The sequence below is a fragment of the Streptomyces sp. NPDC087310 genome, assembly GCF_044744405.1.
Classification (GTDB): domain Bacteria; phylum Actinomycetota; class Actinomycetes; order Streptomycetales; family Streptomycetaceae; genus Streptomyces.
This window is the reverse complement of record NZ_JBIUYF010000003.1, coordinates 395596-453266: the sequence shown is the minus strand read 5'-3', so window position 1 is coordinate 453266 and position 57671 is coordinate 395596. Positions and strand designations below refer to the sequence as shown.

Sequence of the window (57671 nt, the reverse complement as noted above, 5' to 3'; positions counted from 1 at the left end):
TCCCGATCTTGACCCTGATGAGGATGCTGCCGACTTGAGTGCAATCGACGAAGCACTCACTGCGGCTTGGCACGCGCGCCCTCGCTAATCCGCGTATGTCCGACGAGCCGGCAGCTATGTCCGACGCGCCGGCACTGGCTGACCAGTGCGTTTGCAGCGGGATTCCGTCTATGTCCGACGAGCCGGCAGCTATGTCCGGTGTGCCGGCGCGACCCGAGGGTGCGCATACCTCCGAAATGCGACATCAGGCACGATGTGTCTCCAGAGCGGCACCGTCTGCTGCACTTGACGGCTGCAGTCCGTGGCTCGCCGAACAGCGGAGGATACGAGATTCGAACTCGCGAGGGGTGCCCCCACACGCTTTCCAACACTGCGGGAGCACGTCCGGGACCGTTCAGCAGCGTTCAGTAGCGGGTGATAGGTAGCGTCCGGCCTGCCGTTGAACGCCCGCGAACACACATGGTTGAGACTGTGCTGCCCCCGCTGCCTGTGTGCGCTCGGCAGAATCGAACCCGCAACCTTCTGATCCGTAGGCGAGTAGGGCATCACGGTGGACTCCTCAGGCGCCATGAGGGCTCTGCCAGGACAGACAAAGGCGGTAGGCCCCTGGACTGCTGCCGGGCGTCGTTGTGTACTCCCGTTGATGTCAGAGACCGATGTCAGCGAGCCCTCGTATACAGACCGCCCGTAGGAGTGAGGAGACGGGCCTTACGACGCGAATGGCCAGCAAGCGGGTAACACTGGAGTCCTCCGCTACCGACGCGGCCGGAGCCTGCTATGACGAAATCAGCCCAACTGTCATGTCAGCCCCATTGCGCTGATCTTCAAGCTTCCCTGACTATGGACATGCCAGGGGAGGCGATGAAGTGTGCGGCAGGGGGGCAACGGGTGGGGCTGAACAGCGAGGTTTGGCAAGGGCACTTCGCCGAGGGGCTCGTGTGGGCACTCTCGTGCGCCGCTGGCCTAAACCCAGGAAAGCGCAGTCTTGACGTCGATGGGGTCGACATTCAGATTGGGTTTCCAGGCAGAGTCCAGACGATGCGCTATCCGCTAATCGAAGCCCAAGTCAAGTCATGCTGCAACCCAACATACGTGGGCGAATCCTTCTCGTATTCGATCCCGGTGAAGAACTACAACGACTTGATCGGAACAGTCGGCATAGAGCTGCCGACCCGACGGTATTTGTTTTTGGCGCATACGCCAGTTGCCAAATCCGATTATGTCATCTCCAGCGAGATTTCGAGTATCTTCCAGTACGCGGTCTACTGGGTCGACCTGATGGATCATGACCAGATCGACCCCGAGCTACAGGCCAATAAGTCGGTTCACGTACCTAAAAGAAATCTACTAACCATTGATTCTTTGACTGGCTTAGTCAGAGGCGACATGACGCAGGGGAGGCTTGCAGGATGATGACCGACTTTGACGGATTTCACTTCAGTCAAGCGAGCGACCCGCAACGCATCTCCCTCTATTTGGCATCTCGGGGATGGTCGCCTCAGGATGAGCAAGGCGGGACGCTGTGGATGTCACATGATGATTCATACGAAGCGTTCATTCCTCGGTACCGCAAAATGCGGGGATACGTTTCGTACATCCAGCAACTCCTGAAGACTCTTTCGCAGGCCGAAGGCCGAAGCGAATCCAAGATCTCGCTTGAAATTGCCACCTCAGATGCGGACGTTCAGTACGTCCACACCGAGCCCGACGCCGACCCCGGGACGACACCTATCGATGAGGGCATCAAAGCCTTCGAGAGCCTTCGGCAGTGGGTTCTTTCTGGGGCAGTTTCGGAGAGCAGCGAGCGCGCCCGCCCTGTGCAGCCGGCACGCAAGCCCACCCAGGCCCTCGATTTCATGCGCACTGTCCGTCTGGGGCCGACCTTCGAGGGCAGCTATATCTTGACGGTCTACATTCCGGTTCCACCTCGAATCGGCCAGACAGAACTTGAGATAGACCACCCCCAGGTCAGGTTTATGAGCCAACCGTATGAACGTCGAGTATCCCTCAAGCTAATGAAAGCAACGAGGGAAGCTGTAGCGGCGGCTGACGAGGTAATCCAGCGACGAGACGACATCCAGGCATTCACGCGGCGGGCCGAAATGGGCGTGACAGCCAACCTTTGCGAGGCGATCTCCGGATTCACTTCCCGCGAAGGAGGTGAGACTAAAATTGATTTCTCGTGGGCGCTATCGCGTCCCGTGGAGCCAACAGCACCGATTCGACTCGGTCGTGATCAGGTTGTTGTGCTTCGTGAGGCCGCCCAAGAATTGCGGGCGGCGGAACCCGAGGAGGACGTCACCGTCGTGGGTGCGGTAGTGAGACTTCACCGGGAAGGCTCCCTTGGTCCCGGGGAAGTCAGCGTCGCAGGAATCATCGAAGGAAGCGTCAACAACCGCCTTCGGCGCGTGTGGCTCGATCTGACCGAAGGTGACTATTCTGAAGCAACTCAGGCTCACCGAAACGGCGCTACTGTCTTGGTGACAGGAAGTCTCGTCAGGCGCGGCAATCGGTACTTTCTGCAAAACCCTTCAGGATTCACGGTCCTAGCTGAAAATTCTTAGGGGTTAGACCCTTCGACCAACTGCCAGCAGATGGGAGCTGGCGGCGAGCAATTCCGGGTACGGCTCTGCCATCCGAGCCGCCTCCAGGGCAGAGGCGATTAGCGCGCCTCTGTGGGTCCCTCACCAGGCTGTTGCTCAGCAGCTTTGACGAGCGACCACGCGGGGCCCTCGATGCCGAAGACCTGGACATCAGTGAGCCCGGACGCGGTCAGCGGCCAGCTCCGCGTCAGCCGCGCCAACCTCGACGCCTGGTGAGAGACCTGCGAGCAGAACGCCGCCTGACCTGCCGTCGACCCGAGCCCGCCCCTGGATCCTCAGGGGCGGGCTCTGTCCTGCTCTGGAGAGACATGCTCACGTACGACGTTGTTGTGTGGTCCATCCGTCGCCGCTCCGGCCGACCGAAGCCCTGGGAACTCCGGTGGCGCGTAGGCGAGGAGGGGCATTCGAAGCGCTTCGCGCCCAAGCCGCAGGCGGATGGCCGCCACTCGCAGCTCATGGAGGCTCTGCGCAGGGGCCAGCAGTTCGACGAGGAAACGGGACTGCCGGAACAGGAGTTGGCCGCCCTTGCGACGCCGACGTGGTACGAGCATGCCAAGGCGTACGCGCTGATGAAGTGGCCAGGGGCTGCGGGGAAGCACCGGGCGAGCATCGCCGAGTCGCTGGCCGTCGTGACGCCTGTCTTGGTGCGCACCACCGCCGGGCAGCCGGATCCCCGAACTCTGCGCGGCGCTCTGCCAGTGGGCGTTCAGAGCCGTAAAGCCCGAAGACGGCGACTGGTTGCCGCGCTGCGAGACCGAGGCTCTGCCGGAGGACATGAGGAAGGCTCTCGATTGGGTCGCGGCCAACTCCCTGAAGGTCAGTAACGCCGCCAAGCCGGAGCACATCCGTTCCGCGTTTCGCCGCCCTGTCGAAGAAGCTCAACGACGCTCCGGCCGCCGAGAACACGGCCAACCGCAAGCGGATGGTGCTCAGCAACGCCTTTCGGTACGCGGTTGAGGAGCGGGCGCTTCTGAACCGGCATCCGTTTCTCGTCGTTGACTGGACGGCCCCGTCCACGTCCGACGAAGTCGGCTTCAGGTACGCCCCCGGCCCCCGGCTAGCGCGCCGGCTGCTCGGCGCCGTGGCGGAGCAGGGCCCGCGGGGTGAGCACCTGGAGACGTTCTTCGGCGCGATCTACTACCTGGCTACTCGCCCCGGTGAAGCCGTCTCGCTCCGAAAGGAGCACTTCACGCTCCCACCGGAGAACGAGCCGGATGCTTGGAGAAGTCCTGGTCTCCGAGAGTCACCCCGAGGTCGGGGCAGGGTGGACGGACGGAGGGAAGTCCCACGATGAGCACGGGCTCAAGCACCGAGCCCGCAACGCTGTTCGCGCCGTTCCGATCCCGTCGGTCTACGTCCGGAAGGTCCGCGCGCACATCGCCCGCGGGGTGGCCCCGGACGGTCGGCTGTTCTGGGCCGCGCGCGGCGGCCGGGTCACGTCGAACGAGTACTGCGCGGTCTGGGATGCGGGCGCGCGAAGCCGTGCTCACTCGGCCCCGAGTTGAAGTCGGATATGGCCGCCGTGCCGTACTGCCTGCGGCATGCCGCCGTCTCCCTGTGGATCAAACAGGGCGTCGACCCGGTGGAGGTCGCCTACCGCGCCGGCCACAGCGTCGCGGTGCTCTACCGCTTCTACGCCAAGCTCCTGAAGGGCAGTTCCGCCCATGCCAACAGCCTGATTCAGAAGGGTCTGGAGGAGGCGGAGGAGTCCTGATCCTGGCCCGCGTATGGCCCACACGCACTGGTCAGAGGCGGTACATCCCCGAATCAGGGTGAGACAGGCCAAGCGAAGAGGGCGTGACCCCGAACCGGGTTCACGCCCTCTGACCAGCGCATACGCTGGCCCGCTGCGGTGGGTGTGGGATTTGAACCCACGGTGACATCGCTGCCACGACGGTTTTCAAGACCGTTCCCTTAGGCCGCTCGGGCAACCCACCCATGCTCCGGCCCGCCTGGGGCGGAGCGGCTACAGCCTACCGGCTGACCGGCTCGGTCGCGTAAGCCCTGGCAGGCAGGGGGCGGCCCGGTCGGTGCGGACTAGCTCGCAGGGCTTGTGGGTACAGGTTGGGGGTGCTGCTGGACGGGCGTGTCTCGCTGCGGCCCGTCTGGGGACCTCCGCGACGACGCACGAACCCGCCCAGCACAGGGGGAATGTCAGCAACGGGGGGGGATGCATGGAGCCGACAGAGTTAGTGGCAGCGGCGGTCCGGCTGGTGGCGTCGTCCGCGAGCAGTGGTGCGGCCTCGGCCGTGGGGACGCGGGTCGGAGAGGTGATCACGCAGCGGTTGGGGCAGTCACCGCAGGGCCGGCGCGCCCTGGCCGGGTTGGAGTCGGCGGACGCGTCGGACGATGGCAGAGCGTCCGAACCGGCGCGGGCGGCGGTGAGCAGCGCGTTGCTCGACGAGGTGCTGGAGGATCCCGAGTTCAGGCGGCGACTGGACGAAGCCGTGGCCGAGGCCCTGTCGGGGGCCCACCAGCCGGTGTCCGCGGGGCAGCCAGGCATCAACATCGGCGGGACCCGTAACAAGGTCAAGGGGAACTTTTCCCTCGGCCCGCTCACGATCCACAACACCCGCACCAATCAAGTGGCCGCCCTTGCCATCCTGCTGGTCTTCGCGGTGGCCGCGGTGCTGATCTTCCGTACGAGCGGGGAAGAGAGAGTGTCGGCGCCGTTGAACGACCCCGCCGTGGTGCGGACCGTCGTGCCCGACGAGGGCAGCGTGCCGTCGGGCTGGACCGTGACGGAGCAGCCCAAGGCCGAGCGGTGTGGCGGGCAGGCCGATTGCGCGAAGTTGCTCGGTGGCGCCACCGCCAGTTGGAAGGAGGCCGAACTCGTCGTGTACGCCGCGTCGTCCGAGGGCGCCGCCTCCGACCTCTACTCCGAGTTGCGCACCTCCGTGTCGGAGGAGGACTCCGCGACATCCGTGGATGTGGGCGACTTCGGGAACGACCGCAGTGGATGGCGTCACGGTGAGCTCAGCGAGGTGATCGCGCGCAGTGGGACGGTGCTGGTGAGGGCCGCCAGCGGCAAGGACGCCGGTGCCGATGCGGAGAAGCTGGCTCAGGTGGTCGTGGAGCGCGCCGATCAGGCGCAACGCGGCGACACCCCGAGCGCGTCCATGCGCGACTAGGTCGTACGGAGCGTGGTGACGGGCACTGGGACTGAGAGGCTGGGGCCTCCGGGCCCTTCACCGACGAGGTACACGTGACCCCTACACGCGATACGCATGCCACCGGGCGCCGCCGCCCCCGCCTGGGACGCTGGTTCGCACCGCGCGGCTCTCGCACCTTCGTTCTCGGGATATGCGTGGCCGTCGGGGGCATCTCGGGCTCGATACGGGGCGCGATGGACGGTACGGGGATCCTCGAAGTCGCCGGACTGCTCGGACTGGGGATCCTCGGGGTGGCGCTGACCATCCGTTACGTCGTGCTGTACGCCAGGGAGAAATGACCGCCCGTGCTGTCCGGGCGGGGCCGGCGGGCGGGGCTCAGTCGGTGGGCGGGGAGCTCCACCGGAGGCCCGACAGGGCCCGCGCCCGTGCCTCCACCACCGCCATCCGCGCGTCCCGCTCCGCCGGGTCGATGTGCGCCGGCCGGCTCGTCGACTGGCCGGGCCACTTGCGGTACAGGAGGCCGACCTCGGCCGTGTACCAGCCCTGGCTGACGGCGTCCAGCGCGAGCAGCAGCCCGGTGTCCTCGGAGGCCGGCAAGGCCATCCAGCCGCCGAGCGCGAGGACGAGATGGCGGCGGGCGAAGAGGGTGCCCGGGACGACCTGGGGCCGGTAGTCGTTCGCCGACCAGTGCGCGAACAGGGCGCCCCGCTCGATCACCCCCTCGTCGGGGTCCCCCGGGAAGCCGACCGTGGAGCCGTCGGGCAGCAGATCCAAAGCGCGCGACGTCGTCCAGCCAAGGGCACGGTCGCCTTCGAGTACGGCCAGGTCACGGGCGAGCGCGCCCGCCGTCAACTGGTCGTCGGCGTCCAGGACCTTGACGTACTCGCCGTCCGCCAGCGCGAGCGCGAGCGTACGCGCCGTCCCCGGGCCGCCGGGCCGCCCCTGGGCGAAGGTCACCCGCGGATCGTCGGGAACGTACGGGGCGACCTCGTCGCTCCGGCCGTCCTCCTGGATCAGCCAGTGCCACTCCCACCCCTCGGGCAACTCCTGTGCGAGCAGCGACGCGTACGCGTCCGGCAGGAAGTGCGCGGACGGGGCGTGAACGGCGGTAATGACGACGATGCGCCGACGCACGGCACTCACCACCTTTCCAGAGGCGTGACGAAGAGCATTTCCGTGCGGTCGCCGGACAACGTGACCTCGGACATCTCCACCACACGGCCACCGATGTCGTACGACGTCTTCCGGAGCAGCAGGACCGACGTCCCCGGCGGCAGCTCCAGCTCCGCCGCCTCCTCGGGCGTCGGCGGCCGGGCGGTCACCCGCTCCTCGATACGGTCCAGCTCGATCCCCACCGAGAGAAGCTGGTTCTGCGTGCCGCCCGGCCAGGGCTCGTTGGCCGCGTCCAGGAGGTCGGGGTTCGGCTCGACCAGCGCGCGGACAAGGTACGAGGTGACCAGCGCGAACGGCGCGGTCTCCGCCGCGTACCGCGTCCGGTACGTACGCTCCACCAGGGCGGTGCCCTCAGGAACGCCGAGCACCTCGGCCAGCCGCTCGTCCGCCTTGACCTCCCGGTAGGCCGCCTGGAAGACGAGATCGTCGACGCGGAGTCCGGTGGCCTGCTCGGTGGACCCCGTCGCCAGCCGCTCGGCCTCCGGCCGACGCGCCCGGTCCTTCTCCCACTGGTGCCGGTCGTTGCTGCGCAGCACCTTCGTACGGGCGCGGCGGACGAAGTTGCCCCGTCCGTGCTGCTTCTCGACCAGCCCCTCGTCCCGGAGCACCCGGAGAGCGTCACGGATGGTGGGGACGCTCCGGCGGTAGCGCTCCGCGAGCTTCGTCTCCGAGGGCAGCCGGTCACCGGGTCGCGGCTCACCCGCGCGGATGGACTCCCGCAGGTCGTCCGCGATCCGCTCGTACGCCTTGGCCATGTGTGCTCACCGCCCTCTGGTACGACGGCGCCAGGATACGACTCCTCAAGAGGTCCTGACGACTCGGGGAACTCTCTCTCGTCACCCGCAGCGGCCACCCGAAACGGCCACCCGAAACGGCCATCGGCGAAAAGATTCAGACATAAGAATCAAGGACCTGGACACAGAATGCCCATTGTCGAAGTAATTAACGAAATGGATTGATTCACTTCGCCACGGGAATACCATCCCTGGGTACCACCTACACCATGTGAGCATCAGTCGTCCCCTCGCCGCACAGGCCCCAGAAAGATCACCCCGCCCCGGCCGACATCTTCCGCGCCGCCGGGCATCGCGGACCTCCCCGATTCTCACGTGGTGTCGTACGTGCAACACACAGCGCCCCCTCGGGGCGAAATGGGGGAAGTACATGTCGTATTCACGCGGCATAACGGAAGTCCAGGTCAGCAGAGGAGTCCTCTGGGTGGGAGCGGAGACCTATCCGCTGCGCAACATCGCCCGGACGTCGATGAAGGTAGTGACGCCCAATCGCCGCGGGGCGAAAATCCAGTTCGCGAAAAGGCTCGTGCGTGAGCTCATCCTGATGTCCATCGCATTCGGGATCATGCAGGCATCCACGTTTTTCGGCACCGTGATCCTGCTTCTCGCTCTCGGGCTGATCGCCCGCAGCATCCATGAGCTGTACAGGACGCTGAACGCTCCCACTCTTCACGTTCTTGAACTGACGACTTCGGGAAGTCCGCAGACCGCGCTCGTCAGTGACGACAAGAAAGAGATGGACACCGTCTTCCAGCAGGTCATGGCGGCGATGGACAACCCGGAGATCCAGTTCCACTACCAGATGCAGACCTACAACATCAACGGCGACAGCATCTACCAGGTCGGCGACAACAACGTAGGCAAGGTGACCACGTGAGCGGCGACAGCGTCACGCAGTTCGGCAACTTCAACATCGGCATCGTCAAGAGCCAGGGACCGCTGGACGCGCGAACGGCCCACGCGCAGATGGTCAACGCGGCGCTGGCCCTTCGCGGTCAGGTGCAGGGGGCGGACCGGGCGGTCATCGACGACTCCCTGGCCGTCATCAACCATGACGGCCCGATGGACCGGCAGAGGTTCCGTCAGGCACTGGCCGACATCGGCGGAATCGCCGCGCTGGTCGGTGGAGTGGGCGTACCGGTGATCGAGGCGATCAGCCGGCTGATGGAGGCTTTCGGGCTGCAGTAGGCAGGAGGCCGGGCCCGGCCCGGCGTAACCGGCCACGAGGGCTTCGTGGGGCAGGGCGTGGTGGGCCCCAGGGCGTGGTGGGGCAGGACGCGCGGAGGCGGGGCACCGGAATGGGTTCGGTGCCCCGCCTCATATGCCTTCACATGCCCGCACATGGCCTTACGGGGAAGCTCGCGGGGAGCTGGGAAGCCCTCCGCAAGGCGGCTGCCGCCCGCTGACACCGCGGACGGCTCAGCTTTCGCCCTCGCGTTCGCCCAGGGTGACCTGGGCCGTGGACTCCTTGCCGGCGCGCTTGTAGGTGATGGTGACCTTGTCGCCCGGCTTGTGGGTCCAGATCAGGCCGATCAGGGTCGGGCCGCTGTCGATCGGGAGGTCGTTGAACTTCGTGATGACGTCGCCCGCCTTCAGACCCGCCTTGGCCGCGGGGCCGTTCGGGGAGACTGCGGGGCTGCCGCCCTCGCCCTGGGAGGCGATCGTGGCGCCCTCACTCGCCTCGCTCATCGTGACCGTGGCGCCGATCACCGGGTAGACCGGCTTGCCCGTCCTGATGAGCTGCTCAGCGACGTTCTTCGCCTGGTTGATCGGGATGGCGAAGCCGAGGCCGATCGAGCCCGCCTGGGACTGGCCCAGGCCGCCGCTGCCCGCCGACTGGATGGCCGAGTTGATGCCGATGACCGCGCCCCGCGCGTCCAGCAGCGGGCCGCCGGAGTTGCCGGGGTTGATCGACGCGTCGGTCTGGAGGGCGCTCATGTACGAGTTGCTGGAGCCCGAGCCGTCACCGGAGGCGACCGGGCGGTTCTTGGCGCTGATGATGCCCGTCGTCACCGTGTTGGAGAGGCCGAAGGGCGCGCCGATCGCGATCGTCGTGTCGCCGACCGCCACCTGCTCCGAGTTGGCGAGGGGAAGGGGGGAGAGGCCGGCGGGCGCGTTCTTCAGCTTCACGACCGCGACGTCGTACCCCTCGGCCCGGCCCACGACCTCGGCGTTGTACTTCTTGCCGTTGGAGAAGGTCGCGGTGAGGTCACCGCCGTCGGCCGCGGAGGCCACCACATGGTTGTTGGTGAGGATGTGGCCTTCCTTGTCGTAGACGAAGCCGGTGCCCGTACCGCCCTCGCCGTTGCCGCCCTTCGCGTCGATCGTGACGACGCTCGGCAGCGACTTGGCGGCCACCGAGGCGACCGTACCCGCGGCACGCTTGGCCTCCTTCGGCGTGTCCGCCGCGGAGACGGTCGTGGAATCCGCGCCGCCGTTGTCGTTGTTCTCCGCCGCCCAGTAACCGATCCCGCCGCCGACCCCGCCCGCGACGAGCGCGGCCACCAGCACGGCGGCGATGAGCCCGCCCCCGCGTCCGCGCGGCGGCTTCGGCGGCTCGTGCCCCGGCATCGGCGCACCCCAGGAGCCGCCGTCACCGCCGCCTCCGTAGGAGGGGAGTACGGGCGGGGGCGGCGGCCAGCCGGCCCCCACGGGCTGCGCCGCGGTGGGCGTACCCACGGACGCGCCCGCCGGGACGGGCCCGTGGGGCGGCGTGGGAGCCGCATACTCCGGCGCGGGGTAGGCGGGGGCCGCGTACGGGGACGGCGGTGCCTGGCCCGGCTGCTGCGGCGCGCCCGCGGGCTGCTCCGGCGCGGCGCCCGTCGGCTGAGGGGCCGCCGGGTGCGGGGCCGTCGGGTGCGGGCCCGTCGGGTGCGGCTGCGTCGGGGCCTGGCCCGGCTGCGCGCCTGTCGGCGTCGGGCCCGGCCGCTGGTCCGCGGGCTCGGGTGCGGCCTCTCGTGCGACCTCTCGCGGAGCGGACGCGGGTGTGCCCGCGGGAGCGGCATCCGGTACGGGAGGTACGGACGGGACGGCGGGGCCCGCGGTGCCCTCGTTCTCGGTGCTCACAGCTCTTTCTCCTCGGTTCCACTCGGTCTTCGGCAAGAGTCCGCTGTGCAAGTGTCTGCGGTCAGCTTTTCCCACAGCACGTCAGACCACTGTAAGCAGGACCTGTGTATCTGCCTGCCAACCTTTACTCCGGACATTACGGACAGCTCTGGAGGAGACCCCGGAACGGCCCCCGTCGAACACCCGTCTACCCCGTCACGATGACACCATGACGCGGTGACCCAAGCACGACAGCACAGCATCCAGGTCGTCGCCCATCGCGGAGCCTCGGAGGACGCCCCCGAGCACACCCTGGCCGCGTACACGAAAGCCATCGAGGACGGCGCGGACGCCCTTGAGTGCGACGTACGGCTCACCGCCGACGGCCATCTCGTCTGCGTCCACGACCGTCGCGTCAACCGCACCTCCAACGGACGCGGCGCGGTCTCCGCCCTGGAGCTGGCCGATCTCGCGACGCTCGACTTCGGCTCCTGGAAGGACAGCGAGGAGAGCCCGGACTGGCGGGACCCGGAGTTCACCTCCGTACTGACGCTGGAACGCCTCCTCGAACTCGTCGCGGACGCCAGCCGCCCCCTCCAGCTCGCCATCGAGACCAAACATCCCACCCGCTGGGCCGGCCAGGTGGAGGACCGGCTGCTGCACCTGCTGCGCCGCTTCGGCCTGGACACTCCGGGCGACGCGGAATCCGGCGTACGGATCATGAGCTTCTCGGCGCGCTCGCTGCACCGGATCGCGAACGCCGCGCCCCAGCTCCCCACCGTGTACCTGATGCAGTTCGTCTCGCCCCGGCTGCGCGACGGACGGCTGCCCGCCGGCGCGCGCATCGCCGGGCCCGGGATGCGCATCGTCCGCAACCATCCCGGCTACATCACCCGGCTGCAGCAGGCGGGCCACCGCGTCCACGTATGGACGGTGAACGAACCGGAGGACGTCGACCTCTGTGTACGTCTCGGCGTCGACGCGATCATCACCAACCGGCCCCGCCAGGTGCTGTCCCAACTCGGCCGGCCCGTCTGACGCCTCCCTCACGCGACCGCCCGCGGGATACGGACGGTTACGGGTGTGCACCGGCGCGTTCGTCGTAAAGGCGATCGGTACGAGTGCGCCAAAGGCTCTCGTCCGGCCGGTTTCCGGCTCAGGCCGTTGGGGCATTCACACCGTGGCGTGGGGCAAAGGAGGTCTCGGGGGTGGCGTTTGTGGTGACACAGGAAGTACCCACGTCGTCTTGCATGGCCGTTCCCCATGGCCCTGCGGGCGTGGGTAAGGCGCGGCACCGTATGCGGGAGCAGTTGAGCCGCAGCGGGGTCTCGGAGTCGGTCGTCGACGATGCCGTACTGATCCTTTCCGAACTGGTCAGCAACGCGTGCCGGCACGGCAGGCCGCTGGGGCATTCGGAGATCGGCGACGGCGACATCCGCGCGGAGTGGCGCGTCGACAAGGCGGGGCGGCTGACGGTCGAGGTGACGGACGGCGGCGGCCCGACCCGGCCCATTCCGGCCACACCCTCGGTCACGGCACGCGGCGGCCGCGGACTGAACATCATCTCGGCCCTGGCGCAGGAGTGGGGCGTACGGGACAGCGCGACCGGCGAGGTCACCGTCTGGGTGATCGTCACCGAAGGGCACCGCCGCGAGGACTTCGCCACGCGCGTCACGGCCCCCGCCCTGACGGGGCTCGGCGATCTCGACGACCTCGACGGGCTGGAGAGCCTGGAAGGCATGGGCGGACTGGACGGGCTGGACGGCTTCGAGGGGCTGGACGGGCTCGACGGCCTCGGCGGTCTCGGCAGGATCGACGATCTCGGCGGGCTGGATTTCGCGGACTCCCGCGACGACAGGGACTGACGCGCCGACAAGGCCGACGCGCCGCGCCCCGGACGGACCGTCCCGAACGCCGTCCCCCGTTCGTGGCGCCGCACCTCTCCGCCCGTACCCCTCGTCCGTACCGCCTCGCCCGTACGTCCGTGCGCCCGGACGAGGGGGTACGTACGGCGCTCGGGCCGCCCCGCGCTCCCCCGTGAGCCCCGTACGGCCGGGCCCTGTCCGAGCGGGACGCTAGGCTCGCGGCGACACCGCATCGCCGTTCCCGGGAGAAAGCCACCATGGCCAAGAAGCGCCCCCAGACGAAGGCCGCGAAGGCTCAGCTCAAGGACGGCCCCGTCCCGGTGGTGGGGGCCCGCGAGCCCTGCCCGTGCGATTCGGGCCGCCGCTACAAGGCGTGTCACGGCCGCGCCGCCGCGCACGCCGTCACCGAGCTGGTCCAGCGCCCCTTCGAGGGCCTGGCCGGCGAGTGCGACTGGGTCGCGCTGCGCGAACTGGTGCCCGCCGCCACCGTCGAGCTGACCCTCAAGGACGGGCTGCCCGAGGGCGTGCCCTCCGTGACGCTCGCGACGGTCCTGCCGATGGCCTGGCCCGCGCTGCGTCGCGACGACGGCTCCGTCCTGCTCGCCCTCCAGAACGACACGTCGTCCGGCGATCTGAGCCGCGACCTCGCCGACACCCTGCTGCGCGCCCTGGCCTCCGAGCCGGGCCAGCCGGTGGCCGCCCACCGGGTGCCCGCCGACGGCCCCCGCCTCCAGGACCTGCTGGACCCCGCGGCGCCGTTCACCCCGGTCGTGCACTCCGGGTTCGAGTTCTGGGTGCCGGACGCGGAGAACAGCTCGGCGGAGGTGACCGCCTCCCTGGAGCGCGCCAACGCGGCCGCCATCCCGACCTCCCTGCTCTCCGGCACGGACGCCGCGTACTGGTGCGAGACGCCGGAGAAGAACCACCTCCGCTGGGTCATGCCGCACCCCGAGGAGAAGCTGCTGGACGCGCTCGCGCGGCTGCACGCGGCGGGCGCGTCGAGCCTCGGCGAGGGGACCCGGCTGGTCGGTTCCTTCCGGGCGCACGGCCTCACCGTCCCGGTGTGGGACCTGCCGAGCGCGATGGGCGCGGAGGAGTGCGAGAAGCCCGCGGCGGAGTTCGCCGAGCGGCTGGCGGCGGCCCTCGCCGACGACGCGCCGCTGACGGGCGAAGAGCGCCGGGCGCGCGGCGGCCTCACCAACCGACAGGTCACGCTGAGCTGAGCGGCCCCCGAGGGGTTGCGATCCCAAAGGGTTCCACGGAAGTCCACAGAAGTTCACAGGAGTCCGGTGACACCAGTCACACTTTGCCGTACTGGCAAGTAATTCGTTGTCCGAATACGCCGGATCGAATTTGCTAACCGCCGATCTCTTGTTACCGTTCTAGAAGCCCGGTCGCTGGTGCATCCCCCGTCGCCAGCGACCGGGCGTTCGCGTTCCCGGTCCCGTCCGCCCCTGTCGGCCGTCGGGTCAACCGGCCGCAGGGCCGGGGGAGTTGCTTCCCGAACGCAACAGCAGGGGCCCCTCGTGCGCCCCGCTCCCGCTCTTCCCCGGCGCCGCGAACTCCGCCATCGCCAGATAGCCGGAACGCTTTCCCCGGGACGGCTCACGCGGCGTTTCACAGGTCGCCGGTTCGTCGTCCGCCGCGATCGCGCAATGCGTCTGTACGGTGCGCCCGCGCGGGCCCATCAGGCTGAGTACGGCGAGCAGTTCACGGCCCGTCGCATTGCGATAGTAAGTACGGCCCCAGGTGTCGCCGCCCGCGGCGGGACCGTCGGCCAGGACGCATGTCTGCGCCTCGACGCCCTCGGGAGAGACGACTTCAGGCCCGCACAGCTCGACGGTCCGCACCGGCGCGTCCGCACGGGCCTCGGTGTCCGTGCGGGACTCGGTGTCCATGCGCGACCAGGTGTCCGTACGGGCCGCCGTGTCGGTGGCGTCCGTACGCGGCTGTTCGTCCTCGGCGACCGGCGCGGCGGCCGGTTCGGGGGCGGAGGCGGTCCCTGGGCCTCCCTCGGGGCCGAGGGCGTCGAGAGAGCCCAAGGAGCCCAGGGAGGGGCCGAGGGAGCCCGCGGAGGCCACCAGGGGCACCAGTGCGGCGCACACCACGGCGGCCGAGAGCCCGATCATGCGGAGATTCATGGTGGGCCGAAGATAACGGCGGAGCAGGCCGCTCAGGGACACCGCGCGGCCACTTCCCGGACAACTCGGCCCGGCTCACACCCGTACGAGTGACACCGCCGGCGTACGCGCCGACGCGGGAGCCGCCGCACGACAGGACGACCCGGACAGGACGACCCGGACGGGCCGGCCCTTCCGAGCCCTCCCGGATCCGGGCCGGCCACGCGTCGCCGGGCGCCTGTCTCAGTACGCGAGCCTGCTGCCGCCGTCCGGCGCTCCGGTGCTCGCCTCCACCAGCGCGTCCACGACCGCCTCGACATCCGGCAGCCAGGGCGCCGCGGACCCCGCCAGGGGCTCCCGCTCCCAGCGGACCTGCCCGCCGGCCGCCTCGGACGGCGGCAGGACGAGATAGCCGCCCTCGCCGTGGAACCGCAGCGAACTGGGCACCCAGTCCTTCGCGTACAGCAGCTCGCCGAGTTGTTCGAGGGTGTACGGGGCCACCAGCAGCGACCAGCGCGTGGGCGTCGCCACGACCGGGCCGAGCCGCATGCCCATCCGGTCCAGCTCCACCAGCGCCCGCGCGCCGGCGACGGCCGGCAGGCTCACCGCGCACGGCGCGGCGCCGCCGGTGGCCAGCACGATCGGGGCCGTGGGGCGGTTGTTCCACCACCAGCGCACCATGCGCGCGTCAGTGGTCGCCGCGAGCAGCCCGGGATCGAAGGGGTGGGCGCCGGGTACGACGCATTCGGGGTCGGGGCAGGCACAGCCCGGTCCGCGGGTCCCCCGTCCGCCGGCCGCTTTGAGGCCGACGCCGGGAAGTACCGGCCAACCCCACTCCGAGGCGCAGATGAGCGCCGCGTCGAGCTGGGCAGGACTCTTCTTGCTCCCCTTGCGCCGGAGCCGGAGCCTGCGTCGCCTTCCGAGGATCTCGCGCATGAGCGCTCGTTCCTTTCCGTTGAACGCCGAGGTCCACATGACACTGACAACCTGCGTGTGCATGTGTGTGCATCACTTCACCGTGCGTACATCCAACGCTCGGCCGCCCCCTGCCCGCCCGAGGCGCGAACCGTCGTTCCTGGTCCGCGGCGCGTCGCACCGTACCTGGACCGATCACGGACGGTCGTCGTCACTTCTTCGGTTCGTCGCGTGGTCTGAACGGGGTGGAACGTGTGGCGAGGGGTGGCGTGCGCATGGCGCTTGCTGTTCCGCTGTCGCGTGTCGCGCTTGGTAGGGCGCTTGGTTTCCCGCTGTCCCGCTGTGCTTTTCTCGCCACTCCGGGGGATGGGGTGTGGCCTACGGCGGTTAAGACGCCAAGGCCCGCCGCCAGGTTCCGGGGCGGTCCCAACTGCCCCTGTCCGTCACCGTTTACGTACCCCGCATGTTCGGAATGACGCTCACGTTCGGAATGACGCTCCATGGCGCTCCACCAGGGCCGTTGTGGAACTCAGCCCTGGCAGACCCCCTGTTGAACGCCCTCAGTCGATCGCAAAACATGGTCAGGGGGGTCATTTTTTGGACAACTTCAGGATCCCACAGAAACCCACCACTGCGCCAGGACAATGCTGGACATTGCATCTGCTGTGCGTGTACATGTGGATGCAATGCCAGCCGTGCAGAATGACATGGGGGTTTGCGATGCTATTGAGCGAAACGCACCCACCGGGGAGCGACCGCCATGAGCGCCCCTAACTTGCCGAAAGTGGCTGGAATCGATTCAGCGATCACTGCTTCCGCGCACACTGCCGCGCCGCGCGACGTCATTCCGGCCCCGCCGGGTGCACTGATCCAGGACCGGCTGGCCGGCTGGGTCTCGGATCTGACCACGCTCCACGAACTCGTGGAACGTCTGTCCAGAACCGGTTCGCGGGAGGCCGCGCTCGACGAACTGCTGCGCGCCGGGGCCGCCCTGGTCGGCGCCCCACGCGGCCTGGTGGTACTGGAACCGGCCGACGGGCTCGGCCCCGTCACCACCGTCGGCCTCGGCCTCTCGCACGCCGAACTCGGCCATCTGGAGACCGTGCCGCGCCACGCGAGCGCGTACGGCAGGCTGCTCCTCGACGGCGCCGGCTCCGGGTCCGGCTCTAGGTCCGGCTCCGGGGCCGTCTCCGGGTCCGGCGCCGCCCGGTCGGCCGACGGCGTGGCCGAACCCGATCTGTTCGCGGATCCGGCCACGGACCCGCGCCTGCGCGAGGTCGCCGCCCGCCTCGGCTACGGGGCGAGTTACGCCGTACCCCTGCGCACCGATTCGGCCACGGAGGCGACCCCGGCGTGCTCGGGACAGCTCGGCGTGGCCGTCTGGTTGTACGACGAGCCCGCCGAACCGGCGGAGCGCCGGCGCCATCTCGTCGGCCTCTACGCCCGCCACGCCGCCGCCCACCTCGCCCGGCTGCTGGAGCTGGAACGGACCCGCGCCCGCGCCAACGCCCTCGCCGAGGAGCTGCGGCCCGGCCTGCTGCCCCGGGTCCCCGGCGTACGGCTGGCCGCGCGCCGCGCCGGCTTCGGCGCCTACGGGCACGACCACGATCACGGGCACGGGCACGGATACGGCGGCGACTGGTACGACGCGCTGCCGCTCCCCGAGGGCGCCCTGAGCCTGTCCGTCGGTTCGGTCAGCGGCTCGGGGCCCGGCGCGCTCGCCGCCGCGGCGCGGCTGCGCGCCGCCCTGCGGGCGTACGCCGTGATGGAGGGCGAGGACCCCGTCGCCGTACTCTCCGACCTGGAACTGCTCCTCCGGCTCACCGAGCCCGCCCGTACGGCCACCGCGCTCTTCGCGTACGCCGAGCCCGGTCCACGCAAGATCGTGTTCGCCGGGGCGGGGCACGCGCCACCGCTGATCGTCGGGGACCGGCGTACCGAATACGTCGAGACGACCCTGTCCGCGCCGCTCGGGATGCTCTCCTGCTGGCAGGCGCCGAGCGTGGAACTGTGGGCCGCGTCGGGCGAAACGTTGCTGCTTTACACAGATGGGCTGCTGCGCCGTACCGGCGCTCCTATGGACCGCGCCTTCGCGCGTCTGCACGCGGCGGCGGCGAGCGTCCCCCCGTCCGCGCGGAACGATCCGGGGGACGTCGCGGACCATGTCCTGCGGACCCTGTTCCCCGAAGGCCGACAGCAAGGCCGACAGGAAGGACCACGGGAAGAGGACGACGGGGACGTCGTGCTGCTCGCCGCCCGCTTCGACTGATTCCTCTGATTCCTCACAGAAACCCGCCCCTCTTCCCGTCACACATACGATGGAAAAAATGGGCTTTCGTACGAGGAGAAGACGTGGCTGAAGAGCTCACCCCGGAGACACCCGAACCGGAAGCGGAGACCCCCGGGTCGGCGGAAGAACCCATCAAGCAGCGGAAGAACGGTCTGTACCCCGGCGTGTCCGACGAGCTCGCAGAGAACATGAAGTCCGGCTGGGCCGACACCGCGCTGCACGGCCTGCGCCCCATCCCGCAGGCGGCCGAGACCGCCGCCCGCCGCGCCGCCCTCTCCGCGCGCTTCCCCGGCGAGCGCCTGGTGGTCCCCGCGGGGAACCTGAAGACGCGCTCGAACGACACCGAGTACGCGTTCCGCGCGTCCACGGAGTACGCGTACCTCACCGGCGACCAGACCCAGGACGGCGTCCTCGTCCTGGAGCCGCACGACGGAGGGCACCGGGCGACCGTCTACCTGCTGCCGCGCTCCAACCGCGAGAACGGCGAGTTCTGGCTCGACGGCCAGGGCGAGCTGTGGGTCGGCCGCCGCCACTCGCTCGACGAGGCGGAGCAGCTCCTCGGCCTGCCCGCCAAGGACGTACGGGAGCTGCCCGCGGCGCTCACGGCGGCCACGGGGCCCGTCCGTGCCGTCCGTGGACATGACGCGGGGATCGAGGCGGCGCTGGCCGACAAGGTCACCGCCGAGCGCGACGAGGAGCTGCGCGCCCATCTCTCCGAGGCGCGCGCCGTGAAGGACGCCTTCGAGATCGGCGAGCTGCAGAAGGCCGTCGACTCGACCGTCCGGGGCTTCGAGGACGTCGTACGGATCCTCGACAAGGCCGAGGCGACCAGCGAGCGCTACATCGAGGGAACCTTCTTCCTGCGCGCCCGCGTCGAGGGCAACGACATCGGTTACGGCTCGATCTGCGCGGCGGGCCCGCACGCGACCACCCTGCACTGGGTACGGAACGACGGCGACGTACGCTCCGGCGACCTGCTGCTGCTCGACGCCGGTGTGGAGACGCACACCCTCTACACCGCCGACGTCACGCGCACGCTGCCGATCAACGGCAGCTACAGCGAGATCCAGCGGAAGATCTACGACGCGGTGTACGAGTCCCAGGAGGCGGGTATCGCGGCGGTCAGGCCCGGCGCGAAGTACCGGGACTTCCACGACGCCTCGCAGCGCGTCCTCGCCGAGAAGCTGGTCGAGTGGGGGCTGCTGGAGGGCCCGGTCGAGCGCGCCCTCGAACTGGGGCTCCAGCGCCGCTGGACCCTGCACGGCACCGGCCACATGCTCGGCCTCGACGTCCACGACTGCGCCGCCGCGCGGCGGGAGGCGTACGTGGACGGGACGCTGGAGCCGGGCATGTGCCTGACCGTCGAGCCAGGTCTCTACTTCCAGGCCGATGATCTGACCGTGCCGGAGGAGTACCGGGGGATCGGCGTCCGGATCGAGGACGACATCCTCGTCACGGAGGACGGGAACCGGAACCTGTCGGCCGGTCTGCCGCGCCGGGCGGACGAGGTCGAGGCATGGATGGCGGCCCTCAAGCAGTCCTGACCTGACGCGGCCCGCTCCTGGTGGGCCGCTCCCGGCCGGCCTCTTCGGTCGGCCGGGAGCGGCCTACGGGGACCGGGCCGGCGCAGGGATCCGGTTCGCGGGCGCCGGCCCACGCTCCGGTGGTCGGCCCACGCTCCGGTGTCAGCCCACGCTCAGCAGGGCGTCCCCGCGCCATTTGAGGACCTTGTCGAAGCTGACGACGGCGCCGTGCCCCGGCCGGTTACGGACGTGCACGTGGTCGGCGAGCTGCTCGATCATGCGGAGCCCGCGGCCGTTCTCGGCGGTCGCCGCGGTCGCGGCGGGACGGCGCACCACCCGCCGGGCCGGGAAACCGGGGCCGGAATCGGCCACCTCGATACGGCAACGCTCGCCGTCGAGATACGCGGTCACCTGGTACGCGCCGGGCGCGTCCCCGGAGGAACGTTCACCCCCGCCGTGCTCGACGGCGTTCGCGCAAGCCTCGGTGAGGGCGACCGACAGGTCGAACGAGATGTCCGGATCGACCCCCGCGGTCCGCATGGCGTCGAGCAGAAGGCGCCGGGCGAGCGGAACGCTCGCGGCTTCACGTCGCAAGTGGAGAGACCACCAGATGCTCATGTGTCAGCCTCCTGGCTGCGGCTGTTCAGGCTGCTGCGGCTCGACATACCGATACGTATTGCCCCACCGGCCGCCCTGTAAGCACACGATTGACGTGATAGCCCTCATTCGGCGGATGCGAGGCGGATGCACGGCGTGTATAGGGCGAGTCATGCATGGAAAGGGCTGACATCGGGCAGACGCTGACCTTCCGGACCTGCCCTACGGAGCCGGGTGCCGCAGTGCGATGATGGCCCGGCCATGTCCAGTCCCGTCCGCATACGTGCCGGAGCCGCGCCGCGGCTGCTGAGGGCCGCGGTGTTCACCGCGGTCTGCGTCCTGCTGTCGGCGACGGGACACGCCGTGGCGGCCTGTGCGCCCGTCCCCTGGTGGACCCTGCTCGTGGGATTCCTGGGGGTCTTCGCGGTCGCGGCGCCGCTGGCCGGACGCGCCCGCTCCACCGGGGCCGTCGTCATCGCCCTGGCGGGCGGCCAGCTCGGTCTGCACACCCTGTTCGGCATCGGCCAGCACCAGATCCGTGTCCCGGCCGGCAGCGACGACGTACTGATCCGCATGGCCGCGAGATTCGTCTGCGGGGCGGGCTCCGGCCCGCTGAGCCCCGTCGACGCGCAGCGCATCCTGGCCGAGGCGGGCGTCGCCGCACCGACCTCGACGGGCGCGGCGCAGTCGGCGGCGGGCGGCGCCCATCACCACATGGCGACGGTCGGATCCGCGGCCACCGGACCACTCACCGCCTCGGGCGAGGGGCTGCTGCCCTCCGTACCGATGATGCTCGCGCACCTGCTGGCCGCCCTCGCGGCCGGCTGGCTGCTGCGCCGCGGCGACCTGGCGCTGCTCCGGCTCGGCAAGCTCTCGGCGGACGGCATCGGCGAGGTCGCGGAGAGTGCGCCGCTGCGCGCCCTGCGCGCCGCTCTCGCGCTCGTACGGGCCCTGCGCGCCGGGCTCCCCGGCGTGCCCACGCCCGAGCCGCGCGCCGCGCACGCCTCCTCGCACGGCGCTCACCCGGTGCCGGCCGGGGAAACACTCCAGCACACGGTGATCAGGCGCGGCCCGCCGGCCGTCTGCGCTCTCGCGGCCTGACGCGACAGACCCCGCCCCACGCACCCACGCACGGCCCGCGCTTTCGCGCGCTCCGTCGAGCCATTCCCGTCGATTCCCGTTGATTCCAGTCGTTTTCAGACGGCTTCTGACTGCTTCAGAAGGCTTCTGGCTGCTTCAGTCGGTGCTCGGTGTGTGGTCGGGGGGAGTGTCGCCGTGCCGTCGCGCTCGCAGCCGCGCGCGCCTCGGCCGGTCCTGGGCCGGGTGAGCTTCCGGCACGCCCACCGACCGATCACCGCTTCCCTCATCCTGTGGAGTGTTCCGTGTTCCGAGCCTTCTCCTCGCTGCCCCTCGGCTCCCCCACCGTCGACCGTCTCACCGTCGGCCGTCTCGCCATCGGCCGTCTCGCCGTCGTCGGTGGTGTCGCCGGCTCCGCCCTGTTCCTGCTGGCCGGACCTGCCTCCGCGCATGTCGGCGTGCAGCCCCAGGGCGAGGCCGCCCAGGGCGGCTACGCCGTCATCAACTTCAAGGTGCCCAACGAGCGGGACGACGCCTCCACCACCAAGATCGAGGTGAACTTCCCGGCCGACCACCCGCTGGCCTCCGTGATGCCGCAGCCCGTGCCCGGCTGGAAGGCCACCGTGGCCAAGGAAAAGCTCACCAAGCCGCTGAAGATGCACGGCAACACCATCACCGAGGCCGTCTCCAAGGTCACCTGGACCTCGACCGGCGGCAAGATCGGCCCCGGTGAGTTCCAGCAGTTCCCGCTCTCCGTCGGGCAACTCCCCGAGGACACCGACCAACTGGTCTTCAAGGCCCTCCAGACGTACGACAACAAGGAAGTCGTCCGGTGGATCGAGGAGCCCAAGGAGGGCGAGGAGGAACCCCAGAGCCCCGCACCGGTGCTGAAGCTCACCGCGGCCACGGGTGACGGGCACGGCGGCTCCGGCTCCGACTCCGACCACGACTCCGCCTCGGACGCCGACGCCGACAAGGCCGCGGCCAAGACCGGTGCCCAGCAGAACGGCGCCACCGAGACGGCCTCCGCCGACAGCAGCGACACGACCGCCCGCGTCCTCGGCGGTGTCGGCATCGCCGTCGGCGCGGCGGGGGTGGCGTTCGGCGTCCTGGCCGGCCGGCGCCGTACCACCGCCTGACCCGCGGTCCCCGACCCGCGGCCCTGACACGCCGTACCCACCGCACCACGTACGACGCGGCCGTGGCGGGCGAGGCTGGGACTCCCCCGGCCCGCTCGTCCGGCCGCCACCGCACTCACACCAGGAAACAGCCCTATGCGCACCAAGAAGACCGTGACCACCGCCGCCGCTCTCGCGGCCGTGGCAGCACTCACCCTCACCGCCTGCGGCAGCGGCGACGACTCCGCGAAGCCGGTCGCCGATGTCTCCACCCAGGCCAAGACCCAGGCCGCGACGGTGCTCGACCAGCCGTTCAAGAAGCCGAACCTCGTCCTCAAGGACACCCAGGGCAAGGAGTACGACCTCCGCGAGGCGACCAAGGGCAAGCCGACGCTGATCTACTTCGGCTACACCAACTGCCCGGACGTCTGTCCGCTGACGATGAGCAACATCGCCATCGCCAGGAAGTCGCTCCCCAAGGCGGACCAGGAGAAGCTCCAGGTCGTCTTCGTCACCACCGACCCCGAGCGGGATACCTCCGCCGAGCTCGCCAAGTGGCTGCCCAGCGCCGGCGACCCGACCTTCGTCGGGCTGACCGGCGACTTCCCGACCATCCAGGCGGGCGCACGCCAGCTCGGCATCGGCATCGACGCCCCCAAGAAGGAGAAGGACGGCACCACCGTCTCCATGCACGGCACCCAGGTCATCGCGTTCTCACCGAAGACCGACGCCGGATACGTCCTGTACGGCGAGGACGCCACCTCGGACGACTACGCCAAGGACCTCCCGAAGATCATCAAGGGCGAGAACCCGTGAACCGGCGCACCACCTCCCTCGTACTCACCATCGGCCTCACCACCACGCTCACCCTGACCGCCTGCTCCTCTCCGAACACCCCCGAACTCAAGGTCAGCGACGGCTACATGCCCCGCCCCGTCAGCGACCTCGGCGCCGGCTTCCTCACCGTCACCAACAGCGGCGCCGCCGACGACAAACTCACCTCCGTCACCAGCGACATCTCCGACGACGTCACCATCCACCGGACCGAGAACCAGAAGATGCAGGAGGTGAAGTCCTTCGACATCCCCGCCGGCGGCGCACTGGATCTCGAACGCGGCGGCAGCCATCTCATGTTCATGAATCTCAAGTCCCGCCCCGCGCAGGGCCAGAAGGTCGGCATCGAACTGCACTTCGAGAAGGCCGACCCCATCAAGGTCGAGCTTCCCGTGAAGGAGACCACCTACAACCCCGCCCACCACTGAGGCGGAGACCCCGCCCCAGACCGAGGGACTGAGAGACCTATGACAGCCACCGCCCCGCGCTTCGGAGCCGTATCCCTGGTGCGGCTGCTTCTCGTCACCACGGTGCTCCTCGGCACCGTCCTCACCGTGCTCTCCGGCACGGCATCGGCGCACGCAGCACTCACCGGGAGCACCCCCGAGGACGGGGCGGTGGTCGCCACCGCCCCTCAGGACATCACCCTCACTTTCTCCGAGCAGATCGCCATGGGCGACGACTCGATCCGCGTACTCGATCCGGACAACAAGCGCGCCGACACCGCGAAGATCCGCGATCTGGGCACAGGCTCCACCGTCAAATACGGCGTCGGCCTGAAAGCCGGCCTGCCCGACGGCACCTACACCGTCGCGTGGCGGGCCGTCTCCGCCGACAGCCACCCCGTCTCCGGGGCCTTCACCTTCTCCATCGGAGCACCCTCCAAGACCACCGCCGCCGTCCCCGACGAGAAGGTCGGCGGCGGGCTCGTGGGCACCCTGTACGACATCACCCGCTACCTCGCGTACACCGGCTTCATCCTGCTCGTCGGCGGCACGGCCTTCATCCTCCTCTGCTGGCAGCGCGGCGCGTCCGTACGGCCCCTGCAACGGCTCGTCGTCCAGGGCTGGCTCGCCCTGACCGCCGCCACCCTCGCCATGCTGCTCCTGCGCACCCCGTACACCGGCTCGGGCAAGCTGGCCGACGCCTTCGACCTCGGCGGGCTCCAGGACGTCCTGACCACCAAGACCGGCGCGGCCCTCGTCTCCCGGCTGCTGCTGCTCGGCGCCGCCGCCCTGTTCATCGCCGTTCTCTTCGGCACGTACGCCAGGCGCGAGGCGCCGGAAGAGAAAGGGGAGGAGGCGAACCCAGGGGAAGGCACGGAGGAGAGCACGGGAACGAGGGAGAGCACCGGAACGGCGGAGAAGACGCCGAGCACGGAGAAGAACGACCTCGCTTTCGGACTAGGGATGGGCGGCACCGTCGTCGCCGCCGGGATCGCCGCCACCTGGGCTCTCGCCGAACATGCCTCGACCGGGATCCAGCCCGGTGTCGCCATGCCCGTGGACGTCCTGCACCTGCTGGCGGTGGCCACCTGGCTCGGCGGGCTGACAGCGCTGCTCATCGCCCTCTACAAGGCGCCTTTCATAGAGAGCGCGGCGATACGGCGCTTCTCCCGCATCGCTTTCGTCAGCGTCGTCGTCCTCGCCGCGACCGGGCTCTACCAGTCCTGGCGGCAGGTCGGATCGTGGTCGGCGCTCGGGGGAACGTCATACGGGCGGCTCCTTCTGGTCAAGGTCGGGCTGGTGGCCGTCCTGGTCGTGATCGCCTGGTTCTCACGACGGTGGACAGGACGGCTCGCGGAAGGGACAGGGGCGGACTCAGGAACAGGCTCGGAGGCAGGGACAGAAGCAGAGGCAGAGGTAGGGACAGGGACAGGAGCGAAGGCCGAAGCCGCGGCGGAACCGGAGACTGGGAGTGGACCCGAGACCCCCGCGGCGACAACCGTCGTTGGTGACGCCGAGAGAGCTACCCAGCTCACACGCCAGAAAGCCGCGATGGCGAGCGCACGCCAGAAACGTCTGCGTGACTCCGATCCCGAGCGGACCGGACTGCGCCGCTCCGTTCTCGCCGAGGCCGGCGTGGCCGTCGTACTCCTCGCCGTCACGACCGTGCTGACCTCCACCGAGCCGGCCCGTACCGCCGAGCAGGAGACCGGCCGGGCCGGCGCAGCGGCGGCCACCGAGCCCGAGAAGACGGGCCCCACCACCGTCACCCTGCCCTTCGACACCGGCGGCGAGAACGGCCAGGGCACCGTCAGGCTCACCCTCGACCCGGCACGCTCCGGCGTGAACGTCATGGACATCTACCTCGACGACGCCGAGGGAAAGGTCATGGACGTGCCCGAGGTGAAGATCGCGTTCACCCTCACGGCCGAGAAGATCGGCCCGCTGCCGATCGTGCCCGTACGCGCCGCCGCCGGAAAATGGACCGCGGACCCCGTCCTGCTCCCGATGCCCGGTGACTGGAAGCTCCAGGTGACCGTGCGGACCTCGGACATCGACCAGACGACCGTCGACAAGAACGTGAAGATCGGCTGACTCACCGTGAGCGACACCCGACAGACCCCGACCACCCCGGCCGGCCCGAACGGCCCGAACGCCTCCTCGGATCCCTCCTCGGCTCCCTCGGCCGCCTCGGCTCCCTCTGACGCGCCCGACGACGCGAGGACGGCCGGCACCCCCACCGTCTCCAGACGGCGGCTGCTCGGCACCGCGGGCGCCGCCGGAGCCGCCGGACTGGCGCTCGGCGCCGCGGGCGGCGCCGGCTACGCGACCGCCCGCCGCCCCGAACCGGTCACCGCGCTGACCACCGTCGGCACCGAGGCCGTCCCCTTCCACGGCGCACACCAGTCCGGCATCACCACCCCGGCGCACGCCCGCGGCCACCTGGTCGCCTTCGACCTGGCCCCCGGCGCGGGCCGGAAGGAGGCCGCCGCGCTGCTCCGCCGCTGGTCGGCCTCGGCCCAGGCACTGATGGCCGGCGAACCGTCCACCGACCGGACCGGAAGCCTCAAGAGCGGCGGCCATGACACCGGGATCGCCCTGGACGCCGGCCCGTCCTCCCTCACCGTGACCTTCGGCTTCGGCCGCACCTTCTTCGACCGTACGGAACTCACCACCCACCGCCCCACCGCCCTCGACCCCCTGCCCGCCTTCTCCTCCGACCATCTCGACGCCGCGCGCAGCAACGGCGACCTGTGGATCCAGATCGGCTCCGACGACGCGCTGGTCGCCTTCCACGCCCTGCGCACGCTCCAGAAGGACGCGGGCTCGGCGGCCCGGGTGCGCTGGCAGATGAACGGGTTCAACCGCTCCCCCGGCGCTACCGCGCAGCCCATGACCGCCCGCAATCTGATGGGCCAGGTCGACGGCACCCGTAACCCGAAACCGTCCGACCCGGACTTCGACCAGCGGATCTTCGTACCGGCGAAGGTGCCCGCAGGCACCCCGGAGTGGATGGCCGGCGGCTCGTACGCGGTCGTACGGCGCATCCGCATGCTCCTCGACGACTGGGAGGAGCTGACGGTGGCGAAGCAGGAGCAGGTCATCGGGCGCCGCAAGGCCGACGGAGCCCCGCTCACCGGCGGTACGGAGACCACCGAGCCGGATCTCGACAAGCGCGGACCCGACGGCGATCTCATGATCCCCAGCAACGCGCACGCCCGGATCTCCCGGCCGGACGCGAACGGCGGGGCCGCCATGCTGCGCCGTCCGTTCTCCTTCCACGACGGCATCGGCGCCGACGGAACACCGGACGCCGGGCTCCTCTTCGTCTGCTGGCAGGCCGACCCGCTCAAGGGGTTCGTACCCGTGCAGCGCAAGCTCGACCGCGGGGACGCGCTGTCGGCGTTCATCCGCCACGAGTCGAGCGGGCTGTTCGCGGTGCCGGGAGGCGCGGGCCGGGGGGAGTACGTCGGCCAGCGGCTGCTGGAGTCCTGAGCCTGCCCCGCCCTGCGGCCCTGCCCTGCCTTGCCTTGCCTTGCGGCCCTGCCCTGCCCTGCCCTGCCCTGCCACGGGAACCATCGGTGTGGCCGGGCCATTAGGGTGACCGTATGTCGGCCACGCGCTATACGTATCTCGGCCCCGAGGGCACCTTCACGGAAGCCGCCCTCCGCACTCTCCCCGAAGCCGCCACGCGGGAGCTGGTCCCGATGGTGTCGGTTCCGGCGGCTCTCGACGCCGTACGGAGCGGAGAGGCCGCGGCGGCCCTCGTACCGATCGAGAACTCGGTGGAGGGCGGGGTCACCTCGACCCTCGACGAACTGGCCTCCGGCGAGCCCCTGATGATCTACCGCGAGGTGGTGCTGCCGATCGCCTTCGCCCTGCTCGTGCGGCCGGGTACGAAGCTCTCCGACGTGAAGACGGTGACCGGGCACCCGGTGGCCCAGCCGCAGGTGCGCAACTGGCTGCGGGCCCAGCTCCCGGACGCGCTGTGGGAGTCGGCCGCGTCGAACGCGGACGGGGCGCGGCTCGTGCAGGAGGGCCGCTTCGACGCGGCCTTCGCCGGCGCGTTCGCGGCGGCGACGTACGGCCTCGAACCCCTGGTCAGCGAGATCCACGACGCGGAGAACGCGGAGACGCGCTTCGTCCTGGTGGGCCGGCCCGCGCGCCCCGCGTCGCCGACGGGCGCGGACAAGACCTCGGTGGTCCTCTGGCTGGGCGACGACCACCCGGGCGCGCTGCTCGAACTGCTTCAGGAGTTCGCGGTGCGCGGCGTCAACCTGATGCTGATCCAGTCGCGGCCCACCGGCGCGGGCATCGGCAACTACTGCTTCGCCGTGGACGCCGAGGGCCACATCTCGGACCGCCGGGTGGGGGAGGCGCTGATGGGGCTGAAGCGGATCTGCCCCAAGGTGCGGTTCCTCGGTTCGTATCCGCGGGCCGGGGTGTCGGCGGCGGACGTACAGAGGCTGCGTCCCGGAACCTCGGACGCCGAGTTCATCGACGCGGCGGAGTGGCTGGCCCGCAGCCAGGACGGCCGGACCTGAGGTCGATCCGCCGGCCCTGTGCCATGGCACAGGGCCTGTGGACAGAGGCCCGAGTTATCCACAGGGTCGGTTCTCGACCTGGGGACAAGTCGACATCCCGCGTCGACGCGGTCGACAAATCTCCGCAGTCGTCCCCCTTTCGTCCACAGGGCCTCCGGCCGCCCGGCGTCACCCCCATTCCCGTGATCAACTCGTTAGGGCGAGCAATTCCCACCCGAATGAGTGTGTGAAGTGGGTTTGAGCGGCGCTCTTTCCACCCTCCCCCCAGCTTTCGAAGCGGCCTTTCCTTTGATCCACAGATCTCCCGCACAGCCTGTGGATAACTTGGGGGGGAGCCCGCCTTTCTGTGGACAACAGGCGGCCCGCACCCCTCCGTCACCCCTCCCAAGTCCCGCCCCACGCAAGGGAAGTGGGTCAAGGCGACGACACGCGAATGCCTCGTTCCGGCGAATTCAATCCCCTTTATTGACGAACAACGGAAGACCCGCAAAGGATTTCCCGACAGTTTTAACAAATGCGGCAATTCGGACAGTGGGCGTGCCTGTCGACAATCGAGTGGGGCGTTGTCAGTGCGCACCGGTAGCCTGGTGGGGTGATTGACCTTCGCCTGCTTCGTGAGGACCCCGACCGTGTTCGCGCCTCCCAGCGCGCCCGTGGAGAGGACGTCGCCCTTGTCGACGCCCTGCTCTCCGCCGACGAGCGGCGCAGGTCGTCCGGCGTCCGCTTCGACGAGCTGCGCTCCGAGCAGAAGGCGCTCGGCAAGCTGATCCCCAAGGCGTCCGCCGAGGAGCGCGCCGAGCTGCTCAAGAAGGCCGAGCAGCTCAAGGGCGACGTCAAGGCCGCCGACGCCGAGCAGCACGAGGCCGACGAGGAGGCCAAGCGGCTCCTCCTCCAGCTCGGCAACGTCGTCCACCCCGACGTCCCGGTGGGCGGCGAGGAGGACTTCGTCGTCCTGGAGACGCACGGCACGATCCGTGACTTCGGGGCGGAGGGCTTCGCCCCGAAGGACCACCTCGAACTGGGCGAGTCGCTGGGCGCCATCGACGTCGAGCGCGGCGCCAAGGTGTCGGGCTCGCGCTTCTACTACCTGACCGGGGTCGGCGCCCTGCTGGAGCTGGCGCTGGTCAACGCGGCGATCGCGCAGGCCACCGAGGCCGGCTTCATCCCGATGCTCACCCCGGCGCTGGTCCGCCCGCGCGCCATGGAGGGCACGGGCTTCCTCGGCCAAGCGTCCGAGAACGTGTACCACCTGGAGAAGGACGACTACTACCTGGTGGGTACGTCGGAGGTGCCCCTCGCCGCGTACCACATGGACGAGATCATCGAGGCCGACAAGCTGCCCCTGCGGTACGCGGGCTACTCGCCGTGCTTCCGCCGCGAGGCCGGTACGTACGGCAAGGACACCCGGGGCATCTTCCGGGTCCACCAGTTCGACAAGGTCGAGATGTTCTCGTACGTCGACCCGGCGGAGGCCCAGTCCGAGCACCAGCGGCTCCTGGAGTGGGAGAAGCAGTGGCTGACCGCCCTTGAGCTGCCCTTCCAGGTGATCGATGTGGCGACGGGCGACCTGGGCGCGTCGGCCTCGCGCAAGTTCGACTGCGAGGCGTGGATCCCGACGCAGGGCAAGTACCGCGAGCTGACCTCGGCGTCCAACTGCGACGGCTTCCAGGCCCGCAGGCTCTCGGTCCGGATGCGCGAGGGCAAGCAGGTCAAGCCGCTCTCGACGCTGAACGGCACGCTGTGCGCCGTGCCGCGCACGATCGTGGCGATCCTGGAGAACCACCAGCAGGCCGACGGTACGGTCAGGGTGCCCGAGATGCTCCGTCCGTACCTGGGCGGCCGTGAGGTGCTGGAGCCGATCGCCAAGTGACCACCGACCCGGCTGCCGTGCCGTTCCCGTACAAGCTGGTCGCGACCGATCTCGACGGCACACTGCTGCGGGACGACGGCACGGTCTCCGGGCGTACGCGCGAAGCGCTCGCCGCGGTCACCGCGGCGGGTGCGGCGCACATCATCGTCACCGGACGGTCCGTGCCGTGGACACGCCATGTCCTGGACGACCTGGGGTACGAGGGCCTCGCGGTGTGCGGGCAGGGCGCGCAGGTCTACCACGCCGGTGAGCACCGGCTGCTGACCTCCCTGACGCTGGACCGGCAGCTCGCCGGGCTGGCGCTCGCCAAGGTCGAGAGCGAGGTCGGCCCGCTCGCCCTGGCCGTGAGCCGGGACGGGCTCGACGGCGAGGTCCTGGTCACCTCCGGCTTCCGGTTGCAGGAGGGCCCGCTGCTGACCACGCTCGTCGAGGACCCGGCGGAGCTGTGGGCGGCGCCGCTGAACAAGGTCTACATCCAGCACCCGGGGCTGGACGACGACGCGCTGGCACAGGCCGCGCGGGCGACGGTCGGCAGTCTGGTCGACGTGGTGATGGCGGGCGAGGGGGTAGTGGAGATCCTTCCCCTGGGCCTGACGAAGGCCACGGGCCTCTCGCTGGCCGCGCGCCGGCTCGGCGTGAAGGCGGCGGACACGATCGCGTTCGGCGACATGCCCAACGACATCCCGATGTTCGGCTGGGCGCGGCACGGCGTGGCGATGGCGAACGCGCACGCGGAGCTGAAGGCCGTGGCGGACGAGATCACGGACTCCCACATGGACGACGGCATCGCGGTGGTGCTGGAGAAGCTGCTGCTCGGCTGAGCCGGCCGCCTGGTGGCGGACACGGCGCGGGGAGCGAGGGAGTACGGGAGGGACGGCCCGCGCGGATGCGCGCTCGAAGCGGCCGCCCCCGGACGGCACTCGTGCGGCTGCGCGGAGTGGTGATGGCTTCTCCGGTGCCGGCGCGGCGCCGCCCTGTTCGGAACGCGACAGATCTCGGCGGACTCGTCAGCCGGTCATCGCCGCGCTCCGCTCCCGGTCGGTGGTGCGCCCCGGCAGATCGGCTGCCGTGACACCACCTACTGTGCTCCCGGCGCACCATGGCCCGCCACTGATTATCCGCAGGGGGCCTGCCCGGTCCGCCGGGAACTGATCAGCGGCGCTTACGGCCGCGCCGCAACTCCCCCACCTGCTGAGCCACGTGATCCACCTTGGCGTCCACCCGGTCGATACGGTCCGACATCTCGCACAGCCGGTTACTGATCGCGGCGACCACCTGGTTGGTGGCGTCGAGCCGCCGGTCGAGGCTGTCGAGCCGGTACGACATCCGGTTCAGCACCGGCCCCAGCTCCTGGAGCGCCACCCCGACCCCGCCGAGGCAGGACTCGACATCCGTCACCCGACGGTCGAGTGCGGCGTACCCCTCGCGCCAGCCCTCCTCGGCGTCGAGAAGGTACGTACGGACGCACCGCGCGATGTCGCTGTCGCGAAGAAGCATCGCGATGTTGAGGACGGCACGGCGGGTGTACAGCGTGAGTTGAGTGGCGGCCTGTGGATAACTCTCGGCATAGCGCCCGCCCCATAGTGACACCATGTCACTATGAAATTTCCGCAGGTCAGAGCCTCGGAGCACTCGCATACCGCTTTCTGCGAGCTCGGCTCGATGCCTCGCCGTCACCTGCCTGATGACATCTGTGGATACTTCGAAGTACCGGGAGAGGTCTTCTGTGCGGATGTGAATACCATCCGGGAGCATGACAAGGGCCTTGATCTTGTCGAGCGCGTCGACGCGCCCCAAATACTCAACGCGCATCGAGCGCGATTCGAGCAGAGCACCTTCAGGTGGCATGAGCATGCCTTCCATTCGTGAACCGATGATGGTCGGCCCTCTCCCCGGGCTTCAGGGGCGGAGGTCGGCTCACGGTGGCTACTCAACTCAATGACCGGTGCGGCGGCTCCGTCGAGCCGCCACCGGCAATCCCCAGATTCACGAACGCTCGACGCTACGAACTCCAGTTGCCTCCACGCACACGGAACAACGAGCCGATAAACGTACAGTTACGCGGCTTCAGCAGGGCTTCTCAGGGCCTTGAGGAACCCTGAGGAACTGAGGGCGCTGAGGGTTCCTCAGTTCCTCAAGCCCTCACTCCTCACCCGCGAGCGTCAGTGTCCGCAGCTTCTGGCCCGCGTACCAGGTCGCCGCCACCGAGACGCCCACCAGCAGGGTCAGCGCCAGGGGCAGCCCGACGTCCGAGGTGATCGTGGAGCCCTCGCCGATCTTCTGGGCGAGCGCCAGTGCCCACTGCTGGACGCTGAGCGTCCGCGCGCCGGACACCAGGCTGCCGAAGAGGGTCTCCCAGACCAGCGCGTAGACGAGGCCGATGACCACGGCGTGCCGGCTGACCGTACCGAGCAGCAGGAAGAGCGCGCTGTACGCGATCGAGGCGACGAGCGCCGCGACCGTGTAGGCGATCGCGATCTGCTGGCCGTTGCCGTTGAGGATCCATCCGGCGATGAAGGTGGGGATCGCGGAGAAGGCCATGGTGACGGCGATCGCCACGATCAGTTTGGTGAAGATGATCGCCGACCGCTTCACCGGCTTGGAGAGCAGATAGACGATCGACCCGTCGTCGATCTCGGGGCCGATCGCGCCCGTACCGGCGATCACACCGATCAGCGGGACCATCGTCGCGAGGGCGAAGCCGCCCAGCACCTCCGAGGCGATCTGGTCGTCGACCCCGTTGAACGTACGGACGGCGACCGCCATCAGGATCAGCAGCGCGGGCAGTACGAAGAGGATCGCGGCCCGGCGCCTGCCGAGCAGGGCCCGGTAGGTGAGCCGGGCGACTGTGGGGTTGTACATGACGTCACAGCTCCTTTCAGGCCGCTCAGGCCGCTACGAGGTAGGAGAAGACCGACTCAAGGGATTCGTCCGAGGGCGAGACCGTGAGCAGCCGGATGGAGTGCTCGCGGGCGACCTTCGGAAGCAACTCGGTGAAGCGGCCGAAGTCGACGGCCTGGATGCGCAGGGCGCCCTCGGCGAGGTCGACCTCGATGCCGGCCGTCGACGGGTCGGCGATCAGGGCGGCGGCGAGCGCGCGGTCGTCGCTGGACCGTACGAGATAGCGGTGCGGCCGGTCGGTCATCAGCCTGCGGATCTTGCGGAAGTCACCGGAGGCGGCGTGCCGGCCCGCCACGATCACCTCGATGTGCGAGGCGAGCTGCTCGACCTCCTCCAGGATGTGGGAGGAGAACAGAACCGTGCGGCCCGTGGCGCCCATCCGCCGCAGCAACTCCATGAGCTGCATGCGCTGACGCGGGTCCATGCCGTTGAACGGCTCGTCGAGCAGCAGCACCGACGGGTCGTGGACCAGCGCGGACGCCATCTTCACCCGCTGGCGCATGCCCTTGCTGTACGTCCCGATCCTGCGGTCCTGCGCGTACTCCATCTCGACCGTGGCGAGCGCGGCACGGGCCGCCTTGGCGCCCAGGCCGTGCAGTTCGGCGTTGGCGACGACGAATTCGAGGCCGGTGAGGAAGTCGTACATCCCCTCCCGCTCCGGCACGATACCGATCTGGCGGTAGACGGACTCGTTGCGCCAGATCTTCTCGCCGTCGAGGGTGACGGTGCCCGTGGAGGGGGCGAGGAAGCCCGCCATCATGTTGATGAGGGTGGACTTGCCCGCGCCGTTGGGGCCGAGCAGGCCGGTCACGCCGGGGCCGATGGACATGGTCACGTCGTTGACGGCGACCACGTTCCCGAACCAGCGCGAGGTGTGCTCGATGTTGATGGTGGTCACAGCCCGACCTTCCGGTAACGGCTCATGAGGACGGCGTACGAGCCGGAGATGAGCGCGAGTACGGCCAGCAGATAGACCACGCCGACCCCGGCCGAGGGGCCCGCGCCCCCGGGGAAGGACGACGTGGCGCCGAGGAACGCGGTCTGGAGTCCGTCGATCAGCGTGATGGGGGAGAAGAGGCCGATCCACTGCACGGCGTCGGTCCGGTCCGTGGTGGAGGCGATCGCCTGGAGGACGGAGACGGCCCCGTAGGAGATGGTCAGCAGCGCGATCACTCCGGCGACACCGAACCCGCGGCGCGGCGTGAGCGCGGCCACGACGAGGCCGAGCCCGCCGAAGAGGAGCGAGAGCACCGTCACCGACACCAGCCCCTGGCCGAACCCCTTGGTCTGCTCGACGAAGTCCATCGAGGCCAGCAGCGAGCCGACGTAGAGGATGAGCAGCGGCACGCCGGTCAGGATGAGCAGGGCGGAGGCCATCGCGCCGAACTTCGCGAGGACGTAGTCGCCGCGCTCGATGGGGCGCGAGAAGTAGAGCGGGATGGACTTGAAGCGCAGATCGCGGGAGACGGACTGGGGCGCCTGCGCGGCGAGGTAGAGGCCGATGACCGCCTGGGTGAAGATCGCGTAGCGCGTGTAGTCCATGGGCAGGCTCTTGAGGTCCGTCGCGACGGCGACCGCCACGACGATCGCCGCGGGCAGGCACATCACCGCGAGGAGGATCATCGGCAGGACCTTGGACTTGGCCGACCGGCCGAGTCCGTACGCGCCGCGCAGGGTCTGCGAGTAGAGGGAGCGGCGGGCGTAGGCGCGGCCGAGCCGCTGCCCTTCGTACGCGCGGTATCCGATGTTGTGGATCCGGCTGGACCCGGGGTCGGTACCGCTGTGGGCACCGGTACGGGCGTCGGTCTCAGCGCTCATCGCGGGCGCCTCCCTTCTGCAGTGCGTACGCCGCCCGGTCCGCGCTCTGACCCTGGTCGGGCCCCTGAGCCTGGTCGGGACCCTGGGCCTCGTCGGGACCCTGGGCCTGGTCCGACTCGGCGGCCGGTCGCGGACGGAAGACCTCCGCGATGTGGTGGCGGCGCTGTTCCATCCGTACGAGTCCGAGGCCGAGCCCGGCGACGGTGTCGCGGACGACGTCGTACGTCTCCTCGCCCGTGGCCTCGATCAGCAGGATGTGACCCGCGCCCGGCAGCCCCTCCTCCGTGCCCGAGTGGAGCGTGACCCCGGCGGCGGTGAGGGAGTCGCGCAGCGCCCCCGTTCCGTCGGGATGCGCGTCCGTGTCGGTGACCTCGACCGCGAGGGTCGTGGTGATCTGCGTGAAGTCGCTGGTGGAACTGGAGCGCAGCAGCCGGCCGCCGTCGATGACGACGACATGGTCACAGGTGCGTTCGAGTTCGCCCAGAAGGTGCGAGGTGACCAGGACGGAGATGCCGAAGTCGGTGTGGACACGGCGGATCAGGCCCAGCATCTCGTCACGGCCGACCGGGTCGAGACCGTTGGTCGGCTCGTCGAGGAGGACGAGCTGCGGGTCGTGGACCAGCGCCTGAGCGAGTTTGACTCGCTGCTTCATACCGGTGGAGTAGCCGCCGATGGGGCGGTAGCGCTCTTCGTAGAGGCCGACATGGCGCAGGGTGTCGGCGGTCCGCTCACGGGCCGCGGTAGGCGGCAGCCCGGACATGCGCGCCATGTGGACGACGAACTCGGTGGCCGAGACGTCCGGCGGCAGGCAGTCGTGCTCGGGCATGTACCCGACCCGCTCACGGATGGCGCTGCCACTGGTGGCGACGTCGAGCCCGAGCACGGCGGCCCGGCCCTCCGTCGCACGGGACAGGCCGAGCAGAATCTTGATCATCGTGGATTTACCGGCTCCGTTGGCGCCCACCAGGCCGGTCACACCAGGCCCGATGTCCAGGGAGAGCCGGTCGAGCGCGGTCACCCGGGGGTACCGCATGCTCAGGCTTTCGGTCGCGATCACAGTCGTCACCATCCGAAGGTAGTGGCGCGGGCCACGGACGACGTCAGACCTGGCGCCTGTATCCGTGTCCGTCTCCAGTCGTACGGACCCGTAGGGGGCATGCCCCAAGGAGGAGGGGAGGCCAGGGGGTGCGGCGGCGCGGCCGGGGAGCGTGGCCCCGGGCCGGGTTGTCCACAGGGACAGCGGCTCGCTTGACGCGGCCGCCGCCGGTTGCCACATTCGTCGTGTCACGGGACGATCACGTAGCGCACACGGAACAGGGGGCGGCAGGGTGTCGATCCACGAACAAGCCGCTGAGCCGCGGGGGTTCAGGGAGGTCCAGCGCCTGGCGTACGCGTGCGCGGAGCAGGTCGCCGCGCGGCTGCGGCCGGGGCCGTGGGCGGGGCTGTGGGCGGTCGAGCCCCGTCCCGGGTTCCGGGGTACGGGCGCGGAGTCCGAGGAGATCCTGGTGGTCACCGGCTCCCGGGACCCGGTGGAGAGCGCGTTCCGGCTGGATGACGATCTGCCGCATGTGCGGCGCTGGGCGGAGGCCGCATGAAGGACGACGACCGCGTGACCTGCGGGAACCGTGAGGCGGGCAGGGACCGTGAGGCGGGCGGAGAGCCCGGGAGGGGCGGGGAACACACGGGGGCCGAAGGGCCGGCGGACCGCGCCGCGTCGGCGGGGGTGCGCGAGCGCTGGGTGCGTGCCGGCGGGGTCGACCTGTGCGTCGCCGAGCTGGGTGACCCGGCCCGGCCGACGGTGCTGTTCGTGCACGGCTACCCGGACAGCAAGGAGGTCTGGTCGGAGGTGGCCCGGCGGCTCACGGACCGCTTCCACGTGGTGCTGTACGACGTACGGGGCCACGGCAGGTCGACGGCGCCGGTCCCGCTCCGCGGCGGCTTCACCCTGGAGAAGCTGACGGACGACTTCCTGGCCGTCGCGGACGCGGTGAGCCCGGACCGGCCGGTCCATCTCGTGGGCCACGACTGGGGTTCCGTGCAGTCCTGGGAGTTCGTCACCGTGGCCAGGACCGCGGGCCGTATCGCCTCGTTCACCTCCATGTCGGGCCCGTCCCTGGACCATCTCGGCCACTGGATCAAGGAGCGGGCGGGGCGGCCCACCCCGCGCCGGGCGGCGCAGCTTCTCGGCCAGGGCGCCAGGTCCTGGTACATCTACGCGCTGCACACCCCCGTCCTGCCGGAGCTGGCCTGGCGCGGACCGCTCGGCAGGCGGTGGCCCACAATGGTCCGGCGGATCGAGAAGATGCCCGGAGACGGCTATCCGGCCTCCTCGCTGCCACGGGACGCGGCACACGGGGTCTGGCTCTACCGGGACAACGTCCGCCCCCGGCTGCGCCGGCCGCGTACGGACGCCACCGCGCACGTGCCGGTCCAGCTCGTCACGCCGACCGACGACGCCTTCCTCTCCGAGCGGCTCTACGACGATCTGGACCGGTGGGTGCCCCGGCTCGTACGGCGCTCGCTGCCCGCCAAGCACTGGGCGCCCCGCACCCGTCCCGACCAACTGGCCGCTTGGATCGCGGACTTCGTCCTCGCCCAGGAGGACGGCGAACCGCGGGCCGCCGCCTCCGCGCCGAGCGGCCCGTACGCCGAGCGTTTCGGCGGACAGCTCGTCCTGGTCACGGGCGCGGCCGGCGGGATCGGCCGGGCGGTGGCCTTCGCGTTCGCCGAGGCGGGCGCCCGGGTCGTGGCGGTGGACCGGGACGGGGACGGCGCGGCCAGAACCGCGGAGCTGGCCAGGCTGATCGGCGCCCCGGACGCCTGGAGCGAGACCGTCGACGTCGGCGACGGACCGGCCATGGAGCGGCTCGCCGAGAAGGTCGCGGCGCGGTACGGCACGGTCGACATCCTGGTCAACAACGCGGGCATCGGCCTGTCGGGGCCCTTCCTCGACACCACCGCCGAGGAGTGGAAGGACGTCCTGGACACCAATCTGTGGGGCGTGATCCACGGTTGCCGCCTCTTCTGCAGACAGATGGTGGAGCGCGGACAGGGCGGCCATATCGTCAACACCGCCTCCGCCGCGGCCTATCAGCCCTCCCGCGCGCTGAGCGCGTACGGCACGTCCAAGGCGGCCGTGCTGATGCTCAGCGAGTGCCTGCGCGCCGAACTGGCCGGGAAGTCCATCGGGGTGACCGCGATCTGCCCCGGCTTCGTCAACACCGGCATCACCTCCACCGCGCACTTCGCCGGCGCCTCCGCCGAGGAGGAGGACCGTCTCAGGAAGAAGACCGCCCGGCTGTACGGGATGCGTGGCTACCCGCCCGAGAAGGTCGCCGACGCCGTGCTGCGCGCCGTCGTCCGCAACCAGGCCGTCGTACCCGTCACCGCGGAGGCCCGTGGCGCGCGCTTCCTGTCGCGGATCGCACCCCGGACGCGGCGCGCCGTCGCCCGGATGGAGCCACCGCTGTGAGCCCCGAGGAGCGGGAGCAACAGGGACAGCGGGGGCAGCGGGGGCAGCGCGCGATCGTGCCGCGCCGGGTCTCCTTCGACTGGCGCGCGACGCCGCTCCATTGGATACCGGGCGAGCCGATCGCCACCCATGTCATCAATGTGCTGCATCTGCTGCTGCCCGCGGGAGAGCGATGGTTCGTCAAGGTCTTCAAGGAGGCCCTACCGCTGATCACCGACCCCGAACTGCTCAAGGACGTCAAGGGGTTCATGGGCCAGGAGGCCACCCACAGCGTGCAGCACACCTATGTGCTGCACCATCTCGCCGAGCAGAAGCTGGACACGGCGGCGTACACGCGCCATGTCGACTTCGTCTTCGAGCGGCTGCTCGGCGACAAGCCGCCCTGGGGAATACCCTTCCCGGCCGGGCGGTGGCCGCTGTACCGGCTTGCGTTCGTCGCCGCGATCGAGCAGTTCACGGCCGTCCTCGGCGACTGGGTGCTGCGCGCGGGGGCGTTGGACCGGGCGGGTGCCGACGGGACGATGCTCGATCTGCTGCGCTGGCACGGCGCGGAGGAGGTCGAGCACCGCTCCGTGGCGTTCGACCTGTACGAACACTGCGGCGGCCCGGGCCCGTTGCGCTACGCCCGCCGGGTCGGGACGATGTGCGTCACCGTGCCCGTCCTGCTCTGGATGTGGGCGTGGGGCGCCGCGTATCTGATCCGGCACGATCCACGGCTCGCGGGCCGCCTGCGCTACTCCCTGCGTGCGCACAACAAGGCCGTCGCGAGAGGGCTGTTGCCGCGATGGGGTGAGCTGGGCGCGGCCATACCCCGCTACTTGCGCCGCTCGTACCACCCCTCGCGGGAGGGTTCGTCGGCCGTGGCCGGGGCGTATCTCGCGTCCTCACCGGCGGCGCGCGCGGCAGTCAACCCAGTGAACGGGGGCTTCAGGCAAGGCCCTTGAACACCGTCACACCAACCCACGGACAAGGGAGGCATTTTGGCCAAATGACCTGAAAAGCCTTAGTGGTTGTCCACAGAACCGCCAAATAGCCTGTGGATAAGTCAAGTTGACTGTGGATCAAACCTATGAACCATGACGAGTTGAAAATCCGGTGGCGCCCCTCCGCCACCACCCGGCACGCTGACCGGATGCGCAACGCCCCCGACCGACCCGCCCCGCCCCGCGCCCCCGATGAGCGACGCACCGTGAGGGTGTCGAAGTACCTCTCCAAGCACCTGCGCCACCAGCCCGAACGGATCGGACTCACCCTCGACCCCAACGGCTGGGTGACGGTCGACGAGCTGCTCCGCGCGGCCGGCGCCCACGGCTTCCGGATCAGCCGCGCCGAACTCGACCATGTGGTCGCCGTCAACGACAAACGCCGTTTCACCATCGACAGCGGACACGGCGGGGACAGCGGCGACCGGATACGGGCCAACCAGGGCCACACCGTCACCGTCGACCTGGCGCTGGCGCCGGCGGAGCCGCCCGCGTACCTCTACCACGGCACCACGCCCCGCGCCCTCGACGCGATACGGGCCGAGGGCCTGCGCCCCATGGCCCGGCACCATGTGCATCTCTCGCCGGACCGCGCGACCGCGACCCGGGTCGGGGCCCGCCGCGGCCGGCCCGTCGTGCTGTCGGTGGACGCGGGGGCGATGCACCGTGCCGGGCTGGTCTTCCACGTCAGCGCGAACGGCGTCTGGCTCACCGACTCCGTACCCCCGCGCTACCTGCGGCTCCCCGGCTGACGCGTCAGGGACGGAGCTGAGCCAACGCCTCCGTGCCGATCCGCTCGAACACCCGCTGGTCGGCGGCGAAGTCCGAGTCGGGGATGGGTGCGTGCACCGCGATCTCGGTGATCCCCAGCTCGAAGTGGCGGCCCGCGAAGTCCACGAACGCGTCCAGCGACTCCATCGGCCCGTTCCGGTCCGGCGTGAAACCGGTCAGCAGGACCTTCTCCACCTCCGACACCTTCCGCCCGATCTCCTCGCACGCCGCGCCGAGCCGGTCGATCTGCCCGCGGATCGCCGCCCGCGACTCCTCGGGCGTCCCCGTCTCGAACAGCTTCGGATCCCCCGTCGTCACCCACGCCTGGCCGTGCCGGGCGGCGAGCTTCAGCCCCCGTGGCCCGGTCGCCGCCACCGCGAACGGCAGCCGGGGCCGCTGCACGCACCCCGGGATGCCCCGGGCCTCGACCGCCGAGTAGAACGTCCCCTCGTACGTCACGGAGTCCTCGGTCAGCAGCCGGTCGAGCAGCGGCACGAACTCGGCGAACCGGTCGGCGCGCTCCCGCGGCGACCACGGCTCCTGGCCCAGCGCGGTGGCGTCGAACCCCGTACCGCCCGCGCCGATCCCCAGCGTGATCCGGCCGTCCGACACGTCGTCGAGCGTGAGCAGTTCCTTGGCGAGCGTCACCGGATGACGGAAGTTCGGCGAGGTCACGAGCGTGCCGAGACGGATCCGCCCGGTCGCGGCGGCAGCGGCCGTCAGGGTCGGCACCGCCCCGAACCACGGGCCGTCCCGGAAGGTCCGCCAGGACAGATGGTCGTAGGTGTACGCGGTGTGGAAGCCCAGCCGCTCGGCGCGCAGCCACTCGTCACGGCCACCGTCGTGCCAGCGACGGACGGGAAGAATCACAGTACTCAGACGCATGACCGCGACGATACGGGCCGGGTCCGCCCGACGGACACCGTCGGATCACCGGCGAACACCGCGGACACCGGCGGATCACCGGCGAACACCGACGGACACCGGCGCACGGCTCAAACGTGCGCCCCTCCGCCCGCCCGTGCGCGCCCGTACGTGAGAATGGCCCGGTGACCTCGACCCGTGGATCCGTCCCCGCCCCCGACACCTCCCCGCTCCCCGCCCGGCCCCGGCTGATCGCCACGGATCTGGACGGCACCCTGCTGCGCGACGACAAGTCCGTCTCGGACCGTACGATCGCCGCGCTCGAACGCGCCGAGGAGGCCGGCATCGAGGTCTTCTTCGTCACCGGACGGCCGGCCCGCTGGATGGATGTCGTCAGCGCCCATGTGCACGGCCACGGCATGGCGATCTGCGCCAACGGCGCCGCGGTGGTCGATCTGCACTCCGGCGGCAAGCTGCTCACGGCCCGCCCGCTGGACCGGGCGGTCGCCCTGGACGTCGTGGGAGCCCTGCGCGACGCCGCCCCCGGGACGACCTTCGCGGTCGAGCAGACGACCGGCATCAATTACGAGCCGACGTATCCGGCCTTCGTCCAGGACCCGGGCGCGACCATCGCCACCGCCGAGAAGCTCCTGCGCTCCCTGGGGACGGACGACGGCGACCCCGCCCCCGTACTGAAGCTGCTCGCCCACCACCCCGAGCTCACCCCGGACGGCTTCCTCGCCCTCGCCCGTACGGTGGCGGGCGACCGCGCCACCCTCACCCGCTCCAGCCCGACCGCGCTCCTGGAGATCAGCGGCCTGGGCGTGAGCAAGGCGAGCACGCTCGCCCTCTGCTGCGCCGAACGCTCCATCTCCTCCGACGAGGTCGTCGCCTTCGGTGACATGCCCAACGACCTGGAGATGCTGACCTGGGCGGGCACGTCGTACGCGATGGGCAACGCGCACCCGGACGTCCTGGCCGCCGCGTCCGGCCGTACCGTCACCAACAACGAGGACGGCGTCGCGGTCGTCATCGAACAGATCCTGGCCCGCCTGTAGAACCCCACCGGGCGGTCCGCGCTCACAGCGGCACCTCCCAGATCACCGCCGCCCCTCGGGTACCTTCCGCCTCTCCCACCCCTCCTTCTCCTTCCCCGGCGCCGAGTCCCGCCTCGGACCAGCTCGACCCGCCCAGCGCCTCGGCCCGCCTCCGGAGGTTGCGCAGCCCGCTGCGCCGCCCGCCGGCCGGGATGCCGATCCCGTCGTCCGCGACGGTCAGCCGCACCGCCCTCCGGCCGTCGGCGAGCCGTACGGTCGCGTCCACCACCACCTCGATACGGGACGCGCGCGCGTGGCGGAAGGCGTTGGACAGGGCCTCCCGGAGCGCGGCGATCAGGTTCTTCCCGTACGGCTCGCCCACAGCCGCGTCGACCGGGCCGACGAAGCGGTGCGCGGGGGTGAAGCCCAGCGGCACCGCCGCCATGTTGATCTCCCGCAGGACCCGCGTCCGTACCCCCGAAGGGGCCTCCGCCGGACCCTGCTGGAGCGCGAAGATGGCCGCCCTGATCTCCTGGATCGTCACGTCCAGCGCCTCGACGGCCTGGTCGATGCCCTGGTGGACCTCGGGTGCGACCGTGCCGCGCTGGGCGCTCTCCAGCATCATCCCGGTGGCGTGCAGCCGCTGGATCACCAGGTCGTGGAGGTCGCGGGCGATCCGGTCGCGGTCCTCCAGGACGGCCAGCCGCTCCCGGTCGTGCTGCGCGCCCGCCATCATCAGCGCCAGCGCCGCCTGTGAGGCGAACTGGCCCGCCAGCGTGCGCTCCCGGTCACCGAAGGCGCGTGCGCCCCGCTCGCGCGGCATGACGAGCGCGCCGAGCACCCGGCCGTCGGTGCGCAGCGGCAGCAGCATGATCGGGCCGTACCGCGAGGCCATCTCGGTGATCACGCGCGGGTCGGTGCGGGCGTCCTCCACGAGGACGTCCTCGCCCGCGAGCAGAGCCGCTGCGGCGGGGCTCTCGGCCGGGATGAGATGGCCGGTGGTGACGCGGGGGTGGTCGGCGGAGACCGCGACGATCTCCAGTTCGCCGTGGGGCGTACGGAGCATCACCGAGGCCATCGCCGAGCCCGAGAGGCGGCGGGCCTGTTCCGCGACGACGGTGAGCGCGTCCTCGGTGGAGCCCCCGGAGAGGAGCGCGGTGGTGACGGCGACCGAGCCGTCGATCCACCGTTCACGCTGCCGGGCCGCCTCGTACAGCCGGGCGTTGCCGATGGCGATGCCCGCCTCGGTGGCCAGGACGCGCACCATCTGCAGGTCGTGCTCGCTGAACTCCGCCTCCCCCGCGGTCTTCCCGGCGAGATAGAGGTTGCCGAAGATCTCGCCCTGCCCCGGGACCGGGACGCCGAGGAACGTACGCATCGGGGGGTGTCCCGGCGGGAATCCGGCCGCGCGCGGGTCGGTCGTCAGATCGGCGAGCCGGATCGGTTCGGGGTGCCGGATCAGCGCGCCGAGGAGTCCGGTGTGCCCGTCGGGCCGGTGGCCGATCCGCCGTGCCGTGTCCTCGTCGACTCCGTACGTGACGAAGTCGGAGAGGCCCTTGCCCTGTTCGTCGACGACGCCGATCGCCGCGTACCGGGCGCCGACGAGTTCGGCGGCGGTCGCGCAGATCCGGTCGAGCGTGGCGTGCAGCCCGCGCCCCGCGCCGACGGAGCACATCGCCTCCAGAAGCTGCGGGACCCGCGCGGTGGTCTCGGCGGAGAGCCCCTCCACGCTGCCGGCCGCGAGGGCGGCCGCTTCCAGGGGATCGAGGGGATCCAACGGGTCCAGGGGTTCGGGCTCGTCCATGAATCCGAGAGTAGTAAGGGGTATTTCACACCGAAAGTCGGATTCAGTGCGTCGCGAGGGCGGCGGCGGGTGCCGTCGCTGCCGTGCCGAGCAGATCGCCGGTCCGTTCCCGCTCCAGCATCCGCCGCAGCGGCCCCTCGGTTGCGGCGAGTTCACCGTAAGGACCGCGCTGTACGGTGCGGCCCTCGTCCAGCACGATCACCTCGTCGACCGTGTCCAGTCCCCGCAGCCGATGGGTGATGAGCAGCGTCGTCCGCCCCTCGGTCGCCGCCAGCAGATCGGCGGTCAGCGCGTCGGCGGTCGCCAGGTCGAGGTGTTCGGCGGGCTCGTCCAGGATCAGCACGGGGAAGTCCGCGAGGAGCGCGCGGGCCAGGGCCAGGCGCTGGCGCTGGCCGCCGGAGAGCCGGGCGCCGTGCTCCCCGACGAGGGTGTCGAGCCCGTCGGGCAGCGCGTCGACCCAGTCGAGCAGCCGGGCCCGGCGCAGCGCGTCACGCAGTGCGTCCTCGTCGGCGTCCGTACGGGCGAGCCGCAGGTTCTCGCGTACGGAGCTGTCGAAGAGGTGGGCGTCCTGGGCGCAGAGCCCGACGAGACGCCGTACGGTGTCGCCGTCGAGCGCGGCCAGGTCCGTACCGCCATCAGCACCACGGTCCGTACCGCCGCCCATGCGGCAGCTTCCCTCGCGGGCGTCCAGGAAGCGCAGCAGCACCTGGGCGAGGGTGGTCTTGCCCGAGCCCGAGGGGCCGACGACGGCGACGCGCTTTCCGGCGGTCAGCGTCAGATCGAAGCCCGCGAGCGCGTCCCGGCGCTGCCCCGCGTAGCGCGCGGACAGCCCGCGCACCTCCAGCGGGAACGGCGACGCGGGCGCGGGCGCGGGATGTTCCGGCTCCTGTACGGGGACGGGCGCGTCCAGCACCTCGCACACCCGCTCGGCGCTGCGGCGGGCCCGCTGCCGGTGGAGCACGGCGAGCGGCAGTCCGGTGACCGCCTCGAACGCGGCGAGCGGGGTCAGCACGATCACGGCCAGTTCGACGCCCGCGAGCCGTCCCGCGTGCACGGCCTGGACGCCCAGGAACGCGGCGACGGCCACGGTCAGGCCGCAGATCAGGGCGGTGAGCCCGGCGCCCAGCGCCTGGGCGCCGGCACTGCGCGAGGCGATCGACGTCAGTGTCGCGTCGGCCGCCCGCACCCGGCGCAGCCGGCCGCGCAGCGCGCCCGCGACGGTCAGCTCCGCGGTGCCCCTGAGCAGATCGACGATCCGGGTGGCCAGCAGCCCGCGCGCCGGGGCCAGTTGCCGCTCGGCGTGGCGGGCGCACACGCCGCTCAGCAGCGGTACGCCCACTCCGGCGGCGAGCAGTCCGACGGCCAGGGCGGCGCCCGCCTCGGGCAGCAGCCAGGCGGTGAAGCCGACGGCGCCCAGGGAGACGAGCAGCGCGCTGCCGACCGGGAGCAGCCACCGGAGCCAGTAGTCCTGGAGTTCGTCCACGTCCGCGACGAGCCGCGAGAGCAGATCCCCGCGCCGTGTCGTACGCAGCCCGGCGGGCGCGACGCGCTCCAGCCTCCGGTACACGGAGACCCTGAGGTCCGCGAGCATCCTGAGCACCGCGTCGTGCGAGACGAGCCGCTCGGCGTACCGGAACACGGCGCGGCCGATGCCGAAGGCGCGGGTCGCGGTGACCGCGACCATCAGATAGAGCACCGGGGGCTGTTCGGAGGCGCGCGAGATCAGCCAGCCGGAGACGGCCATGAGGCCGACGGCCGAGCCGAGGGCGCAGCTTCCGAGGACCAGAGCCAGGGCGAAGCGTCCGCGCAGCGTTCCGGCGGCCTCCCGCATCCGCGCGAGCGGGCTCCGGGGCGTCGGAACCGCACCGCTGCCGAGGGTGCCCTCCTGGCTCCCCGCGTCGGGGGCGGTGATCAGGGTGGCCGCCTCCGCCTCCGCGGGCTCCGCCGTCCCCGTACGCTCCACCGCGTCCAGGCGCCCTCCCACCGGCCGCTCCGGCCGCTCCGGCCGCTCCGGCCGCTCCGGCCGCTCCGGAAGCGTGATCACCCGGTCCGCCACCGCGAGCAGCGCCGGCCGGTGGACGACCAGCAGGACCGTACGGCCCGCCGCCAGCCGCCGTACCGCCTCGACGATGCCCGCCTCCGTCTCGCCGTCGAGCGCCGCGGTCGGCTCGTCCAGGAGCAGCAGCGGCCGGTCGGCGAGGAAGGCGCGGGCCAGCGCGAGCCGCTGGCGCTGCCCGGCCGAGAGCCCGGCGCCGTCCTCGCCGAGCGCGGTGTCCGTGCCCTGGGGGAGCGCCGTGACGAAGTCGTACGCGCCCGCCTCGCGCAGCGCGGCGTCCAGGGCCGTGTCGTCCGCGTCGGGACGGGCCAGCCGTACGTTCTCGGCGATCGTCCCGGCGAAGAGGTACGGCTGCTGGGGGACCCAGGCGATGGTCTCGTGCCAGCGCTCCGGGTCGAGGGAGGCGAGGTCCCGGCCGTCGACCCGTATCCGGCCCTCGTCCGGTGCGGTGAATCCGAGCACCGTGTGGAGCAGCGTGGTCTTCCCGACGCCGCTCGGGCCGACCAGGGCGACGGTCTCCCCCGGCTCGACGGTCAGGGTGATCGCGTCCAGCGAGGGCTCCGTACGGCCCTGGTGGCGGACCGTCACGCCGTCCAGCTCCAGCCGCGGCGTGCCCGGCACCTCCCCCGTACCGCGCGTCGCGGGCTCCGTCTCCAGGACCGCGAAGATCTCCTCGGCGGCGGAGAGCCCCTCGGCCGCCGCGTGGTACTGCGCCCCGACCTGCCGGATCGGCAGATACGCCTCGGGCGCGAGCACGAGGATCACCAGCCCGGTGTAGAGGTCGAGGTCCCCGTGGACGAGGCGCATCCCGATGCCGACGGCGACGAGCGCCACCGACAGTGTCGAGAGCAGTTCCAGCGCGAACGACGACAGGAAGGCGATCCGCAGGGTGCGCAGGGTGGCCTGGCGGTACTCGGAGGTGATCGTACGAATCGACTCGGCCTGGGCCTTGGCCCGGCCGAAGACCTTGAGGGTCGGCAGTCCGGCGACCACGTCCAGGAAGTGACCGGACAGCCGGGACAGCAGCCGCCACTGCCGGTCCATCCGGGACTGGGTGGCCCAGCCGATGAGGATCATGAACATCGGGATGAGCGGAAGGGTCACCACGATCACTGCGGCCGAGATCCAGTCCTCGGTGACGATCCGCGCGAGCACCGCCACGGGCACCACCACCGCGAGCCCGAGCTGCGGCAGGTAACGGGCGAAGTAGTCGTCCACCGCGTCGATCCCCCGGGTGGCCAGCGCGACCAGCGAACCGGTGCGCCGGCCACCGAGCCAGCCGGGACCCAGCTCGGCGGCCCGCTCCAGCAGCCGCCCGCGCAGCTCGGACTTGACCGCCGCGCTCGCCCGGTGGGCGGCCAGCTCGGTCAGCCAGGAGACCAGGGCGCGTCCGACGGCGACCGCGGCGAGCAGCAGCAGGGGAGTACGCAGGTCGGAGCCGTCGTACCCACGCTGGAAGGCACCGACCACCACCTCGGCGATCAGCATCGCCTGGGCGATCACCAGCGCCGCTCCCGCCACCCCGAGCACCACCACGGCCACCAGGAAGAGACGGGTGGCACGGGCGTACCGGAGCAGACGCGGATCGATTGGTTTCACGTGAAACACCCCTTACTGCCGCTACGGCCTACGACCACTGCTGTCTCCGGACCCGCTACGCGATGTGCTGAGTCCCGATCCGCTTGCGGAACACCCAGTACGTCCAGCCCTGGTAGAGCAGCACGACAGGGGTCGCGATCCCCGCGCACCAGGTCATGATCGTCAGGGTGTACGGGGTGGAGGAGGCGTTCGTCACCGTCAGGTTCCACGCTTCGTTCAGCGAGGACGGCATGACGTTCGGGAACAGCGTCAGGAAGAGCATCGCGACCACCGCGACGACGGTCACCCCGGAGAAGACGAAGGACCAGCCCTCGCGCCCCACCGCGACGGCCCCGATCGCGATCACCAGCGCGGCCACGGCGACGATCGCCGCTACCAGGCTCGCCCCGTCGCCGCTGTCCGCCTGGGTCCAGGCCAGGAAGCCGATCGCCAGCACGGCGGTGACGGCTCCCAGGCCGAGCGCCAGCTTCCGGGCCCTGGCCCGGATGTCCCCCACCGTCTTGAGCGCGGCGAACACCGTGCCGTGGAAGGTGAAGAGGGCCAGCGTCACCAGCGCGCCGAGCAGTGCGTACGGGTTCAGCAGATCCGCGAGGTTGCCCGCGTACTCCATGTCCGCGTCGATCTTCACGCCGTGCACGAGGTTGCCGAAGACGAAGCCCCACATGAGGGAGGGGATCAGGGAGGTCCAGAAGATGGTGTGCTCCCAGTTGCGCTGCCACCTCTCCTCGGGCCGCTTGGACCGGTACTCGAAGGCGACGCCGCGCAGGATCAGACAGACCAGGACGAGCAGGAACGGCAGGTAGAAGCCGGAGAAGAGGGTGGCGTACCAGTCGGGGAAGGCCGCGAAGGTGGCTCCGGCGGCGCTCAGCAGCCAGACCTCGTTGCCGTCCCAGACGGGCCCGATGGTGTTGATGAGGACCCGGCGCTCCTTACGGTCGCGGGCCAGCAGCTTGGTCAGGACCCCGATGCCGAAGTCGAACCCTTCGAGGAAGAAGTAGCCGGTCCAGAGGACGGCGATCAGCACGAACCAGACGTCGTGAAGGTGCATAGCTCCTCAACTCCTCAGTACGAGAAGGCCATCGGCCGGTCGGCGTCCGCGTGGTCGCCGCCGATCTTGGTGGGCGGGTTGAGGTCGTCCTCGGTGAGCTCCGGAGGCCCGGCCTTCACGTACTTCACGAGCAGCTTGACCTCGACGACCGCGAGGACCGCGTACAGCAGGGTGAAGACGGTCATCGAGGCGATCACCTCGCCCTGGGAGACACCGGGGGAGACGGCGTCGGCGGTGCGCAGCACTCCGTACACCACCCAGGGCTGGCGGCCCGTCTCGGTGAAGATCCAGCCCCAGGAGTTGGCGATCAGCGGGAAGAGCAGCGTCCAGAGGGCGGTGATCCAGTACCACCTGGCGAACTTGGGGCTGAGCGCCTTGTTGCGGAAGAGGACGAGGTGGGGGACTTCGTCCTCGCCGGTCCGCAGGGCGGGTGGCAGCAGGAACTTCCTGCGGGTGAGCCAGAGTCCGAGCAGGCCGATGCCGAAGGACGCCATGCCGAAGCCGATCATCCAGCGGAAGGCCCAGTAGGCGACGGGGATGTTGGGCCGGTAGTCGCCGGGGCCGTACTTCTCCTGTTCGGCCTTGTTCACGTCGTTGATGCCGGGGACGTGCGAGGAGAAGTCGTTGTTGGCGAGGAAGGAGAGGAGTCCGGGGATCTCGATGGCGACGTCGTTGTGGCCCTTGTCGACGTCCCCGTAGGCGAACACGGAGAACGGTGCGGGCCCCTCGCCGTCCCACAGGGCCTCGGCTGCGGCCATCTTCATCGGCTGCTGCTTGAACATGACCTTGCCGAGGGTGTCGCCGCTGACGGCGGTGAGCAGGCCCGCGACGACGACGGTGATCAGTCCGAGGCGCAGCGAGGTGCGCATCACGGGGATGTGCTTCCTGCGCAGGAGGTGGAAGGCCGCGATGCCGACCATGAAGGCGCCACCGACGAGGAAGGCGGCGGTCAGGGTGTGGAAGAACTGGGTGACCGCGGTGTCCTGGGTGAGAACCCGCCAGAAGTCGGTGAGCTCGGCCCGTCCCGCTTCCTTGTTGATCCGGTAGCCGACCGGGTGCTGCATCCAGGAATTGGCCGCCAGGATGAAGTACGTGGAGAGGATCGTGCCGATCGAGACCATCCAGATGCAGGCCAGATGGATCCTCTTCGGCAGTTTGTCCCAGCCGAAGATCCACAGCCCGATGAAGGTGGACTCGAAGAAGAAGGCGATCAGCGCCTCGAAGGCGAGCGGGGCGCCGAAGACATCACCGACGAAGCGCGAGTAGTCGGACCAGTTCATGCCGAACTGGAACTCCTGCACGATGCCGGTGACCACACCCATCGCGATGTTGATCAGGAAAAGCTTGCCCCAGAACTTGGTGGCCCTGAGGTACTTCGGGTTCTCCGTGCGGACCCACGCGGTCTGCAACCCGGCGGTGAGCGCGGCGAGCGAGATCGTCAGGGGGACGAAGAGGAAGTGGTAGACGGTCGTGATGCCGAACTGCCAGCGCGCCAGGGTCTCCGGCGCCAGAGCGAGATCCACGTCTTCTCTCCTTACATCAAGCCTGTCCCTGCGGCAGGGGGCGGAACGCCTGGTTTGACCGGGGCGTACCACCTGGAACCGGACCAGCTTGTGAACGCGTTCACATTCACAAGCATTATGTCGCACAAGCCTTCCGGATCTTCGCGGGGGGGGGTCCCTCAACGGCGCTCCCCCGCGGCACGGCCACGACGCGGGGCTCCGGAACGGGCCCCGGCACGGACCGGTACGGATCCCGGGACGGCCCCGGCACGGCCTCGGGACGGCCCCGGCACGGATCCCGGTACAGATCCCCGTACGGATCCGGTCCCGCGCCAACGGGGCCCGGTACGCGTCAGGGGCGGCCCCGCGAGGCCACCCCTGAAACATGTGTACGCACCGAGCGAGAGCCCCGGGCCCCCACGGCCCCCGGGCTCCCCACAGCCTCCGGCTCCCCACAGCTCCTTGACCTACAGCTCCTTGCGGAACGCCGCCGCGGCCTGGAGGAAGACGTCGTTCGCCTCGACCTCGCCGATCGTGACCCGTACCCCGTCGCCCGCGAAGGGCCGTACGACCACGCCCGCCGCCTCGCACGCCGCCGCGAAGTCCAGCGCGCGCTCCCCGAGCCGCAGCCAGACGAAGTTGGCCTGCGTCACGGGCACGGTCCACCCCTGGTCGACCAGGCCCCCGTACACCCGCTCGCGCTCGGCGACCAGCGAGCCGACGCGCCCCATCAGCTCGTCCTCGGCGCGCAGCGAGGCGATCGCCGCCTCCTGCGCGATCTGGCTCACCCCGAAGGGCACCGCCGTCTTCCGCAGCGCGGCGGCGACGGGCTCGTGCGCGACGGCGAACCCGATCCGCAGCCCGGCCAGCCCGTACGCCTTGGAGAAGGTGCGCAGCACGGCCACGTTCGGGCGGTCGCGGTAGAGCTCCACGCCGTCCGGCACCAGCGTGTCCCGGTTGAACTCGCGGTACGCCTCGTCCAGCACCACCAGCACATCGCTCGGCACCCGGTCGAGGAATCGTTCCAGCTCGGCCCCGCGCACCACCGTGCCGGTCGGGTTGTTCGGGTTGCAGACGAAGATCAGCCGGGTCCGGTCGGTGATCGCGTCCGCCATCGCGTCCAGATCGTGCACATCGCCCGGCGTCAGCGGCACCGGGACGGAGGTCGCGCCCGAGATCTGTGTGATGATCGGGTATGCCTCGAAGGAGCGCCAGGCGTAGATGACTTCGTCGCCGGGGCCCGCGGTGGCCTGAAGAAGCTGCTGGGCGACGCCCACGGAACCGGTGCCGGTCGCCAGGTGCGAGACCGGCACCCCGAACCGGTCGGCCAGCTCGTTCATCAGCCCGGTGCAGGCCATGTCGGGGTAGCGGTTGAAGACGCCGGCCGCCGAGACCGCCTGCTCCATCACCCCGGGCAGCGGGGGGTAGGGGTTCTCGTTGGAGGACAGCTTGTACGCGACGGGCCCGCCCGCAGCGGCCGGCCTGCCCGGCTTGTACGTCGGAATGCCGTCCAGCTCGGCGCGCAGCTTGGGGCTCGTCTCGCTCACCGCGGGTCCTCCTCGGCCGTTCGTCGGTCGGTCGCTCGGTCCGGCACCGTCCGTGCCGTCCCCGCACCGTCAATCCTGCTCACCCTATGAGGATGGACGGCCGCCGCGTACTCCGGGCGCCGTGAGAAAAAAGGGGGGAGCACTTCCGTACCTGGCGTGCGCCGGTGGCTCACGCCGTGGCGCGCATCCCTCGTAGAGGTGAGTTGAGACCTCTTCGAAACATGGGCCTCTCAACAGGTCCAGACCGCTCCTTGCATAGGAGACCATGGCAGTAACGATTAACTCCCTCTGCTTCCAAGGAGGTTGACCCTGATCTGTCTTGCAGAAACGTGCCTGCTGCCGGGTGCATATGCGACCGGCCCCACCGCCCGCCCGAGCCCTACTATCGGCTCGCCATGACAGCAGCAGGGAAACACCAGGTGAGCCGGACGGACACAACCCGCCGGGGAAGCCGGCAGAGTCGGGCGGGCATCCGGGACGTCGCCGCCGCAGCCGGTGTCTCCATCACGACTGTCTCGGACGCGCTCAACGGCAAGGGCCGGTTACCCGACGCCACCAGAAGCCATGTCCGAGAAGTAGCGGAGCGCCTCGGCTACCGGCCGTCCGCCGCCGCCCGAACCCTCCGTACCGGCAAGTCAGGGCTCATCGGCCTGACCGTGACCACGTACGGGGATGAACCTTTCACCTTCACCGAGTTCGCCTACTTCGCCGAGATGGCCAGGGCCGCGACCTCCGCCGCGCTCGCCCGCGGCTACGCCCTCGTCATCCTCCCCGCCACCTCCCGCCACGACGTCTGGGCGAACGTCGCCCTCGACGGCACCGTGGTCATCGACCCCTCCGACCACGATCCCGTCGTCGCCGAACTCGTCCGCCAGGGCCTTCCCGTCGTCTCCGACGGCCGGCCCGCGGGCACCCTTCCCGTCACCGCCTGGGTCGACAACGACCACGAGGCGGCCGTCCTCGACCTGCTCGACCATCTCGCCGACGCCGGAGCCCGCCGTATCGGGCTGCTCACCGGCACCACCACGGACACGTACACCCGGCTCTCCACCACCGCGTACCTGCGCTGGTGCGAGCGTGTCGGCCAGGACCCGGTCTACGAGTCCTACCCCGCCCACGACCCGTGTGCGGGGGCCGTCGCCGCCGACCGGCTGCTGGCCCGTCCGGACCGCCCGGACGCCGTCTACGGCCTCTTCGACCCCAACGGCACCGATCTGCTCGCCGCCGCCCGGCGGTACGGGCTGCGGGTCCCGGAGGACCTGCTGATCGTCTGCTGCAGCGAGTCCACGGTGTACGCCTCCACCGAGCCGCCCGTCACCACGCTCTCGCTGAAGCCGCGCCGGATCGGCACCGCCGTCATCCAGCTCCTCATCGACGCCATCGAGGGGATCGAGACCGACCGGCCGGTCGAGCAGGTGATACCGACCGAGCTGATCATCCGGACCTCCTCGCAGCGGCGCCCGCCGCGCACCACGGTCAGCGCCCCCCGCTCCCCGGCGGGCGACTGACCGGCACCGAACGCGGCGGCAGGTTCCGTACGCCCGCGCACCGGCGCCGTACAGAACCTGCGGATCGGCGGCTGCCGCCCTCCGTCCCGTTTCGTACCGCCTCCGTACCGACGCCGTACCGCCTCCGTACCGACGCCGTGCGGAACCGGTACGGAGGCGGTACGAAAGCGGGACGCGACCGCCGGCGGAACGGCGTTCGCGGCCGTACGACAGCGCGCGACCCGCGGATCCCGGCAAGAGGCCGAACGGCCGGACCTTCCGCATTTCGGGCGATCAGCGAGAAAACAGCCGCCGAACCGGCGGTACGATCGGATTCACCACCCCTGGTGCGTCACAGAGGCCCGAGGTCATTCCTATGATGGGCGCACGACACCACGGACCTTCCCTTTTTCCGCCGACGGGCTCACCCCGTCCGGCGGCGCGGCGGGGCCGAGAGGTGTACGGCGGCACGACGGTGGTGGAGGGGTCGATGACACAGGGGGCCGGTCAGGGACCCGTGGTGCGGACGGCGACGTTGCGCGACTTCCGCGTACCGCCGTACGCGCAGGTTCCCGTGCAGTCCGGAGAGCCGGGACGGCCCGCACCGGCCGCTCCCGCGCCGGGGGGCCCTCCGGGTCCCGCCGGTGGCGCACCGGAGCAGCCGGCCGCCGTACGGGACCAGGTCGCCGTACGGGACCGGTCGGACGCCGTACGGGACCAGCCGGTCACCGCCCCCGGGCAGGGGGCCGCCGTCCCGGCGCCCCTCGCCGCCACCGCGGAACACCCGCCCGGCGCCCCCGAGCGCCCCGCGGCGGACGTCTCGGGCCACCCCGGCGACGCGGTACCCGCCGACGAACTTCCGGAGGGGTACACGCCGACCGAGCGCGACCTCCCGGTGATCACGAGGGTCAACCGGGGCGACACCGTGCAGGCCGTCGTCGCCCCCGCCGAGGAGGCCGAGACCGACGGACCGGGACCGCTCTTCGTCGTCGGTGACGTGCACGGCTATCTCGACGAACTCGTCGCCGCCCTCGGTGAACAGGGCCTCATCGACGGCGAAGGCCGCTGGTCGGCCGGGAACGCCCGCCTCTGGTTCCTCGGCGACTTCACCGACCGGGGCCCCGACGGCATCGGCGTCATCGACCTCGTCATGCGGCTCTCCGCGGAGGCCGCGGCGGCCGGCGGCTACTGCAAGGCCCTGATGGGCAATCACGAACTGCTCCTCATCGGCGCCAAGCGGTTCGGCGACACGCCCGTCAACTCCGGTGCGGGCACCGCCACCTTCCAGGCCGCCTGGATCCTCAACGGCGGCCAGCGCACCGACATGGAGCGCCTCCAGGACGTCCATCTCCAGTGGATGTCCCGGCTCGACGCGGTCGTCGAGGAGGACGGGCATCTGCTGATGCACTCCGACACCACGGCCTATCTCGACTACGGTTCGTCCATCGACGACGTCAACGACACGGTCCACCAGATCCTCACGCGCAATGACGCCGACGAATGCTGGGACCTCTTCCGCAAACTCACCAAACGCTTCGCGTTCCGTGACGAAGGCGGCCCGCAGGCCGTCCAGGAACTCCTCTCCCAGTACGGCGGAGGACGTGTCGTCCACGGCCACAGCCCGATTCCCTATCTGCTCGGCGAAGTCGGCACAGAAGACGCGTCCGACGACGAAGACGACACCGGACCGGTGGTGGAAGGGCCACACGTATATGCCGACGGTCTTGCCATCGCCATGGACGGCGGAGTGACGATGGCGGGGAAACTGCTGGTCGTACGGCTTCCGTTGGCCAACTGAATCAATGTAGGACAGGTGTTTTCCGGAAACCCCCTGTCACGCCACGCCAAAACCGCTCTACCATCGGCTTATCCGTAGCAGGCTCTCCTCCGTTTCCGCCGACTGCGGCTCGTTCCACACGGGCGCAACGGCCCTACGGAGTATCGGGGGATGCACATGAAAAGCGCTCCGCACCTGCTGAGCGAGGATCGCGCGGATTTCGAGCGGATCCTTGGCGATGTACTGCGCAATGCGCACGAACGTCCGGACCTCGCCACGGTCGGGCAGCGGCTCAACGCGGAGCAGTTGCGCACCATGGCGCTGAACGCGACGGAACGGATCACCGCGTCCGCGGCGGCCGAGTACGAGCACTACGCCAAGATCCGCGGGGAGTTCCGCTCGCCGGGCACCGCCGCGTCGGTCCGCGACTCGGTCCTGGAGCCCGCGGAGGACGACGCGACGGACTCCGGTGCCGGGCTCGCGGCCGTCATCACGGTCCTGGTCCCGCTCCTCGGCGGCACCGCCGCGGCGATCTTCCTGCTGGTCGGTTTTCTCCTCAAGGCGCTCGACCCGGCGCCCGCGTTCGCGGACAGCATGCTCGCCGTGGGCTGGTTCTTCGCCGCCGTCACCGCGCTCGGCATCCTCGCCGCCGCGGTAGGGCTGCTGGTCACCGCGCTGCGCAACAGCTCGACGCAGCTTCCCGCCGACGAGACGGCCGGCGGAGAGCTGCCCGACGAGGTCGCCCGGGCACGCGAGGCATGGCGCCACGCCCTGCTGGAGCGCGGCATCCTGCCCTTCCTGCGGGCGGCCCTCGCCGACCCGAGCGCGGACCCGGCGGCGCCGAGCCCGCCCCGTACGGTCAAGCAGCTCCCCAAGATCGGCTACAGCAGGCCGGACTTCAGCAGCCCCGACGAGGGCTCCACCGCCGGACGGCGGCCGAACTTCAGCAGCCCGGACTTCAGCGGCCCGGACTTCACCAGCCCCGACTTCGGCGGCCCGGAGCACCGGCCGGAATAACCCCGCCGGGTGCCCCGAACCCGCCCGCGCAACCCCGGACCGCCGATCTCGGACCGTCTTGCTTCGGGCCTCGGCCCGGACCGTCTTGCCTCGTGCCCCGGACCTCGGCCCGGACCGGCGCCGGAACGGTCAGTCGGCCAGCGGCAGATAGACCCGGTTGCCGGATGCGGCGAACTCCTTGGACTTCTCCGCCATGCCCGCCTCGATCTCGTCCGCCGGCACCCCGGCCCCGTCCGCGCCGTCCGTCCCCGCGCCGCCCGCCATCTCGCCGCCGTGCCTGCGCCGGATGTCCTGCGAGATCTTCATCGAGCAGAACTTGGGCCCGCACATCGAGCAGAAGTGCGCCGTCTTCGCCGGTTCCGCAGGCAGCGTCTCGTCATGGAACTCCCGTGCCGTGTCCGGGTCGAGCGCCAGATTGAACTGGTCCTCCCAGCGGAACTCGAACCGGGCGTCCGACAGCGCGTCGTCCCACTCCTGCGCCCCGGGATGCCCCTTGGCGAGATCCGCCGCGTGAGCCGCGATCTTGTACGTGATGACGCCGGTCTTCACATCGTCGCGGTCGGGCAGGCCGAGATGTTCCTTGGGCGTGACGTAGCAGAGCATCGCCGTACCCCACCAGGCGATCATCGCCGCGCCGATCCCGGAGGTGATGTGGTCGTACGCCGGGGCCACATCGGTGGTCAGCGGGCCGAGTGTGTAGAACGGCGCCTCCTCGCAGATCTCCTGCTGGAGGTCGATGTTCTCCTTGATCTTGTGCATCGGGACATGGCCCGGGCCCTCGATCATCGTCTGTACGTGGTGGCTCTTGGCGATCGAGTTGAGCTCGCCCAGTGTGCGCAACTCGGCGAACTGCGCCTCGTCGTTGGCGTCCGCGATGGAGCCCGGCCGCAGACCGTCGCCGAGGGAGTACGTCACGTCGTACGCGGCGAGGATCTCGCACAGCTCGTCGAAGTTCTCGTACAGGAACGACTCCTTGTGGTGCGCGAGGCACCAGGCGGCCATGATCGAGCCGCCGCGCGAGACGATGCCGGTCTTGCGGCGGGCGGTGAGCGGCACGTACCGCAGCAGGACACCGGCGTGGACCGTCATGTAGTCGACGCCCTGCTCGGCCTGTTCGATCACCGTGTCCTTGTAGATCTCCCAGGTCAGCTCCTCGGCCTTGCCGTCGACCTTTTCGAGCGCCTGGTAGAGCGGCACGGTGCCGATGGGCACGGGGGAGTTGCGCAGCACCCACTCGCGGGTGGTGTGGATGTTGCGGCCGGTGGAGAGGTCCATGACCGTGTCCGCGCCCCAGCGGGTCGCCCACGTCATCTTCTCCACCTCCTCCTCGATGGAGGAGGTGACCGCGGAGTTGCCGATGTTGGCGTTGACCTTCACCAGGAACCGCTTGCCGATGATCATCGGCTCGATCTCCGGGTGGTTGACGTTGGCCGGCAGTACGGCGCGGCCGGCGGCGATCTCCTCGCGGACGACCTCCGGGGAGACGTTCTCGCGGATCGCGACGTACTCCATCTCCGGGGTGACCTCCCCCCGGCGGGCGTACGCGAGCTGGGTGGCCGCCCGGCCCGGGCGGCCACGGCGCGGCTGGCGTGGCCGCCCGGGGAAGACCGCGTCGAGCCCCCGCAGATCGGTCGTTCCGCTCCGGAGCTGCCCCCCGCGCGGGGAGGTGTGCTTGAGCCCGTCGTCCTCGGGGCGGGGCGGCCGGCCCGCGTACTCCTCGGTGTCGCCGCGGCCGATGATCCAGTTCTCCCGCAGCGGCGCGAGACCGCGGCGTACGTCGGTGTCGACGGTGGGATCCGTGTACGGCCCCGAGGTGTCGTACAGCGTGACATCCGCGCCGTTGGTGAGGTGGACCTGGCGGACCGGCACCCGGAGATCGGGGCGGGACCCCTCGATGTATCCCTTGTGCCAGCCGATGGACCGTTCGCCCGCGGTCCCGCCCGAGGGGGCCGGGTCCGCGCTGGTGTCCTCCGAGCCGGAGGCAGGCGTGTGTGCGTCCTGAATGGTCATGAGACCTACTCCCTACGCCGGCATTACCCGGTAACAGGTTCAGCGGTCGGC

46 protein-coding genes, 1 tRNA gene, 3 pseudogenes and 1 riboswitch (2 of these 51 only partly in view) are annotated in these 57671 nt (G+C 70.4%); of the genes and pseudogenes, 30 read left to right on the top strand and 20 right to left on the bottom strand.

The features are described 5' to 3' along the window. The 3 genes from ACIO3P_RS12580 to ACIO3P_RS12570 form a co-directional block, all read left to right on the top strand. On the top strand, positions 1-88 hold the end of the coding sequence (locus ACIO3P_RS12580) for a hypothetical protein (protein WP_401849163.1). 689 nt of this gene lie to the left of the window's left edge; 88 of the gene's 777 nt are visible here — the last part of the coding sequence; its start codon lies beyond the left edge, outside the window; the stop codon is at positions 86-88. An 800-nt stretch (positions 89-888) separates the two neighbouring features. Beyond that, on the top strand, positions 889-1413 hold the full coding sequence (locus ACIO3P_RS12575; protein WP_401849162.1) for a DUF4365 domain-containing protein: 525 nt from the start codon (positions 889-891) through the stop codon (positions 1411-1413). Next, complete coding sequence (locus tag ACIO3P_RS12570) at positions 1413-2564, top strand: hypothetical protein (protein ID WP_401849160.1); 1152 nt, start codon at positions 1413-1415, stop codon at positions 2562-2564. Before ACIO3P_RS12575 ends, ACIO3P_RS12570 begins: the two co-directional genes overlap by 1 nt. A 3-nt stretch (positions 2565-2567) precedes the next feature. Here the strand turns inward: ACIO3P_RS12570 and ACIO3P_RS12565 are convergent. Beyond that, positions 2568-2848 (bottom strand): annotated as a pseudogene (locus tag ACIO3P_RS12565) (SAM-dependent methyltransferase); the annotation flags it as partial. 1268 nt (positions 2849-4116) lie between these two features. Here ACIO3P_RS12565 and ACIO3P_RS12560 point away from each other — a divergent pair. Further along, complete coding sequence (locus ACIO3P_RS12560) at positions 4117-4317, top strand: hypothetical protein (protein WP_401849158.1); 201 nt, start codon at positions 4117-4119, stop codon at positions 4315-4317. Between the two features lie 136 nt (positions 4318-4453). On the opposite strand, the gene ACIO3P_RS12555 is transcribed toward ACIO3P_RS12560, so the two are convergent. Further along, positions 4454-4540: transfer RNA gene (locus ACIO3P_RS12555), tRNA-Ser, on the bottom strand. Positions 4541-4795: 255 nt separating this feature from the next. Here ACIO3P_RS12555 and ACIO3P_RS12550 point away from each other — a divergent pair. Together ACIO3P_RS12550 and ACIO3P_RS12545 are read left to right on the top strand one after the other, a co-directional pair. Continuing rightward, a complete protein-coding gene (locus ACIO3P_RS12550) occupies positions 4796-5734 on the top strand; it encodes a hypothetical protein (protein WP_401849157.1) in 939 nt (312 codons plus the stop codon). 74 nt (positions 5735-5808) lie between these two features. Then, positions 5809-6054, top strand: a complete 246-nt coding sequence (locus tag ACIO3P_RS12545; protein ID WP_401849155.1) for a hypothetical protein — start codon at positions 5809-5811, stop codon at positions 6052-6054. Between the two features lie 37 nt (positions 6055-6091). Here the strand turns inward: ACIO3P_RS12545 and ACIO3P_RS12540 are convergent, their stop codons facing one another. Together ACIO3P_RS12540 and ACIO3P_RS12535 are read right to left on the bottom strand one after the other, a co-directional pair. Then, on the bottom strand, positions 6092-6850 hold the full coding sequence (locus ACIO3P_RS12540) for a glycosyltransferase family 2 protein (protein WP_401849154.1): 759 nt from the start codon (positions 6848-6850) through the stop codon (positions 6092-6094). Positions 6851-6855: 5 nt separating this feature from the next. Next, entirely contained in the window at positions 6856-7644 is a 789-nt protein-coding gene (locus ACIO3P_RS12535) for a GntR family transcriptional regulator (protein WP_329822887.1), read from the bottom strand. Positions 7645-8053: 409 nt separating this feature from the next. On the opposite strand from ACIO3P_RS12535, the gene ACIO3P_RS12530 reads away from it, so the two are divergent. Beyond that, positions 8054-8560, top strand: coding sequence for a DUF6232 family protein (locus ACIO3P_RS12530; protein WP_329822886.1), 507 nt, complete (start codon positions 8054-8056; stop codon positions 8558-8560). Continuing rightward, the gene (locus tag ACIO3P_RS12525; protein WP_401849152.1) at positions 8557-8871 is read left to right on the top strand and encodes a hypothetical protein; all 315 of its coding nucleotides are present in this window, start codon (positions 8557-8559) and stop codon (positions 8869-8871) included. The genes ACIO3P_RS12530 and ACIO3P_RS12525 overlap by 4 nt, the downstream gene beginning before the upstream one ends. Before the next feature lie 231 nt (positions 8872-9102). Here ACIO3P_RS12525 and ACIO3P_RS12520 read toward each other — a convergent pair whose 3' ends face one another. Next, positions 9103-10749: a trypsin-like peptidase domain-containing protein gene (locus ACIO3P_RS12520; protein ID WP_401793437.1), complete on the bottom strand. Its 1647-nt coding sequence runs from the start codon at positions 10747-10749 to the stop codon at positions 9103-9105. 216 nt (positions 10750-10965) lie between these two features. Between ACIO3P_RS12520 and ACIO3P_RS12515 the strand changes: the two genes are divergently transcribed. The 3 genes from ACIO3P_RS12515 to ACIO3P_RS12505 all read left to right on the top strand — a co-directional run bounded on the left by ACIO3P_RS12515 (position 10966) and on the right by ACIO3P_RS12505 (position 13816). Continuing rightward, entirely contained in the window at positions 10966-11766 is an 801-nt protein-coding gene (locus ACIO3P_RS12515) for a glycerophosphodiester phosphodiesterase (RefSeq protein WP_401849151.1), read from the top strand. A gap of 83 nt (positions 11767-11849) precedes the next feature. After that, the gene (locus ACIO3P_RS12510; RefSeq protein WP_329822882.1) at positions 11850-12593 is read left to right on the top strand and encodes an ATP-binding protein; all 744 of its coding nucleotides are present in this window, start codon (positions 11850-11852) and stop codon (positions 12591-12593) included. A gap of 257 nt (positions 12594-12850) precedes the next feature. After that, positions 12851-13816 carry a DUF5926 family protein gene (locus tag ACIO3P_RS12505; RefSeq protein ID WP_401849149.1) on the top strand — a complete coding sequence of 322 codons (966 nt, stop codon included), beginning with the start codon at positions 12851-12853 and terminating at the stop codon, positions 13814-13816. Positions 13817-14062: 246 nt separating this feature from the next. Here ACIO3P_RS12505 and ACIO3P_RS12500 read toward each other — a convergent pair whose 3' ends face one another. Together ACIO3P_RS12500 and ACIO3P_RS12495 are read right to left on the bottom strand one after the other, a co-directional pair. After that, on the bottom strand, positions 14063-14734 hold the full coding sequence (locus tag ACIO3P_RS12500) for a hypothetical protein (protein ID WP_401849147.1): 672 nt from the start codon (positions 14732-14734) through the stop codon (positions 14063-14065). Positions 14735-14956: 222 nt separating this feature from the next. Further along, positions 14957-15649, bottom strand: coding sequence for a bifunctional DNA primase/polymerase (locus ACIO3P_RS12495; RefSeq protein WP_329822879.1), 693 nt, complete (start codon positions 15647-15649; stop codon positions 14957-14959). Between the two features lie 623 nt (positions 15650-16272). Here ACIO3P_RS12495 and ACIO3P_RS12490 point away from each other — a divergent pair. Both ACIO3P_RS12490 and ACIO3P_RS12485 read left to right on the top strand, forming a co-directional pair. Then, positions 16273-17897 (top strand): annotated as a pseudogene (locus ACIO3P_RS12490) (PP2C family protein-serine/threonine phosphatase). 83 nt (positions 17898-17980) lie between these two features. Continuing rightward, the gene (locus ACIO3P_RS12485; protein WP_329822878.1) at positions 17981-19462 is read left to right on the top strand and encodes an aminopeptidase P family protein; all 1482 of its coding nucleotides are present in this window, start codon (positions 17981-17983) and stop codon (positions 19460-19462) included. Between the two features lie 141 nt (positions 19463-19603). Here the strand turns inward: ACIO3P_RS12485 and ACIO3P_RS12480 are convergent, their stop codons facing one another. Continuing rightward, positions 19604-20059: an ATP-binding protein gene (locus ACIO3P_RS12480; protein ID WP_329822877.1), complete on the bottom strand. Its 456-nt coding sequence runs from the start codon at positions 20057-20059 to the stop codon at positions 19604-19606. A gap of 240 nt (positions 20060-20299) precedes the next feature. Between ACIO3P_RS12480 and ACIO3P_RS12475 the strand changes: the two genes are divergently transcribed. The 9 genes from ACIO3P_RS12475 to ACIO3P_RS12435 all read left to right on the top strand — a co-directional run bounded on the left by ACIO3P_RS12475 (position 20300) and on the right by ACIO3P_RS12435 (position 30748). After that, positions 20300-21139, top strand: coding sequence for a hypothetical protein (locus ACIO3P_RS12475; protein ID WP_329822876.1), 840 nt, complete (start codon positions 20300-20302; stop codon positions 21137-21139). Positions 21140-21492: 353 nt separating this feature from the next. Next, positions 21493-22254: a YcnI family protein gene (locus ACIO3P_RS12470; protein WP_401849539.1), complete on the top strand. Its 762-nt coding sequence runs from the start codon at positions 21493-21495 to the stop codon at positions 22252-22254. A gap of 135 nt (positions 22255-22389) precedes the next feature. Then, positions 22390-23049, top strand: a complete 660-nt coding sequence (locus ACIO3P_RS12465; RefSeq protein WP_329822875.1) for an SCO family protein — start codon at positions 22390-22392, stop codon at positions 23047-23049. Continuing rightward, positions 23046-23495: a copper chaperone PCu(A)C gene (locus tag ACIO3P_RS12460; RefSeq protein WP_329822874.1), complete on the top strand. Its 450-nt coding sequence runs from the start codon at positions 23046-23048 to the stop codon at positions 23493-23495. The genes ACIO3P_RS12465 and ACIO3P_RS12460 overlap by 4 nt, the downstream gene beginning before the upstream one ends. Before the next feature lie 39 nt (positions 23496-23534). Then, a complete protein-coding gene (locus tag ACIO3P_RS12455; protein ID WP_401849146.1) occupies positions 23535-25607 on the top strand; it encodes a copper resistance CopC/CopD family protein in 2073 nt (690 codons plus the stop codon). 162 nt (positions 25608-25769) lie between these two features. Then, entirely contained in the window at positions 25770-27008 is a 1239-nt protein-coding gene (gene efeB, locus ACIO3P_RS12450) for an iron uptake transporter deferrochelatase/peroxidase subunit (RefSeq protein ID WP_401849538.1), read from the top strand. Between the two features lie 113 nt (positions 27009-27121). Next, complete coding sequence (gene pheA / locus ACIO3P_RS12445; protein ID WP_401849145.1) at positions 27122-28057, top strand: prephenate dehydratase; 936 nt, start codon at positions 27122-27124, stop codon at positions 28055-28057. Positions 28058-28649: 592 nt separating this feature from the next. Further along, entirely contained in the window at positions 28650-29927 is a 1278-nt protein-coding gene (gene serS, locus ACIO3P_RS12440; RefSeq protein WP_329822871.1) for a serine--tRNA ligase, read from the top strand. Between the two features lie 17 nt (positions 29928-29944). Next, positions 29945-30748 (top strand): HAD family hydrolase, encoded by an 804-nt coding sequence (locus ACIO3P_RS12435; protein WP_401794034.1) that lies wholly within the window; start codon positions 29945-29947, stop codon positions 30746-30748. 331 nt (positions 30749-31079) lie between these two features. Here the strand turns inward: ACIO3P_RS12435 and ACIO3P_RS12430 are convergent, their stop codons facing one another. The 5 genes from ACIO3P_RS12430 to ACIO3P_RS12410 all read right to left on the bottom strand — a co-directional run bounded on the left by ACIO3P_RS12430 (position 31080) and on the right by ACIO3P_RS12410 (position 35679). Beyond that, positions 31080-31775 (bottom strand): hypothetical protein, encoded by a 696-nt coding sequence (locus ACIO3P_RS12430; protein WP_329822940.1) that lies wholly within the window; start codon positions 31773-31775, stop codon positions 31080-31082. A gap of 294 nt (positions 31776-32069) precedes the next feature. Continuing rightward, entirely contained in the window at positions 32070-32789 is a 720-nt protein-coding gene (locus ACIO3P_RS12425) for an ABC transporter permease subunit (protein WP_329822870.1), read from the bottom strand. Positions 32790-32814: 25 nt separating this feature from the next. Beyond that, a complete protein-coding gene (locus ACIO3P_RS12420) occupies positions 32815-33726 on the bottom strand; it encodes an ABC transporter ATP-binding protein (RefSeq protein WP_401849144.1) in 912 nt (303 codons plus the stop codon). Further along, positions 33723-34646, bottom strand: a complete 924-nt coding sequence (locus tag ACIO3P_RS12415; protein WP_401849143.1) for an ABC transporter permease subunit — start codon at positions 34644-34646, stop codon at positions 33723-33725. Before ACIO3P_RS12415 ends, ACIO3P_RS12420 begins: the two co-directional genes overlap by 4 nt. Then, positions 34636-35679 (bottom strand): ABC transporter ATP-binding protein, encoded by a 1044-nt coding sequence (locus ACIO3P_RS12410; protein WP_401849536.1) that lies wholly within the window; start codon positions 35677-35679, stop codon positions 34636-34638. Before ACIO3P_RS12410 ends, ACIO3P_RS12415 begins: the two co-directional genes overlap by 11 nt. 397 nt (positions 35680-36076) lie before the next feature. Here ACIO3P_RS12410 and ACIO3P_RS12405 point away from each other — a divergent pair. The 4 genes and pseudogenes from ACIO3P_RS12405 to ACIO3P_RS12390 all read left to right on the top strand — a co-directional run. Beyond that, positions 36077-36241: pseudogene (locus tag ACIO3P_RS12405) on the top strand (Xaa-Pro aminopeptidase); the annotation flags it as partial. Further along, entirely contained in the window at positions 36238-38118 is a 1881-nt protein-coding gene (locus ACIO3P_RS12400; RefSeq protein WP_401849142.1) for an SDR family oxidoreductase, read from the top strand. The pseudogene ACIO3P_RS12405 and the gene ACIO3P_RS12400, both read left to right, overlap by 4 nt. Beyond that, positions 38115-39062: a metal-dependent hydrolase gene (locus ACIO3P_RS12395; protein WP_401849140.1), complete on the top strand. Its 948-nt coding sequence runs from the start codon at positions 38115-38117 to the stop codon at positions 39060-39062. Before ACIO3P_RS12400 ends, ACIO3P_RS12395 begins: the two co-directional genes overlap by 4 nt. Before the next feature lie 188 nt (positions 39063-39250). Further along, entirely contained in the window at positions 39251-39853 is a 603-nt protein-coding gene (locus tag ACIO3P_RS12390) for an RNA 2'-phosphotransferase (protein WP_401849534.1), read from the top strand. Between the two features lie 4 nt (positions 39854-39857). Here ACIO3P_RS12390 and ACIO3P_RS12385 read toward each other — a convergent pair whose 3' ends face one another. After that, positions 39858-40757 (bottom strand): LLM class flavin-dependent oxidoreductase, encoded by a 900-nt coding sequence (locus tag ACIO3P_RS12385; protein WP_329822865.1) that lies wholly within the window; start codon positions 40755-40757, stop codon positions 39858-39860. Between the two features lie 164 nt (positions 40758-40921). Here ACIO3P_RS12385 and ACIO3P_RS12380 point away from each other — a divergent pair, with 164 nt between their 5' ends. Then, positions 40922-41794, top strand: a complete 873-nt coding sequence (locus tag ACIO3P_RS12380) for a Cof-type HAD-IIB family hydrolase (protein WP_329822864.1) — start codon at positions 40922-40924, stop codon at positions 41792-41794. A gap of 22 nt (positions 41795-41816) precedes the next feature. Here ACIO3P_RS12380 and ACIO3P_RS12375 read toward each other — a convergent pair whose 3' ends face one another. The 5 genes from ACIO3P_RS12375 to hisC form a co-directional block, all read right to left on the bottom strand. Further along, complete coding sequence (locus ACIO3P_RS12375; RefSeq protein WP_401849138.1) at positions 41817-43577, bottom strand: GAF domain-containing sensor histidine kinase; 1761 nt, start codon at positions 43575-43577, stop codon at positions 41817-41819. A gap of 43 nt (positions 43578-43620) precedes the next feature. After that, entirely contained in the window at positions 43621-47232 is a 3612-nt protein-coding gene (gene cydD, locus ACIO3P_RS12370; protein WP_401849137.1) for a thiol reductant ABC exporter subunit CydD, read from the bottom strand. Positions 47233-47287: 55 nt separating this feature from the next. Continuing rightward, complete coding sequence (gene cydB / locus ACIO3P_RS12365; protein ID WP_329822861.1) at positions 47288-48280, bottom strand: cytochrome d ubiquinol oxidase subunit II; 993 nt, start codon at positions 48278-48280, stop codon at positions 47288-47290. Positions 48281-48294: 14 nt separating this feature from the next. Next, positions 48295-49803, bottom strand: a complete 1509-nt coding sequence (locus ACIO3P_RS12360) for a cytochrome ubiquinol oxidase subunit I (protein WP_329822860.1) — start codon at positions 49801-49803, stop codon at positions 48295-48297. A gap of 446 nt (positions 49804-50249) precedes the next feature. Next, positions 50250-51329 carry a histidinol-phosphate transaminase gene (hisC, locus tag ACIO3P_RS12355; protein WP_329822859.1) on the bottom strand — a complete coding sequence of 360 codons (1080 nt, stop codon included), beginning with the start codon at positions 51327-51329 and terminating at the stop codon, positions 50250-50252. Positions 51330-51724: 395 nt separating this feature from the next. On the opposite strand from hisC, the gene ACIO3P_RS12350 reads away from it, so the two are divergent. The 3 genes from ACIO3P_RS12350 (at position 51725) to ACIO3P_RS12340 (ending at position 55610) form a co-directional block, all read left to right on the top strand. Continuing rightward, positions 51725-52837, top strand: coding sequence for a LacI family DNA-binding transcriptional regulator (locus ACIO3P_RS12350; RefSeq protein WP_401793465.1), 1113 nt, complete (start codon positions 51725-51727; stop codon positions 52835-52837). 469 nt (positions 52838-53306) lie between these two features. Continuing rightward, a complete protein-coding gene (locus tag ACIO3P_RS12345) occupies positions 53307-54614 on the top strand; it encodes a metallophosphoesterase (protein WP_401849136.1) in 1308 nt (435 codons plus the stop codon). Positions 54615-54764: 150 nt separating this feature from the next. After that, complete coding sequence (locus ACIO3P_RS12340) at positions 54765-55610, top strand: hypothetical protein (RefSeq protein WP_329822856.1); 846 nt, start codon at positions 54765-54767, stop codon at positions 55608-55610. Positions 55611-55739: 129 nt separating this feature from the next. On the opposite strand, the gene thiC is transcribed toward ACIO3P_RS12340, so the two are convergent. After that, a complete protein-coding gene (gene thiC / locus ACIO3P_RS12335; protein WP_401849134.1) occupies positions 55740-57620 on the bottom strand; it encodes a phosphomethylpyrimidine synthase ThiC in 1881 nt (626 codons plus the stop codon). Next, positions 57613-57671, bottom strand: a riboswitch (TPP riboswitch) (it continues 86 nt past the right edge of the window). (Overlaps the previous gene by 8 nt.)

What these genes read in the sequence shown, in the direction of transcription:
- ACIO3P_RS12500 (WP_401849147.1), bottom strand. Translation starts at nt 14,734, where the DNA reads ATGAATCTCCGCATGATCGGGCTCTCGGCCGCCGTGGTGTGCGCCGCA.
- ACIO3P_RS12455 (WP_401849146.1), top strand. Translation starts at nt 23,535, where the DNA reads ATGACAGCCACCGCCCCGCGCTTCGGAGCCGTATCCCTGGTGCGGCTG.
- pheA (WP_401849145.1), top strand. Translation starts at nt 27,122, where the DNA reads ATGTCGGCCACGCGCTATACGTATCTCGGCCCCGAGGGCACCTTCACG.
- ACIO3P_RS12465 (WP_329822875.1), top strand. Translation starts at nt 22,390, where the DNA reads ATGCGCACCAAGAAGACCGTGACCACCGCCGCCGCTCTCGCGGCCGTG.
- thiC (WP_401849134.1), bottom strand. Translation starts at nt 57,620, where the DNA reads ATGACCATTCAGGACGCACACACGCCTGCCTCCGGCTCGGAGGACACC.
- ACIO3P_RS12390 (WP_401849534.1), top strand. Translation starts at nt 39,251, where the DNA reads ATGCGCAACGCCCCCGACCGACCCGCCCCGCCCCGCGCCCCCGATGAG.
- ACIO3P_RS12560 (WP_401849158.1), top strand. Translation starts at nt 4,117, where the DNA reads ATGGCCGCCGTGCCGTACTGCCTGCGGCATGCCGCCGTCTCCCTGTGG.
- ACIO3P_RS12345 (WP_401849136.1), top strand. Translation starts at nt 53,307, where the DNA reads ATGACACAGGGGGCCGGTCAGGGACCCGTGGTGCGGACGGCGACGTTG.
- ACIO3P_RS12415 (WP_401849143.1), bottom strand. Translation starts at nt 34,646, where the DNA reads ATGAGCGCTGAGACCGACGCCCGTACCGGTGCCCACAGCGGTACCGAC.
- ACIO3P_RS12340 (WP_329822856.1), top strand. Translation starts at nt 54,765, where the DNA reads ATGCACATGAAAAGCGCTCCGCACCTGCTGAGCGAGGATCGCGCGGAT.
- ACIO3P_RS12425 (WP_329822870.1), bottom strand. Translation starts at nt 32,789, where the DNA reads ATGTACAACCCCACAGTCGCCCGGCTCACCTACCGGGCCCTGCTCGGC.
- ACIO3P_RS12535 (WP_329822887.1), bottom strand. Translation starts at nt 7,644, where the DNA reads ATGGCCAAGGCGTACGAGCGGATCGCGGACGACCTGCGGGAGTCCATC.
- ACIO3P_RS12410 (WP_401849536.1), bottom strand. Translation starts at nt 35,679, where the DNA reads ATGCGGTACCCCCGGGTGACCGCGCTCGACCGGCTCTCCCTGGACATC.
- ACIO3P_RS12530 (WP_329822886.1), top strand. Translation starts at nt 8,054, where the DNA reads ATGTCGTATTCACGCGGCATAACGGAAGTCCAGGTCAGCAGAGGAGTC.
- ACIO3P_RS12400 (WP_401849142.1), top strand. Translation starts at nt 36,238, where the DNA reads ATGAAGGACGACGACCGCGTGACCTGCGGGAACCGTGAGGCGGGCAGG.
- ACIO3P_RS12505 (WP_401849149.1), top strand. Translation starts at nt 12,851, where the DNA reads ATGGCCAAGAAGCGCCCCCAGACGAAGGCCGCGAAGGCTCAGCTCAAG.
- ACIO3P_RS12385 (WP_329822865.1), bottom strand. Translation starts at nt 40,757, where the DNA reads ATGCGTCTGAGTACTGTGATTCTTCCCGTCCGTCGCTGGCACGACGGT.
- ACIO3P_RS12430 (WP_329822940.1), bottom strand. Translation starts at nt 31,775, where the DNA reads ATGCCACCTGAAGGTGCTCTGCTCGAATCGCGCTCGATGCGCGTTGAG.
- ACIO3P_RS12480 (WP_329822877.1), bottom strand. Translation starts at nt 20,059, where the DNA reads ATGAGCATCTGGTGGTCTCTCCACTTGCGACGTGAAGCCGCGAGCGTT.
- ACIO3P_RS12570 (WP_401849160.1), top strand. Translation starts at nt 1,413, where the DNA reads ATGACCGACTTTGACGGATTTCACTTCAGTCAAGCGAGCGACCCGCAA.
- ACIO3P_RS12350 (WP_401793465.1), top strand. Translation starts at nt 51,725, where the DNA reads ATGACAGCAGCAGGGAAACACCAGGTGAGCCGGACGGACACAACCCGC.
- ACIO3P_RS12475 (WP_329822876.1), top strand. Translation starts at nt 20,300, where the DNA reads ATGTCCAGTCCCGTCCGCATACGTGCCGGAGCCGCGCCGCGGCTGCTG.
- ACIO3P_RS12495 (WP_329822879.1), bottom strand. Translation starts at nt 15,649, where the DNA reads ATGCGCGAGATCCTCGGAAGGCGACGCAGGCTCCGGCTCCGGCGCAAG.
- ACIO3P_RS12375 (WP_401849138.1), bottom strand. Translation starts at nt 43,577, where the DNA reads ATGGACGAGCCCGAACCCCTGGACCCGTTGGATCCCCTCGATCCCCTG.
- cydB (WP_329822861.1), bottom strand. Translation starts at nt 48,280, where the DNA reads ATGCACCTTCACGACGTCTGGTTCGTGCTGATCGCCGTCCTCTGGACC.